Below are 55,162 nucleotides of genomic sequence, written 5' to 3'. Positions count from 1 at the left end.
GAGCCTTGCCCGTGGTCTTGCTTCAGCAGCCCGACGACCAGCTGCTCCGGGGCCTGATTGTCAAATTCTGCGCCGACCGCCAGCTCAGCGTCGACGAGACCGTGGTCAGCTATCTCGCCACCCGCCTGGAGCGGTCCTCGGCAGCCGCCCGGCAGGCTGTGGAATTGCTCGACAGCGAGGCCCTGCGCCTCGGCCGCCCCGTCACAAGGGCGCTGGCCGCCGAGCTGCTCCGGGACGCCTGACCGGGACGCTTTCGCAAGGCCGCTTGACGCGGCGCGCCAGCGGAACATCAATGTCATCGAAACGTCATCGCACTAACACATGCTCCCGCCGATTTTGCGCGTAAGCCGCAATTGGGGCGAACTGGATGGATCGACTTCTCATGGACTCCGTGCAAGCTGTTGAAACTAAAGAAAAAGCCACGGAGACCGAGGGCCTGCCGGCGATCGCTTCGAGCCCGGAGCGATTCATCAATCGCGAGCTGTCCTGGCTGCATTTCAACCGCCGCGTCCTGGAGGAATCGGTCAATCCCAACCATCCCGTGCTGGAGCGGGTGCGATTCCTGTCGATTTCCGCGAATAACCTCGACGAGTTCTTCATGGTCCGCGTCGCCGGCATCAAGGCCCAGGTGCGCGAGGGCATTGCCGAGCGCAGTCCCGATGGCCTGACGCCATCCGAGCAGCTCATCCTGATCAACCACACCGTCTCGGAGCTTGCCTCCGACCAGCAGGCGATCTGGGCCGACCTGCGCGGCACGCTCGCCGGCGTCGGCATCGCGCTGGTCGACGGCAAGGACGTCACCAAGGCGGAGCGAACCTGGATCGAGGACTACTTCCTCAACAACGTGTTCCCGCTGCTGACGCCGCTGGCGATCGATCCCGCCCACCCGTTCCCGTTCATCCCGAGCCTCGGCTTCACCATCGCGCTCCAGCTCACGCGTGCCGCCGACGGCAAGCAGATGAACGCGCTGATCCGCATGCCCGGCAAGATCGACCGCTTCATCCGGTTGCCGACCGAGGGCAAGGTCGTCCGGCTGATCTCGCTGGAACAGGCGACCGGCCTGTTCATCAGCCGCCTGTTTCCCGGCTACAATCTCCACGGCCAGGGCGCCTTCCGCGTCATCCGCGACTCCGAGCTCGAAATCGAGGAAGAGGCCGAAGATCTCGTCCGCCTGTTCGAGACTGCGCTGAAGCGCCGCCGCCGCGGCTCGGTGATCCGGCTCGAGATCGACGCCAAGATGCCGGAGCAGCTGCGCAGCTTCGTGCAGCACGCGCTGTCGACCGCCGACGACGAGGTGTTCCTGGTCGACGGCGTGCTCGCCATGAACGAGCTCTCGCAACTCACCCGCCTCGACCGGCCCGACCTCGAATTCACCCCTTACGTACCGCGCCATCCCGAGCGCGTGCGCGAGCAAGGCGGCGACATCTTCGCTGCGATCCGGCAGAAAGATCTTGTCGTCCATCACCCCTATGAGTCCTTCGACGTGGTGGTGCAGTTCCTCCAGCAGGCAACGCGCGACCCCGACGTCGTCGCGATCAAGCAGACGCTCTACCGCACCTCCAGCAACTCGCCGATCGTGCGCGCGCTCGTGGAAGCCGCCGAAGCCGGCAAATCCGTCACCGCGCTGATCGAGCTGAAGGCGCGCTTCGACGAGGAGGCCAACATCCGTTGGGCGCGCGACCTGGAGCGCGCCGGCGTGCAGGTCGTCTACGGCTTCCTCGAGCTGAAGACGCATGCAAAACTCTCGATGGTGGTGCGCCGTGAAGGCGGCAGCCTCACGACCTACGTCCACACCGGCACCGGCAATTATCATCCGGTCACCGCACGCATCTACACCGACCTCTCCTACTTCACCTCGGATCCGACCATCGGCCGCGACGCTGCGCGCGTGTTCAACTTCATTACCGGCTATGCCGCGCCGAGCGATCTGGAAAAGATGGCGGTGTCGCCGCTGACGTTGCGCAAGCGCATCATCGAGCACATCCAGGGCGAGACCGCGCATGCGCGGCACGGCCGCACCGGCGCGGTCTGGATGAAGATGAACGCGCTGGTCGACCCTGATATCATCGACGCGCTTTACGAGGCCTCGCAGGCCGGCGTGCAGGTCGAGCTCGTAGTGCGCGGCATCTGCTGCCTCCGGCCCGGCATTCCCGGCCTGTCGGAGAACATCCGCGTCAAGTCGATCATCGGCCGCTTTCTGGAACACGGCCGAATCTACTGCTTCGGCATGGGCCAGGGCCTGCCGAGCGCGAAAGCGGCTGTGTATATCTCCTCGGCCGACATGATGCCGCGCAACCTCGACCGCCGCGTCGAGGTGCTGTGTCCGCTGCAAAATCCCACGGTGCATCAGCAGGTTCTCGAACAGATCATGGTCGCGAACCTGAAGGACAATGAGCAGAGCTGGCAATTGTTGCCGGACGGGTCCTCAACGCGTATGAAGACCGCGAAAGGCGAGGAGCCTTTCAACGTCCACAACTACTTCATGACAAATCCGAGTCTGTCTGGCCGTGGAAAGTCGCTCAAGGAATCCTCGCCGCGTCGTCTCACGCGCCGGAATGAACGTCATCAATCCTGACCCGGGATTTCTGACGTGACGCGGCCGCGCAAGCGCGGCTCCAGCGTCGCGGTCATCGACATCGGCTCCAACTCGGTCCGTCTCGTCGTTTACGAGGGACTGACGCGGAGCCTCATTCCGATCTTCAACGAGAAGACGCTGTGCGGCCTCGGGCGCGAGGTGCAGAGCACGGGCCTGCTCGCGCCCGACGCCGTCGACAAGGCGCTGACCTCGCTCAGGCGTTTTCGCGCGCTGTGCCGGGTTATGCAGGTCGGGCGTGTGTTCGCAATCGCGACTGCGGCCTGCCGCGACGCATCCAACGGCCCCGACTTCATCGCCAAGGCCGAGCGCATCTGCGCCGTGAAGATCGAGATCCTGTCGGGCCCGCGCGAGGCGCGGCTGTCGGCGCTCGGCGTGATCTCAGGCATCCACCAACCCGACGGCATCGTCGGCGACCTCGGCGGTGGCTCGCTCGAACTGATCGACGTACGCAAGAACACCGTGCGCAGCGGCGTGACGCTGCCGCTCGGCGGCCTCGCGCTCCAGGACCTCGCGCACAAATCGCTCAAGCGCGCCGACCGCATCGTGCGCGAGGAGGTCGACGAGGTCCAGCTGCTCACCGCGGGGCGCGGCCGCACCTTCTACGCCGTCGGCGGCACTTGGCGCGCGCTGGCGCGCATCCACATCATCCAGAGCGGCTATCCGCTCCAGGTGATGCACGGCTATTCGATTTCGGCCGCCGAAGCGCTCGACTTTTCGCGTCGCCTGCGCCGGCTTGCGGCCGTCGACATGCTCGCCGACATCGAAATCGTCGCCGACGCGCGCCGCCCGCTCCTCACCTATGCGGCGCTGGTGCTCGAGCACATTATCCGGGTCGCGAAGCCGAAGACCATTGTGTTCTCGACCTTCGGCGTGCGCGAAGGCCTGTTGCATGAGAAGCTATCGGAATCCGAGCGCAACAAGGACGGGCTGTTCTGCGCGGCCGAGGAGCTGAACCAGTTGCTGTCGCGCTCGGCCAAGCATGCCCGCGAGCTGATCGCCTGGACCGACCGCCTCGCCCGCGTCGTGAAGCTGCGCGAGACCGCCGAGGACCGCCGGCTGCGCCACGCCGCGTGCTTGCTCTCCGACATCGGCTGGCGCGTCCATCCCGATCACCGCGGCGAGCAGACGCTGAGCCTCGTCGTCAACGGCAATTTCGGCGCGATCACCCACACCGAGCGTGCCTTTGTCGGCCTGTCCGTGTTCTATCGCTATGCGGGCCTGAGCGAAGAAAACCAGCCGCCGGTCACGATGCAGGAGCTGCTGACGCCGGCCCAGCTCGAACGCGCCCGCCTGCTGGGCGCCGCATTCCGCGTCGCCCATCTGATTTCGGCAGCGCGGCCGGGCGTGCTGCCAGCCACGCATTTCCGCAGCCAGGCCCGCAATCTGATGCTGGTGTTCGAGCACCGGCTCGGCGACCTCGTCGCCGACCGCGTCGGCAGCCGCTTCAAGCAGCTCGCACGTCTGGTCAGCCGTGCCGGCTCGATCGTGCGCCGCTAAAAATTACTTCGCCGAAGTCTTACTCTGCAGACGCCTTGGCGTGGCGCTCGGAGGATTCGATCGCGGCCTTGCTGAGGCTGCGCCGACGCCAGATCGAGCCGACCGCCAGCACGACGACGACGCCGAGGGCTGCGCAGAGATATTCGCCGCCTCCGCCGCCATGACCGAACTGCGGCGGGATGCGCAAGGCGCCGAGCATGCCGTCCAGCGAGACGCCGAAAGGGCCGTCGAACAGCGTGTGCAGCTTCGGCGCGATGGCGGGATCGGTCGCGATCACCTCGCCCGCGATCCAGCCGAGCAGCGCCGCACCAGCCCATACAAGGACCGGCAGCTTTGTCAGCACAGCCATGATCAGCGCCGCACCGGCGACGATCAGGGGAACGCTGATGGCGAGGCCGAGCACCAGCAGCGGTACGCTGCCATTGGCCGCAGCCGCAACCGCGATGACGTTGTCCAGGCTCATGACGATGTCGGCGACGACGACGATCTGCACCGCCTGCCACAGATGGGAGGCGGACTCGACGCCGTCCTCGTCCTCCTGTTCCGGCACCAGCAACTTGGCCGCGATCACGATCAGCGCGAGACCACCGACAAGCTTGAGATACGGCAGCTCCATCAGGCTCGCGACGATGCCCGTGAAGATAATTCGCAGCAGCACCGCCGCACCGGCGCCCAGGATCATGCCCCACAGCCGGTGCCGCGGCTTGAGGCCGCGGCAGGCCAGCGCAATCACCAACGCGTTGTCGCCAGAGAGAAGGACGTTGATCCAGATGATCTTGCCGACCGCAATCCAGAAGGTCGGTTCGGCCATCTCGTTGCGGAACTGGGTGAAGAATGCCCCGATCGTAGCGGGATCGAAGACCTGCCAGAGCCAGTTCACCATACGTCCTTTCGCCCCGTCGAAATCAAAGCATGATCCGGAAAAGTGTGAAGCGGTTTTCCGAAAAGATCATGCTCAAGCAATAAACCAAAGCGCGATGACATTCATCGCGCTTTAGTCCGGCTGATCAGCTAGCCGACGATCTCGTTACCCGCAAAGAACTGCGCGATCTCGATCGCGGCGGTCTCCGTTGCGTCCGAGCCGTGAGCGGAATTCTCGCCGATCGACTTTGCGTAGAGCTTGCGGATGGTGCCGTCGGCCGCCTTCGACGGATCGGTCGCGCCCATCGTGTCGCGGTACTTGGCGACGGCGCCCTCGCCTTCCAGCACCTGGACGACCACGGGGCCCGAGGTCATGAACTCGACGAGCTCGCCGAAGAACGGGCGGGCCTTGTGGACGGCATAGAAGGTCTCGGCCTGTTCCTTGGTCATGCGGATGCGCTTCTGCGCGACAATGCGCAGGCCCGCCTTCTCGATCACGGCGTTCACCGCGCCGGTCAGGTTACGGGCGGTCGCGTCGGGCTTGATGATCGAGAAAGTGCGTTCGATGGCCATAATCTTGTCCTTGAGAAGAAAAGCGGTTGTTACGAGTTGCGGGGCTTATATCGGCGCCGCCGCCGAACGGCAAGCGACGGCCGGAACGGCACTCACAGACGCTTCGCCGCAGGCGGCCGGTCGGGGAATCCAGCATGGATTACAACAATTTCACTCAGATGAACCCAATCTGAAACCTCCGTCAGGGTCCGGTTCAGCTTCGCCGGCGTAAGGTCGGACCTATCGAAACCGAAGCCAAATGATAAGGCGGACCGTTTCGGCGGCCTTTGCATCGACGCGATAGCCCCGCGCCGGCAGTTTTGAGGAGATCACCATGTTGAGGAAACTTTCGCTTGCCGCTGTCGCTGCGGTCGCGCTGGGTGCCGCGCTGGCACCGACCTCTGCCTCCGCACACTGGCACGGTGGCGGCGGCGGTGGCTGGCATGGCGGTGGCTGGGGCCACCACGGCGGCTGGGGCGGCCCGCGCTTTTATGCCCGCGGCCCCGTCGTCTCCTACGGCTATGGCGGCTGCTATGTGCGCCGGCTGGTCCCGACCCCCTGGGGACCCCGCTGGCGGATGATCAACCGCTGCTACTGAGCCCGACAGCACCTTTCCAAATACCTTCCAGAGGTACCTTCCCCCAGGGTACCTTCCAAGTGAAGCCCCGGCGTTTCCCCCTGCGCCGGGGCTTCGTATTTGGGCGGACGCGACGAATTCATACAAGTTTCACTAGAATCCGGGTATCCCCCACCCTCCGCGAAACCATTTTGGGGGCCAAGGACTTGGTACCGTGTCTTCACTTCGAAACACGGAACCCCATCATGGCTGGCCTTTCTGCCAATGACAGCGAGCAGATCGACCGGCGCACCAGCCGCTCGATTTGCGATGCCGTGGGCGAACGGCTCCAGCAGAGCCTTCGCCCCGAACCCCGGCTCCCGACGCATCTGGAGCATCTCCTTGACGAGCTGAAGCAACGCGAGCGCGACCCGCACTGACGAAAAATCGGGTTGCGTTTGATCGCGCCTGCGGTGACAAGGCCGCATGCTATCCATCACCGACCTCTCCATCCGCCTCGCCGGACGCCTTCTGATTGACCAGAGTTCCGTGCAGATCACGCCCGGATCGCGCGTCGGCATGGTCGGGCGCAACGGCACCGGCAAATCAACCCTGTTCAAGGTGATCCGAGGCGAGGTCGCGGCCGAACACGGCACGGTGACCCTGCCGCCGCGCTGGCGCGTCGGCAGCCTGGCGCAGGAAGCCCCGAACGGCCCCGAAAGCCTGATCTCGGTCGTGCTCAAGGCCGACCTGGAGCGCGACGCGCTGCTCTCCGAGGCCGAGACCGCGACTGATGCCCACCGGATCGCAGAAATACAGACCCGGCTGGTCGACATCGACGCGCATTCGGCGCCCTCGCGCGCCGCCGCGATCCTGTCCGGCCTAGGCTTCTCCGCCACCGATCAGCTGCGTCCCTGCGCCGAATTCTCGGGCGGCTGGCGTATGCGCGTTGCGCTCGCCGCGACGCTGTTCGCGGCGCCGGACCTGCTGCTGCTCGACGAGCCCACCAACTATCTCGATCTCGAAGGCACGCTGTGGCTGGAGGATCACCTTGCGCATTATCCGCGCACGGTGATCGTGATCAGCCATGACCGCGACCTGCTCGAAAGCTCGGTCGACCAGATCCTGCATCTGGATCGGAGCAAGCTCACGCTCTACAAGGGCACCTACTCCTCGTTCGAGGAGCAGCGCGCCATGCGCGAGATGCTCGATGCCAAAGCGGTCAAGCGTCAGGAGTCTGAACGCGCCCGGCTGCAAGCTTTCGTCGATCGCTTCAAGGCCAAGGCCTCCAAGGCGCGCCAGGCGCAGTCTCGCGTGAAAATGCTGGAACGGCTGAAGCCGATCACGGCGCTGGTCACCCAGGACGTGCGCGAGATCAGCTTTCCTGCGCCGGAGAAAATCCTGTCGCCGCCGATCATCGCCGCCGACAACGTCGTGGTCGGCTACGATCCGAACACGCCCGTGCTCAACCGCGTCACCCTGCGCGTCGACAATGACGACCGCATCGCGCTCCTTGGCTCCAACGGCAACGGCAAGTCGACGCTGGTGAAACTGCTCGCGGGCCGCCTCGCGCCGTTTTCCGGCAAGGTCACGCGCGCCGACAAGCTGTCGATCGCCTATTTCGCGCAGCATCAGCTCGACGAGCTGAACGAGGATGCCTCGACCTACGATCACGTCCGCAAGCTGATGGGCGAAGCGCCCGAAGCAAAAGTGCGCGCACGCGCCGGTGCGATCGGCTTCTCCGGCAAGGCGGCCGATACCAAGGTCGGAAAACTATCGGGCGGCGAGAAGGCGCGGCTCTTGCTGGGACTGGCGACCTTCTTCGGCCCCAACATGATCATCCTGGACGAGCCGACCAACCATCTCGACATCGACAGCCGCGCAGCACTTGCCGAAGCCATCAACGAATTCCCCGGCGCCGTCATCATGGTTTCGCACGACCGCTATCTGATCGAGTCCTGCGCCGATCAACTCTGGATCGTTGCCGACCGCACCGTGACCAACTACGACGGCGACCTCGACGAATACCGCCGTCTGGTGCTGTCGTCGCGCAACGGGGAACCCGCCCCGCGCGAGCGTAGCGCCGCCAGCGAAAAACCGCAGCGCCCGAAATCGGACAATCGCGGTCCGCTGAAGAAGCGCATTGCGGAAGCCGAGTCCGAGATCGCCCGCGTCGGCGAGATCATCGCAAAGATCGACACGGCGCTTTCGCTACCCGACATCTTTACACGCGATCCCAAGCAGGCAGCGCAACTGTCGAAGGCACGGGCGAACGCCGCCGACGCACTGGCGCGGGCGGAGGAGCAATGGCTCGAGGCGAGCACGCAGTTCGACGAGGCGGCGGGGTAGTCTGGCTACTCGATCACGCGATCGGCGCGAGCAAGCAGCACGGGCGGCACATCGACGCCTAGCGCCTTGGCCGTCTTCAAATTGACGACCAGCTCATAACGGCGGGGCGCCTGGATCGGCAGATCGCGCGGCGAGGCCCCTTTGAGAATGCGATCGATGTAGTCGACGGGTGCACTGACGAGTTCATCCCAGACGAACGTGTAAGACATCAGCGCGCCGCCATCGACGGCGCCCAGCACGGAATTCAGCGCGGGCACGCGAAAGCGGGCGCATTGGGCGACGATATGGTCGCGATGCCCATTGGTGAACGGCTCGGGAATGACGAGCAGGCTGCTGTTCTGCGTGCGGCCGAGCACCTCCAGGTGAGCTTCGGTCTCGCCGTCATTGTGCGTCCTCATCTCGACCACCTCAATTCCCGATGCAGCATCCCTCGCCGCGGCGACGAGACCTGGCGCATAGGGTGCGGTATCCGGATTGAAGAGGATGGCAACGCGGGCGAGCTTCGGATCAAGCTCGCGCAGCAGCTCCATCCATTTGCCGCCGATCGCGAAATCCCAGGTGACAAAGCCCGTCACGTTGCCGCCGGGATGTCCGAGGCTGTCGGCAAGCTTGAAGCCGACCGGATCGATCACCTGTGTGAACACGATGGGAATCGTCGTGGTCTGCTGGCGCAGCGCGAGCGTCGCCGGCAGGCCTTGGGCATAGATGACCTCAGGCGCGAGCGCGACAAGCTCCGCAGCGGAGGCGCGCGTATTGGCCAGATCGGATAGCGCACCGCCGAAGCGATAGTCGATGCGAACATTGCCGTCCTCGATCCAGCCGGCCCGCGTCATGGCTTCGCGGAACGGCCTGAGGAAGGCGCGCGCGACCGGCACGTCGATATTCGCCGCAAGGCCGACAAGCACGCCCGCGCGGCGGGCTTGTTTGACTTGCTGCCCGCGTACTCCCGACGGCACAGCCGCCGCTGTCAAACCTGCAATGAATTCGCGCCGCCGCATGCCCCAACCCCCACCCCAACCCCAACCCCAACCCCAACCGCTTGAATGCCGTCAGTGTAACCGTTCAAGCGCAACGTTCGATAGATGATGGCTGCGTTTCAATCGGAAATGTCCGGGGCCGCAGAATTTGCCGCGGAGCTCAAACGCCGACTGCAGGCGCGACTGCCGGCCAGCGCGTCCGGTGAGATCACGGTCCATGCCTCAGCCACCGCAATCAAAGGCCGCAAAGCCGCGTGATAATCCGTACCGGCACGAGCGGCTGATCGTGTTGAACAGTCGCAACCAGCCTTCGAGAGCGGAAGGCGGACAAGACGAAAGTGTTACGTCGCCGACTTCTTCTTAGCCTTCGGCTTGGTCGCCTTCGGCACGACCGGCGCTTCCGGTGTGCCTTCGATCGAGGACAGGCGGCCCGACGTGAAGGTGTAGATGCCGGCGCGCGGACCGGTGGTCCAGGTGACCACGGCGACGCGGCGGCCAGCGGCATCGCCGGAGATGTTGACGGTCGAGGGGGCGCCGACGCCGCGCACCACGTCGCATTCGGTGTGGCCGAGCGCGACCGTGCCGCCCATGGGGGCCGGCGCCGTCGTCGAGGCATTGGCGTCAGCCGGCCCGGGGGGCGGCGTCATGCCGGGACAGGCGCCGTCGGCACTGACCAGATCCTCGGCCGTCACGGGCTTGTCGGGTGTCAACGGCGGCGATTCGATCGAGATGCTTTTGATGAACAGGCGGCTCGGCGTGTTGAACCATTGGGTATCCTTGGACAGCAGATCGGCCCCGCCCGAGCAGCCCGCGACCAGCGGTGCTACGGCAGCCAACACAACTATGAGCGAGCTGGGAAGCTTTTGATGTCGCACGATAAACTAAATTCCCCGCGTGAAGGATCGGCCCTAAGCGCTTGTCCCAACATCACTTTGCGGCACGAAGGTGGCCAAAGCCATCATCGCCCGAAAAGTGCAAATTATCATTAATTGCGAAAGACCGCTAATTCCGCTTCTGCCAACGGCCCCGTTCGTCGGCCTGCCAATAGGTGACATCAAATCCCCGCGCCTTGCAATCGGTCCAGGCGCTTCGGGCCAAGGCCAGCGCGTCCGGATCGTCGCCGTTGAACAGCAGCACCATGCGCTCATAGCCCTGCGCGTCCTGCGGCAGCGCGGCGCTGTCGACCAGGAAGCGGACATTGGCGCCGTTGGGATTGCCCTCCTCGATCGCCAGCACGATCGGCTGTTCGGCGGCATCGTTCACCCGCCATGTCGCATGCGGCAGGAAGGAATCGTCGCGATAGGTCCACAGATGCGCGTCGAGCGCGTCGGCGCGCTCCTCCGACGTCGACTGCACCACGACGCGCCAGCCGCGCTCGAGCGATTTCTCGAGAAGCGGTGGCAACACGTTCTCCACCGTCATGTTTTGCAGATGGTAGAACAGGACCTCAGTCATTTGCGCTCGTAATGGTCGGCCACCAGGCGGTCGAGCAAACGGACGCCATAGCCGCTTGCCCAGCTCTGGTTGATTTCGGTCTTCGGCGCGCCCATGGCGGTGCCGGCGATGTCGAGATGGGCCCAGGGCGTGCCGTCGACGAAGCGCTGCAGGAACTGCGCGGCGGTGATCGAGCCGCCGTGGCGGCCGCCGGTGTTCTTCATGTCGGCGAATTGGGAATCGATCAGCTTGTCGTATTCGGGGCCGAGCGGCATGCGCCAGACCTTCTCCCCGCTCTCGATGCCGGCCGCGAGCAGCCGGTCGGCAAGTTCGTCGTTGTTGGAGAACATGCCGGCATGGTCGGTGCCGAGCGCAACCATGATCGCGCCGGTCAGCGTCGCCAGATCCACCATGAATTTCGGCTTGGTCTTTTTCGCGACATACCAAAGCACGTCGGCCAGCACGAGGCGGCCTTCGGCATCGGTGTTGATGATCTCGATGGTCTGGCCCGACATCGAGGTGACGATGTCGCCCGGCCGCTGCGCATTGCCGTCGGGCATGTTCTCGACGAGGCCGATGGCGCCGACCACATTGGCCTTGGCCTTGCGCGCGGCAAGCGCGTGCATCAGGCCGACGACGCAGGCAGCTCCCCCCATGTCGCCCTTCATGTCCTCCATGCTGCCGGCCGGCTTGATCGAAATGCCTCCGGTGTCGAAGCAGACGCCCTTGCCGACGAAGGCGACCGGCGCCTCGCCCTTCTTGCCGCCGTCCCATCGCATGATCACGGTGCGGCTCGGCCGCACCGAGCCCTGGCCGACGCCGAGCAGCGCGCCCATGCCGAGCTTGTCCATCGCCTTGACGTCGAGCACTTCGACCTTGACGCCGAGCTTGCGGAGCTGACTGGCGCGGCGTGCGAACTCCTCGGGGAACAGCACGTTCGGCGGCTCGTTGACGAGATCGCGCGCGATGATCACGCCATCGACGATCGCGCCGGCCGAGACGAACGCCTTCTTGGCGGCAGCGGCGTCGCCAACCGCAAGCGAAACGTCGGCGCGCGAGGCGCCCTCCTCACCGTCCTTCTTTTTCGTCTTGTAGCGGTCGAACTTGTAGACCCGCAGCCGGACGCCCGAGGCGATCGCGACCGCCTGCTCGCTGGTCATGGCGCCATCAGGCAGTTCCGCCATGATGGTCATCGCGGCGGCCCCGGCGGAGAGCTTGCTCGCCGCCACGCCGCCGAATTTGAGGAAGTCGTTCGCCTTCAGGCTCGCCGCCTTGCCGGCGCCGATCACGACCAGGCGGGTGGCCTTCAGCCCCTCCGGTGCCAGGATGTCGAGGGCCGCGCCGCTTTTACCTTTGAAGCCGGCGGCGGAGGCCGCCCGCTTCACCAGATCAGTGGCGCCGCCCAGCGCCCTGGCCGTCGCCGGACCGACCTTGAGAGCGTCGTCGCAGAACACGATCATGATGCCACGGGCGGCTGATGAAAATGGGACGAAGCCGACCTTGATGGCATCGGACATGAGTAACTCCTTCAAAACATCTGTCTTTTCGCCGTTTGGCGGTCCCGGCCACGGGCCGGAGCTGAACGGCGATTCACTGGACTTTCCCCACTATGGGCCACCGGCCCCGCAGATGCCAAGCACCGCCGTGGCCACAAGGCCACAACGAGGGAAATATTAACCATATGGCGAGGGTGCCACGGGGCGGCCATTTTGTTGACGGATCAAAGGGATGGTAGTGAGAGAGTAAGCCGGTGGAAGAGGTGGTTGGCCGACCTTGGGGATCCCCTGTCAGGGGGATTGGTCGGACGGCCAGACTTCCGGCCTGTGTTGGGGTCTTGGTGGGGATTCGTGCGGTAGCGCATGGGGTCGATCGATAAGTATATCTTCCGCACGACGCTGGCGTCGTTTGCGCTCGTCCTGGTCAGCCTCACCGGCGTGATCTGGATTACGCAGGCGTTGCGCGGTATCGACCTGATGACGAGCCAGGGTCAGACCATCCTGACCTTCCTCGGCATCACCAGCCTCGTCGTGCCGGCGCTGGTCCTGATCATCTCGCCGATCGCGCTGATGATCGCGATCTCGCACACGCTGAACAAGCTCGCGACCGATTCCGAGATCATCGTGATGAATGCCGCCGGCTTCTCGCCGTTCCGGCTGTTCTATCCGTTCTTCTATGCGACCTGCGTCGTGGCAGCGCTGGTTGCCTTCATCGCGGCCTATCTCGCCCCCGACGGCATGCGGCGGATCAAGCAGTGGGACGCCGAGATCACCGCCGACGTGCTCACCAACATCCTCCAACCCGGCCGTTTCGCCCAGCTCGACAAGAACCTCACGATCCGGATCCGCGAGCGCCTGCCTGGCGGTATCCTCGCCGGCATCTTCATCGACGACCGCCGCGATCCCAATGAGCGCGTCTCGATCGTCGCCGAGCACGGCGAGGTCGTGAAGAACGAGAACGGCTCGTTCCTGGTGCTGAAGGACGGCAACCTCCAGCGTTTCGAGGCCGGCAAGCGCGACCCCGCGCTGGTGGCGTTCGGCCGCTACGGCTTCGACATGTCGAAGTTCGGCAACCAGGGCCATGACGTCACCCTCGGCATCCGCGAGCGCTATCTCTGGGAGCTGTTCTCGCCCACCGAGGACGACCCGGTCTACAAGCAGATTCCCGGGCAGTTCCGCTCGGCCCTGCATGACAGCCTGTTGGCGCCGATCTATCCGTTCGCGTTTGCCGTGCTGACCTTCGCCTTTCTCGGCGCGCCGCGCACCACCCGCCAGAGCCGCAATTTCTCGATCGGCGGCTCCATCATCGCGGTGTTCGGCCTGCGCATGGCCGGCTTCGCCTGCTCGGTGATGGCGGTGAAATCGCAGGGCCCGGTGCTGGTCCAGTACGCGATGGTTCTCGGTGGCATCGGCGTCGGGCTGTGGATGATCATCGGCGGCGTCGTGGTCGAGCCGCCCGCCCGTCTGATGGAGGCCATCAACAGATCGAATGCACGCATCGCGCGGCTGTTCAGACGGCCGGCCGCCGCATGAGCATGCTCACCAACACACTCGGGCGCTATTTCGCCGGCCGCTTCGTGGTCGCCGCACTCGGCGTGTTCGCCAGCATCTTCCTGCTGCTGGTGCTGGTCGACTACATCGAGATGGTGCGCAAGACCTCCGGCCTTGCATCGGCGTCCGCGATCATGGTGGCCGAGACCTCGCTGTTCCGGGTGCCGCAATTGCTGGAGAAGCTGACGCCGTTCTGCATGCTGATCGGCGCCATGACCTGCTATCTCGCCCTCTCCCGCAGGCTGGAACTCGTGGTCGCGCGCGCCGCCGGCATCTCGGCCTGGCAGTTCATCTCGCCGGCGCTCGGCAGCGCGCTCTTGATCGGTGTGATCGCCACCGTCGCCTACAATCCGATGTCGGCGAATCTGCGCGAGCTCTCCAAGCGCATGGAGGCCGAGCTGTTCGGCTCGGCGCCCGGCGGCGGCATTCAGGATGCCTCCGGCTTCTGGCTCAACCAGGTCACCAGCGACGGACAGACCATCATCAATGCCGCGCGCAGCGAGCAGCAGGGCGTTCGCCTCACCGGGCTGACGCTGTTCCGGTTTGACACAGAGCAGCACTTCAAGGAGCGGATCGAAGCACGCGAGGCGACGCTCGAGTCGGGCCATTGGCTGTTCAAGTCGGTGCGTCGCTTCTCGCTGGATTCAGCGCCGGTCGATCAGGCCAGTTTGGAGATTCCGACGACGTTGACCGAGGCCCAGGTCCGCAACAGCTTTTCCACACCCGAGACTGTGTCCTTTTGGCAACTACCGAGCTACATCCGCTCGTCCGAAAGCTCGGGCTTCGCGACAGCCGGCTATCGACTCCAGTATCACAAGCTGTTGGCGCAGCCGTTTTTGCTCGCCGCCATGGTGATGCTCGCGGCCTCCGTGTCGTTGCGCTTCTTCCGGATGGGCGGCGTACAGAAGATGGTTTTGAGTGGCGTGGGCGCAGGCTTTCTGCTCTACGTTTTGTCGAAAGTGACTGAAGACTTGAGCAAGGCTGAGTTGATGCATCCGATCGCTGCGGCGTGGTTGCCCGTGGTGGTGGGCGGCCTCACCGGCTTTTTGGCCTTGCTGTACCAGGAGGACGGTTAGTGACTGCCGTCCATCGCGGACCCGTGTCTCGTTTGGCGCGACGCATCGTAGTGCGCGCGAACGGATGCAGCTTGTCGATTCGCAGGCTGCTGCTGGCGGTCGCCGCTGCGGCATCGCTTGGCGCGCTGATGGACGCAGCCCTCGTAGCCCCCGCCTCGGCCCAGGCCTTCACCTACAATCCGCTGCCGCCGCGCCCCAAACCGCCGAAGGTCGCCAACGACAACCAGATGCTGGTTCAGGCGACCGAGGTCGATTACGACTACAATAATTCGCGCGTCTCCGCGGTCGGTAACGTCCAGCTGTTCTACAACGGCACCAGCGTCGAGGCCGACAGGGTCATCTACGACCAGAAGAGCAAGCGGCTCCATGCCGAAGGCAACATCCGCATGACGGATGCCGACGGCAAGATCACCTATGCCGAGATCCTGGATCTGTCTGACGACTACCGCGACGGTTTCGTCGATTCACTGCGCGTGGACACTGCCGACCAGACCCGCATGGCGGCAAGCCGCGCCGACCGCTCCAGCGGCAACTACACCGTGTTCGAAAACGGCGTCTACACGGCCTGCGCGCCGTGCAAGGACGATCCGAAGAAGCCGCCGCTCTGGCAGGTCAAGGGTGCCCGCATCATCCACGACCAGCAGGAGAAGATGCTGTATTTCGAGACGGCACAGCTCGAGTTCTTCGGCGTGCCGATCGCCTACATGCCCTATTTCTCGACGCCCGACCCAACCGTGAAGCGCAAGACCGGCTTCCTGATGCCGGGCTTCACCTCCTACACCGCGTTCGGCTACGGCGTCGAAGTCCCGTTCTACTGGGCGATCGCGCCGGACATGGACGCGACCTTCAGCCCGCGCATCACCTCCAAGCAGGGCGTGCTGTTCCAGGCCGAGTTCCGCCAGCGCCTGATGGACGGCGCCTATCAGATCCGCGTCTACGGCATCGACCAGCTCGCCCCCGACAAGTTCGCAGGCCTCCCCGGTGATCGCCAGTTCCGCGGCGGTGTCGAGACCAAGGGCCAGTTCGCGCTGAACGACAAATGGGTCTGGGGCTGGGACGGCGTCATCCTCTCCGACTATTATTTCATGTCGGATTATCGCCTGTCGGCCTATCGCGATCCGCTCGGCTCATTCCTGAGCCTGCCGACGGACGCGGTCTCGCAGCTCTATCTGACCGGCGTCGGCAGCCGCAGCTTCTTCGACGCGCGCACGATGTACTGGCTGAGCTACTCGGGCAACCAGCAGCAGGTGCCGGTCGTCTATCCCGTGATCGACTACTCGAACGTGATCAATTATCCGGTGTTTGGCGGCGAGTTCTCCTACAAGACGAACTTCGTCAATCTGACCCGCAACGACGCCGTGTTTGATCCGATCACGACGCTCGCCAACACCAACAGCCTGTGCGCGACGACGTCGGCCGACCCGCTCGCCCGCACGCCGTCGCAGTGCCTCTTGCGCGGCTTCCCCGGCACCTACACCCGCCTGACGGCGGAAGCGCAGTGGCGCAAATCCTACACCGATCCGTTCGGCGAGATCTGGACGCCGTTCGCGATCCTGCGCGCCGACGCGATCAACGCCGATGTCTCCAACCAGCCGGGCGTGTCGAACTACCTGGCCACCGGCGACACCCAGGCGTTCCGCCTGATGCCGACCGTCGGCCTCGAATACCGCTATCCCTTCATCAACGTTCAGCCCTGGGGTTCGACCACGATCGAGCCGATCGCGCAGATCATCATCCGCCCGAACGAGACCTATGCCGGCAAGCTGCCGAACGAGGACGCGCAGAGCATGGTGTTCGACACTTCGAACCTGTTCAACGTCGACAAGTTCTCCGGCTACGACCGTGTCGAGGGCGGCGGCCGCGCCAATGTCGGCGTGCAGGCCACCACGCAGTTCGACCGGGGCGGCGCCGTCAAGGTGCTGTTCGGCCAGTCCTACCAGCTGTTCGGCATGAACTCCTACGCGGTCCAGGACTCCATCAATACCGGTATCAATTCCGGCCTCGACAAGCCGCGCTCCGATTACGTGGCGAGCGCCGCCTACTCGCCCAACAGCACCTATACGTTCAGCGTCCGCTCCCGCATGGACGAGGAGACTTGGAACGTCCAGCGTTTCGAGGCGGAAGGCCGCGCCAACTTCAATCGCTGGTCGGTCAGCATGATGTACGGCAATTACGCGGCGCAGCCGGAACTCGGCTATCTGACCCGCCGCGCGGGCATCCTGACGTCAGGCTCGCTGAAGGTCGCCGCCAACTGGGTCGTGACCGGCTCGGCGCGCTGGGACCTCGAGGCCAACAAGATCAATCAGTATGTCATCGGTGCCGGCTATGTCGACGATTGCTTCGTGCTGGCGGCGAACTATGTAACTTCGTATAGCTACTCCGCGGGCTCGACGCCGCCCACGCTGAGCCACGCGTTCATGTTCCAGATCGGCCTGCGCACGCTGGCGACATCGACCGGCAGCGGCAGCTCCGCCGGCATCCAGTAAGCGTCTGAAGTACCGGCGGCGTGTTCCCGATCGCGAGCTCATCCCGGCTGACATGTGAGCGACAACAATCATGACGACCTCATTGCCTGTCTTCCGCCTCCTCCTCGCCATCGGTGCCGGATTGATCCTGACCGGTCTGCCCTCGCCATCGCGCGCGCAGAACATCGTCGTGATGGTCAACGGCGATCCGATCACCGATTTCGACATCGAGCAGCGCTCCAAGCTCGACCTGCTGACGACGCAGAAGGCCCCGGCCCGGCAGGACGTCATCAACGAACTGATCGACGACAGGGTGAAGATGAAGGAGGGCAAGAAGTACGGCGTCGATCCCGGCGTCTCCGACATCAACGGATCCTACGAGGGCATGGCACAGCGCATGCGCCTCACCCCGGACCAGCTCACCAAGTCGCTCGAATCGAAAGGCGTCCGCCCCGAGACGCTGAAGGGCCGCATGAAGGCCGAGATGGTCTGGACCAGCCTCGTGCGCGGCCGCTACAAGGAGAAGCTGATGGTCGGCGAGCGCGACGTCGCGCAGGCCGTGCAGGCCCAGACCGGCGACAAGCTCCAGATCGAGGGCACCGAGTACAAGATGCAACCGATCGTGCTGATCGTGCCGCGCGGCTCGTCTGCGGCCTTCCTGGAGACGCGGCAGAAAGAAGCCGAGACCTACCGCTCGCGCGTCGGAAGCTGCGAGGAGGCCAATTCGCTGTTCCGCTCGACGCCGAACGCCACCATCCGCGACAGCGTCACCAAGACCACTGCGGAGCTGCCGGAGGCGCTGCGCAAGGTGCTCGACGATACGCCGATCGGCCATCTGACCGCGCCTGAGGTGACCAAGGCGGGCATCGAGATGGTGGTGCTGTGCTCGCGCAAGCCGACCATGATCGACACGCCGAAGAAGCGCGAAGTCCGCGAGAAGATGTATCAGGAGAAGTACGAGAAGACGCAGAAGACCTACCTCGAGGAGCTCCGCAAGGCGGCGATGATCGAATATCGCAACCGCTGATGGCCAACCACCCGATAAAGCCCCTTGCCCTGACCCTGGGAGAGCCCGCCGGCATCGGCCCCGACATCACGATCGCCGCCTGGCTCCGGCGCCGTGAGCTGAACCTGCCCGCCTTCTATCTGCTCGGCGACGAGGCTTTCGTCGCCCGCCGCGCCAAGGCCCTTGAGAAGGCGCTCGGCGCCGATATCCGGATCGCCTCCGTGAACGCGAGCGAGGCCGCAGCCGCCTTCCCCGAGGCCCTGCCCGTGGTCGCAACGGGCGAGCGCGCGACCGCCGAGCCCGGCAAGCCCGATGAAGCGAGCGCGCCGGCCGCGCTTGCCTCGATCCGCCAGGCAGTGGGCGATGTGCGCGCGGGACGTGCCAGCGCCGTCGTCACCAATCCGATCGCCAAGAGCGTGCTCTACCGCGCAGGCTTCCGCCATCCCGGCCACACCGAATTCCTCGCCGAGCTTGCAGCTGAGGGCGGTCGCGTGCCGCAGCCGGTGATGATGCTGTGGTCGCCGCGGCTCGCCGTGGTCCCCGTGACCATCCACGTCCCCTTGCGCGATGCGCTTGTCCAGCTCACCAGCGAACTGATCGTCTCGACCGTGCGTATCGTCGCAGGCGAACTGAAATCCCGCTTCGGCATCGACAGGCCGCGGATCGCGATCTCCGGCCTCAATCCGCATGCCGGCGAAGAAGGCTCGCTCGGCCATGAGGAGCAGACGGTGATCGCGCCGGCGCTCAAAGTCCTGCGCAATGACGGCATCGAGGCCAGGGGGCCGCTGCCCGCCGACACCATGTTCCACGAAGCCGCGCGCAATACCTATGACTGCGCGGTCTGCATGTATCACGACCAGGCGCTGATCCCGATCAAGACGGTGGCCTTCGACGATGCCGTCAACGTGACGCTCGGCCTGCCCTTCATCCGCACTTCGCCCGATCACGGCACCGCCTTCGACATCGCCGGCACGGCTAAGGCCAATCCCGCAAGCCTGATCGCGGCGCTCAAGCTCGCCAGCCGCATGGCGGCGGCGAACAGCTGATGAGCGGGATCGACGACCTCCCGCCGCTCCGCGAGGTCATTCGCCAGCACGGGCTGTCAGCCCGCAAATCGCTCGGTCAGAACTTTCTGCTCGATCTCAATCTCACCGCGCGGATCGCGCGTGCGGCTACTCCCCTGGAAGACTCCACCATCGTCGAGATCGGTCCCGGCCCCGGTGGATTGACGCGCGCGCTGCTCGCGCTCGGCGCCAAGCGCGTCATCGCGATCGAGCATGACGAACGCGCGATCCCGGCGCTTCAGGATATTTCCGCGCGCTATCCTGATAGGCTCGAGATCGTGCATGGCGATGCCATGACCTTCGATCCGCGCCCGCTGCTCGCGGGTGAACGTGCAAAGATCGTCGCCAATCTGCCCTACAACATTGCGACCCAGCTGCTGATCGGCTGGCTCACCACCGAGCCCTGGCCGCCCTGGTACGACATGCTGGTCTTGATGTTCCAGCGCGAGGTCGGCGAGCGCATCGTCGCGCGCGAGGACGAGGAGGCCTATGGCCGCCTCGGCGTGCTCGCCAACTGGCGCTGCGAGACAAAGATCCTGTTCGACATTGCGCCGTCCGCCTTCGTGCCGCCGCCGAAGGTCACCTCCTCCGTCGTCCGCCTGGTGCCACGCGCAGAACCTCTCGCTTGCGATCGCAAGATGCTCGAGCAAGTCGCGGCGAGCGCCTTCGGCCAGCGCCGCAAAATGCTGCGGCAAAGCCTGAAATCGCTGGGTGTCGATCCCGCGCGGCTTGCGGCAGCCGCCGGCGTCGATGCGACGCGGCGCGCGGAGACGATTCCGATTTCGGGCTTTGTTGCCATGGCGCGTGAATTGGCGGATATACGGAACGAAAGCTAGGACATAAATTTCGGAGGAAGGAATATGGCGTTGATGCGTCGGCAGTCCCTGGTCAAGTTCGATGCGCCCTTGTGCGAGACCATCGTCGACACGCCGAAGCCGCAAGGACGCGAGGTGCTGGTGCGCATCGAGCGCTGCGGCCTCTGCCATTCCGACCTGCACATCCAGGACGGCTATGCCGATCTCGGTGGCGGCAAGAAGCTCGACACCACGCGCGGCATGACGCTTCCCTTCACGCTGGGCCACGAGATCGCGGGCGTGGTCGACGAAGTCGGCCCTGACGTTCCACCCGGCCTTGTCGGCAGTCAGAAGGCGGTGTTTCCGTGGATCGGCTGCGGCCAGTGCCGCGACTGCGCCAATGGCGACGAGAACCTCTGTGCCAAGCAGCGCTTCCTCGGCGTCTCCATCGACGGCGGCTTTGCCACCCACGTGCTGGTGCCCGACGCAAAATATCTGCTCGACTACGATCCGCTGCCCGTCAACCAGGCCGCGACGTTGATGTGCTCGGGCGTCACCGCTTACGGCGCGCTCAAGCGCCTGGTCGAACGTCCGCGCCAGCGCAATTTGCTGCTGATCGGCCTCGGCGGCGTCGGCATGATGGGCCTGTCGTTTGCGCAGGCGATGTTCAAGCAGCCGATCACGGTTGCCGATCTCTCGCCGGCCGCGCGCGACACCGCGCTGAAGAACGGCGCGGCCGTCGCCTACGATCCGTCCGAGCCCGATGTGATCAAGCGCATCCTGAAGGAAACCGAGGGCGGCTTCGACGAGGTCGTCGACTTCGCCGGCAACGAGAAGTCGATGGCGTTTGCGGTCGCGGTTGCCGCGCGCGGCGGCAAGGTCGTGGTCTCCGGCCTGATGGGCGGCCAGTTCACGCTGCCGATGGTGCAATGGGTCTACAAGCGCCTCACCGTCGAAGGTTTCATGGTCGGCACGCTCGCGGAAGCCCAGGAACTGATGGCGCTCGCCCGCGCCGGCAAGGTCAAGCCGACGCCGATGCGCGAAGAGCCGATGGGCGACGTCCAGAAATGGATCGACGAGCTTCGCGCCGGCAAGGTCGTCGGCCGCATCGTGCTGAAGAACTGACGCAAACATCAAGTCAGCCTTGGCGGCGGGATGCAGGTCTCGTCGCCGCGCTTTCCCTTTTGCAATTAACCCGGAATTGACGCAAGCCGTGGTTCCCCATAGGGGAACCGGCGACCAGCGGACTATAGTCCTCGCCAACCCCCATCTTCGGAATTCTGGTGAGACCATGCAGACCATTCGCCGCTTCCTGGCCGACGAAACCGGCGCGACCGCAATCGAGTACGGCCTGATCGCCGCCGGCATCGCGCTTGCGATCATCGCCGTGGTCAACAATCTCGGCTCGACACTGAAGCTGAAGTTCGGCTCGATCAGCACCTCCCTGAAGTAAACGCGACGCGCAACCTTCGCCGAAGGGCGCGGAACGCCGGCCGGCGGCCTGCGTTGGCTGCGCATGTCCATTCGCTGCACCGTCGAGAGCGCATTCTTCATCGCCTGGAGCTTTCTGGAGGGAAGCGGCGAACTCGGTCGTCCGGACGAGACCTCAAACGTTCTTCTCGACGCCATCGAGGCGCAGCTCAGGCGCGGCGAACGCCGGCAACTGATGCTCGCGAACAAGGCGATCGACGCCTGGCGCGCGCACGCGGAGAAAAGCCGGCAGGCGGAGCAAGCGCGCTTCGGGTGATAAAGGATGCCTTCCGACCCGCCGGCCCGGCGGCGTTCGAGAGGTATGGGCCGGCGGTCGTCGGGCAGAGCGCACGGGGTACGGCGCTCCCGCGGGCGAGGACGCTACGCCGATCCGCGCGCCCCTTGTGTTCACTCCTGAACAGAGCGCGCGACGTCGAGGCCGACGCCATCCGGCCCGTTGACGGCGCATTCCGAAATTCCGCAGGCCCGCAGCCGACTTTTCAACGCCCGAAATTTCCTTGTGTACACTTTGGAACCGTCGGTTCCGCCGCAGAAACGTAGGGTTCTCGCCGGTGCCGATTCCCGGCAAGAAAACGGCAAGAGAAAACAACGAGTGACCGGCCGGCCCCAGAACGATCTCCTTCAGCAGCTCAGCCCTCACGATTTCGAGCTGCTCGCGCCTCACCTCCAGCCGGTCGACCTCGCAGCGAGCCACGTCCTGCATCACGCCGGCGACGCGGTGACGGCGGCGCATTTTCCCTGTGGCCCGGCGCTGGTGTCGTTCGCCGTGCCGGTCGAGGATGACCGCGAGGTCGAAAGCCTGCTGGTGGGCCGCGAAGGTGCGGTGGGCGTTACCGGCGGCCGCGCGCCCTCGCTCGCTTATTCGCGCATCATCGTGAAGCTCGGCGGCACGCTCGTCCGGCTGCCGCAGCGCGCGCTCGAGCAGGCGCAGCAGAGGTCGGCGACACTCCACGACGTGCTGTCGCGCTATGCCGACTGCCAGTTCGCGCAGCTGCTTCAGACCGCGTCCTGCAACGCCGCGCATTCGATCGAGCAGCGCGCGGCCAAATGGATCGTCTCCGTGCACGAGCATATCGGCGAGGCCGAGATCCCCCTCACCCACGAGCAGCTCGCCGGCATTCTCGGCGTCTCCCGCAGCTATGCCAGCCGCGTCATCCAGATGTTCAAGGCAAGGCGCATTCTCGCAACGCGCCGCGGCGCCATCCTGATCCTCGATGCGACCGCGCTTCGCACCAGGGCCTGCGCCTGCAACGACGCCGTGAAGAAGCATTTTGGCGAGGTGCTGGGCGAGGCGGCATCCGCCGACGGCTAGCCTCATGATCCGGAAAAAGTGCGCCGCAATTTTCCGAACGGATCATCCTCGAACAACAACATCGCACCGAACACCGCGCCGGCGCCTGCGGAACGTTTCGCGGCACGCCGCATTGCCCGACATGCCACGGTACTTTTTTCACTTCGAGGGGCAACAGCCCCACACCGACACCACAGGCGAAACGCTTGCCAGTGACGAGGCGGCGTGGCGCGAAGCGGTGCGGCTCTCCCGCGACGTCGAGCACGCGTTGCGCCCCGGCGACAGCTGGACGCTCGGCGTGTACGATGGCAGCGAACCAGTGTTCGTGCTGGCGATGGTGACGCGGCGGTTTCGCTGAGTCGCTCGGAGCAGGACCCGCCGCGCAGACCTGCCCTCGCGCAAACCTGCCGTCGATCAATAGAGCCGCGCCCCGTCGCCCTTGCGAACGACCCGTCGTGCCCTTGGCCGTCATGCACTCCTTGTAAGCAACGCCTTGCGCATAGGTCGCGCGGTGCGCAAGACGACGTGACATAGGTCACTGAAAATCCGAATAGCCACCCGATCACTTCGGCCTGACGTTGGAACGCCGCGGGCCTCGTGAGCGTTTGTCTCGTGTCAAGGCAATACGGACTCAGAGCTGATGACAAGGCCGCTGACAACAACAGTGAGACCTGTTCCCGAAGCAAACCAGAGCCACAAGGGTCCTGGCAGCACACCGCCGGTCCCGGTCGATACCACCAAGGGCCATCGCGACGACGAGAAGCAGAACATTCGCGAGCAGGCCGCACACGGCAATTTGACCCAGAACACCAGCAACAGGCGCAAGGGCTAGGCGATCAGACAACCAGCGGGGGATCGAAACAGGAGACACGTGCGTGTTCAATCTCGGCAAATGGTACGATCCGATCTCCGAGCGCTGGATCGCGCCGCGCGAACCCCGCCCCGAAGGAACACCTTCCCATGCAAGCGAGAACCACGTCCTCGAACTCGAGAAGACAATCGAAGTCCAGCGCATCTGGCGCGCGTTGGTCGATTGCTGCGCGCGAGATTGATGTCTTGCGCGCATCGTGGCGGAACCCACTGTTAATCGCGCCGTTGTAACCCTGCATGAACGATTCCGCATCACCCGCCAGGCCGGTCGCAGCCGCGATACGCTATCTGTCGATCATCGTCGGCTGCGCCTGCCTGCTGCTAGCCGCAATCTGCGTCGCCATCGCGTGCCAGGTCTTCATCCAGACCGGTGTGTTTGCGCAGTCGTATGCGATGGTGGGACTTATTAGCGTCGTGCTGGGACTTCTGGCGCTGATGCTGGCGCGGGTGTGGAAGTAGCACGCCGTAGGATGGGTAGAGCCCTTGCGAAACCCATCGCTTCCCTAACGCCGCTCGATAGCCCCCGCTCCGCCAAATTGACGGTAAAGAAGAAGCTGCCGCCTGGAACGAGGTTGCGACGATAAGAGGTCATTGTGGACCCCTGGCATAAAACGAGCGATGGGTTTCGCAAGGGCTCAACCCATCCTACGGGCTTGGTCCAGCTTCGCAATCTGGGCCAATTTGGCAGGATCGGTGGTGTTCGTATCAACGAACGAAGCAGCTGTAACGGGCGTAAAGGGCATTGCTTCACCAGAATTGCAGGCGATTCGACGATCGTGCTCAGAGCGCGCGCCTTAGGCGCACGTCACAAGTGATGACAGGCGGAAGATTGCGGATTGACCGATTTGACCTCGGGGCGTGCGAGGAGCATTCGAACCCGACTGGGAAATTCTGCCGATGCCACCACAGGGACATCACCGGACATGCCTGCAACCTCGCGAGCCGCGCCCCGATCCTCAAAATAGAAGCCTCGTATCAAGTCGGCGCCATTCTTGAAGACTACGCCAACGCGCATGTCCGGATAGCGCAATGGCCCCTCATCTGGCCTAACGGATCGACTAGTGATTTCGGTGATCTCTTCAAACGTTGAACCTTGGCCAGAGTGAACCTCAAACACACAGGCGACCTTTGTTAGCCGATCTTTGTTCACATGCGAACGAAACGCGGTTGGAAAAGGAACAATCAATAGAACGATCTTGGTCGCAGTGCGGAGCTCTTCGAACTTCAAGTCGATCGTTGAACCGAGCGCTGTCATCGGCGCTTGGCTGTATGCTTGCGTTACGCCCGTTACGACAGAGACAAACACGGTCTGCAAAAGCAAAGCCCAAGAGGAAGTACTCCGACAATGGAAAATTGAGCGATACATCACCAAAGGTCCCCGAATTTAAGCTCCGACCTGCCCTCGCATCTCTCCCTCGCCCCCAAACGGCGCAACCACGTCAATGCCGCTTGTTCGCCCCGCTCTTCCACTCCGCCGGCGTCAGTCGCACATCCCCCGCATCGATCCGTTTCGCGACGATCTCGTCCGCCAGTGCCCAGAACGCGACGCAGACTGGCTGCTCGCCCTTGTAAAAAATCCGAAACTGTTGGAGCAGGATCGCCGGCATCCAGCCATTCGAGGTCGCCGAGCAGAATCGCCTTGTGGCGCGGGCTCTGCGTCATCAGCCAGGTGATTTCGCCGAGCACTTGCGACACGGTCTTGGGCGGTGGGGCCGCATGCGTGCCGACGGCAGAGGCATCGGACTGGCTGGCTGCTTGCGCGTCGTTGGCGTGCGGCCCCCTGTCGAAATCGGCACCAAGGCCGGCGCTCGCCTGCCCTGCTGCGCTAGGCGCCGGCTCCTCTGCCACGATGATGCCCGGATCTATTGAAAGTCCGCCATTCCCAACCCCTGCGCGAGAAACTAATCGAAACAACTCGGAAACCGCAAGCAATAATTTGATGAGGGAGTCGTTGCCACCTGGAGCGTGTGGATTTCGTCACGCAATGTCTTGGAGGACGTTGCTATTCCCTGCACCAACATGCACCTCCCTCCTCCGTCATTCCGGGATGCGTGCGCGAGCACGCGGGCCCGGAATCCATCTAGCCAAATGTCTTGCGGCGAAATGGATTTCGGGTTCGCTCTTTCCGCGCGCCCCGGAATGACGGGGCGGAGGTCGATGCGGCCTAACGAGAGACGTCGGGCAAAACACCTCGTCAATCCCTCCTCGCAAAAATATTCCACTTTACCGAATTTCGGATTTATGGCATACACCACTCCATCCCGGCCCTGCCAAAGGGGCGTTCGCGACCGTCACGATATGCGGGCCGGGTTTGCGGTGGACGCGGCAGCGCCGGCGCGATCCGTGTGGTGACAGGGCGGGCAACCGTGAGTCTTCACGCGACGCGGACGACACGGCGCAGTTATAGCGGGCTCGTCGGTCGTCGGGGATGAGCACACGCGAGCCCCTGATGATCCGGCGGGACCGTCCGCGGACGGAGAAGTCGTGTGGTCCTGACGCCCGGGGTCTGTGCGTCAAGGCTTGCGGTGATGTGGCGGCCCGACCGGGTGTGTGCATCAGTGATCTGCAAGGCGACGGGGGCAATAGTGCATCGCTCCCCGGGGAGAGCACGAAGGACACCGTTAAAACCATCCGCGCAGGGAAGGCCGGGCGACCGGCATCACCTGTGGTCCACCCCGTGTGCACTCTTGTGGCGCACGGACTCGGGTGCCGCCGGCGCCCGGCCTTCCCTGCGCCCTTTGGCCTCCATCGGGCGATGAACGACAGCAAGGCTCGGGCAGAACCTGCCGCGAGAATGCGACGCCATGACGGAACCCAAATGCTGAATATGCGGCGGAACGTACGCACCGCAGGCCCAATTCAAGCCACATCCTCTCCGGATTTGCGGCTCATTGCCACCCAAGTCTTTGATGACAAAGGGACGGTAAAGAGTTGCGTCATGCGTAACCGGGAGACCAGGATGGGCAACCGCACCGCAAAATTGATATCTGCACTTGTTGGCAGCATCGTTGCCGGCGCACCGCTGACCGCCGTGTCGCAGGACGCGCCGGTCGCACCAAGCACGACCAACGCGGCCGCAAGCGACTGTCTCGCTTCGGCGAAAGGCACCGCGCCGCAGGGCCAGCACTGGTACTATCGCCTCGATCGCGCGACCAAGCGGCAATGCTGGTATCTGCGTGCCGAAGGCGGCAAGGCAACACAGAGCGCGCAGGCGACGACCGACAGGCCAAGCGCGGATTCAACCGCATCGCCATCGGTGCAGAATGCGCGCGCCGAATACATCGCGCCGCAGACCGCGCCGAACGTGACCGCACCAGGGCCAGCCGCAGCGATTGCACCGCCGGTCGCGCAGCAGCCATCGAGCAGCATCACCGATGCCAACACGGAACAGCCCGCCGTTGCCACGCGCTGGCCCGATGCCTCTGCAACGGCCGCTGCGCCTGCGCCGCAGCCGAGCGCGAAGCCGGCGAAGCCCGCAGCTCCTGTGGCGCTCGCCGCAGCCGAAATTCCCGCGGACAAGCCGACCGGCTCGCTCCAGATGCTGCTGCTCGTGATCGGCGGCGCGCTGGCGCTCGCCGGCATCCTCGCCAGCGTCATCTACCGCTTTGCCGGCGGGCGCGTTCGCGTCCAGGCAGCCGACCATCGCCGCGTGAATTGGGACGATTGGGAGCCGCACGACCTCGACGACAGCCGCGCCCCCTGGCTCGATGCGACACCGGCCGCCGCCCCGCGCGCGCAGCCGCCGCACCCGATCGACTTCGATGCCGCACCTCCGCGAGCCGCGCGTCCGCAAGCCCCGCAACTCGCTGCGTTCAGCAACGAGATTGGTCGGATCGCCGCGCAATCGCGTTCCCCCCACCACCAGGTCGCGACAGACCTCGACGAGGCCGACATATTCGACGGAGAGTTCGAGATCGAGACGTCAGCGCCTCAGCTCGCGGTCAACGACGCTCATGACGAAGAGCCCGTCGACGACAAGCCCGCCGATCGCGACGAAGATGTGCAATCCGAGGACGCCGTCGACATCGACATCATCACGGCGATGCTGGAACGGCTGGCGCAGGAAGGGCCGCGGCTGTCGCCGCCCAAGCCTGACTCCAGTCTCGACTCTAGCGACCTTAGTCCTGGAGCTGTCCTTGTAGACCTCGCACGAAGCCCACGAGGCCAGTCCGCCGCTCGCGCTTGAGGCGTTCGGCCTTCAGGATCGACTGCACCTCGGCGAAGGCCTCGTCGACATCGTGGTTGATGACGATGTAGTCGTACTCGGCCCAGTGGCTCATCTCGTGGCTGGCGCGGCTCATGCGCTTGCGGATCACCTCGTCGGAGTCCTGCGCGCGCGAATGCAGCCGCTTCTCGAGGTCGGCGGCCGACGGCGGCAGGATGAAGACGCTGACGACATCCGCCCGCGCTTTTTCGCGCAACTGCTGGGTGCCCTGCCAGTCGATGTCGAACAGCACGTCCTGCCCCGCCGACAGCGCGGCTTCGACCGGCGCGCGTGGCGTGCCGTAGCGATTGTCGAACACGGTCGCCCATTCCAGCAACTCGTCGTCCTTCACCATCGCTTCGAAGCGGGGCTTATCGACGAACAGATAATCCTTGCCGTCGACCTCGCCGGGGCGCTTGGCGCGCGTGGTCGCCGACACCGACATTTTCAGCCCCGGCATGCGGTCGATCAGCAGCCGCGACAGCGTCGTCTTGCCCGCGCCCGAGGGCGAGGACAGCACGAACATCAATCCGCGCCGCTCGACACCGTCAGTTCCGTGACCGCCTGTCGTCATCGATCACTCCAGATTCTGGACCTGCTCGCGAAACTGCTCGACCACGTTTTTCATGGCGAGCCCGGTGTTGGTCAGCTCGATGTCGTTCGACTTCGAGCAGCAGGTGTTGACCTCGCGGTGAAACTCCTGCGCCAGGAAGTCGAGCTTGCGGCCGACCGGGCCGCCCTTGCCGATCAGCTCGCGCGCCTGTGCGATGTGCGAGGCGATGCGGTCGAGCTCCTCGCGGATGTCGGCCCTGGTCGCGATCAGGATCGCCTCCTGCATCAGGCGGTCGGAATCGAAACGGTCGGAGGTATCCAGCAGCGCGGCGATCTGCTCGGCGAGCCTGGCCTTGATCGCCTCGGGCTTGCGGCCCGGCGAGCCTTCCGCCTTTTTCGCGAGCTGCTCGACCTCGTCCACCCGCTGGGTCAGGATCTGCCCAAGCGAGCTCCCCTCGCGCTTACGCATCTCGACGAGTTCGGCGAGCGCCTTGTTGAAGGCTTCGGCCACCGCCGCGCGCGCGGCGTTGTCCTCCTCCTCGTCGCCCTCGGGCTCGGCGACCTCAATGACGCCCTTGATGGCCAGAAGACCGTCGACGCTCGGCGCGACCGCATCGACCTTGCCGGCGATCACCGCGGCGGCCTTGAGGACGGCGTTGAGCACATCCTCGTTGACGCGGACGGAGGCTACGGCATTGGCGCGCTTGACGGTGAGATTGGCGTAGACGGTGCCGCGTGACAGCAGCTCACCGGCGCGTTTCTTGGCGTGGGCCTCGAGCTCGTCGAACCCCTGCGGCAGCCGCACCCTGAGGTCAAAGCCCTTGGCATTGACCGACTTCAATTCCCATTCGAACGTATACGGCCCGCTCGCGCCGTGGCTTCGGGCAAAGCCGGTCATGGACGACAAGGCCATCAGGTCAAATTCTCCGGAAACACAGGATTCGCGAGGCCATCAGGCCACGCGAATCTTAAGACTATTTTGCAGGAAAGTGTAATCCGCAAAGTCCCGCAGGCAGGTCTGCACAGGTGCAAGCGCCGAACCAGGCTAGCGCTGGATCACCGGCGGCGTCGGCTGCGCCGCGCCCTGCCGGGCGGGCGCAGGATTGGCCGGGCGCGCAGCCGGCGGCTTCTTCTGCTGATTCGGCCTGGGCGTCGTCGCGGTCGGCGTGTCGGCGGCGGTGGGCGCGGCGGCCGCAGGGGCCTGCGCGTCGTCGGCCGGCTCGACCGTATCGTTCTGGATCTGCTTTTCCATCGCGCGCAGCTTGGCGACGTTCTTCTGATGCGCGTCGTAGGTCTCGGTGAAGGCATGCCCGCCGCTGCCGTCCGCAACGAAGAACAGGTCGCGGGTACGGGCCGGATTGGCGGCGGCCTCCAGCGAGGCGCGGCCGGGATTGGCAATCGGGCCCGGCGGCAGGCCTTCGATCACATAGGTGTTGTAGGGCGAGGGCTGCGTGATCTCGCTACGCTTGATCGGACGACCCAGCGTGCCCTTGCCACCGACGAGGCCATAGATGATGGTCGGATCGGACTGGAGCTTGATTTTCTGCTTCAACCGGTTGGTGAACACGGCAGCAACGCGGCTGCGCTCGTCCGGCTTGCCGGTTTCCTTCTCGACGATGGAGGCCAGCGTCACCAGTTGCTCCGGCGTCTTGACCGGAACGTCCTGGCTGCGGCGTTCCCAGATCTCCGCGAGCACGCGCTTGTGCGACTGCTGCATGCGCAGGATCACCTGATCGCGCGGGGTCCCGCGCGGGAACTTGTAGGTCTCGGGCAGCAGCGTGCCTTCACGCGGCAGTTCGCGCACGCTGCCGGTGAAGATGTCGTTGTCGGACAGCCGCGCCACGATCTGCTCGGAGGTCAGGCCTTCCGGGATCGTGACGGAATGCTGCACCACCTTGCCCTCGACGATAGTACCGATGACGTCGCGCAACGAGGCGTTCTTCTGGAACGAATACTCACCGGGCTTGAGGTCCGAGCTCGCCTTCAGCGCGGCGACGCTGGCGATGAAAATCCACGGATTGACGTCGGTCACGCCTTCCCGGTTCAGCGTCTCGGCGATGTCGCGCTTGCCCGCACGCTGCGGGATGTTGACGATCTTGTCGTCCTTCAGCGGCCCCGGCGCCTCGAGCACCTGCCGGCCGTAGTAATACACCCCGCCGGCGCCGATCATGGAGATCAGCAGCAGTGTGATGATGGCGTTGCCGACGATCACGAAGGGATTGCGCGCGCGGTCCGATCGCTTCGGCGGCGGCGGGACCTGCTCGGGCTCGAGCGCTGCCCGCGGACTCCGGGGCGAAATGGGCGGCCTTTCACTCATCAAAACAACCTGAATCCTGCCGGTTCAATCGCGGCCCGACAATCGCTTGTCCGGCCAAATGCAAGCGCCCACGCCCATGACTATCGCCGAATACGGCAAAACGGTGGATTCGTCGCAACCACAAATTAATGGACCAGCCGCCGGAAGATCACCGACGCATTGGTACCGCCAAAACCAAAAGAATTCGACAAAGCGATATTGACCTCGCGCTTCTTCCCGCTGTGAGGCACGAGATCAATCGCAGTCTCGACCGACGGATTGTCCAGGTTGATCGTCGGCGGCACGACATTATCGCGAATCGCGAGAATGGCGAAGATCGCCTCGATCGCACCGGCCGCACCCAGCAGATGACCGGTCGACGATTTGGTCGAGGACATCGCAACTTTGGAGGCGGCGTTGCCGAGCAGACGCTCGACGGCGCCGAGCTCGATCTCGTCGCCGAGCGGTGTCGAGGTGCCGTGCGCGTTGATGTAGTCGAGATCGGATGCCGTGAGTCCGGCGCGCTTGAGCGCGGCCGCCATGCTGCGGAAGCCGCCATCGCCATCGGGCGACGGCGACGTAATGTGATAGGCATCACCCGAGAGGCCGTAGCCGACCACCTCGGCATAGATCCTGGCGCCGCGGCGCTGGGCATGCTCGAGCTCTTCCAGGACCAGGACGCCGGCGCCCTCGCCCATCACGAAGCCGTCGCGATCCTTGTCGTAGGGACGCGAGGCCTTCTCGGGCGTCTCGTTGAAGCCGGTCGAGAGCGCGCGCGCGGCGTTGAAGCCGGCAATGCCGATACGGCCGATCGGCGACTCGGCACCGCCGGCGACCATGACGTCGGCATCGCCGAGCGCGATCAGGCGGGCGGCATCACCGACCGCATGCGCGCCGGTCGAGCAGGCCGTGACCACCGAATGGTTCGGTCCCTTCAGCCCGTGCTTGATCGAGACATAGCCGGAGGCAAGATTGATCAGGCGTCCCGGGATGAAGAACGGCGACACCCGGCGAGGTCCGCGTTCCTTCAATAGGACTGCCGTTTCAGCGATACCGTTGAGGCCGCCGATGCCGGAACCGATCATGGTGCCGGTCGCGCATTTGTCTTCCTCGGTCTCGGGATGCCAGTTGGCATCGTCGAGCGCCTGGCCGGCCGCGGCCATGCCGAAGATGATGAAGTCGTCGACCTTGCGCTGGTCCTTCGGCTCCATCCAGATATCGGGATTGAAAGTGTCGTTGCTGCCGTCGCCGCGCACGACGGTGCAGGCATATTTGGTCTGAAGATCGGAGACATCGAAGGTCTCGATCTTGCGAGCACCGCTTTCGCCGTTGAGGATGCGTTTCCAGGTCGGCTCGACGCCGCAGCTGAGCGGCGACACCATGCCGAGACCCGTGACGACAACCCGCCTCATATCCGAAAACTCCGCATCGAAAGATTCACGGCAAATAACAAGAAACCGGCTGACCGCTGGGAAGCGGCCCGTCCGGTTTCAATGTTGTCCCCGCGAAAATGAAGAGCCTTAGCTCTTCGCGTTCTTCTCGAGAAACTTCGTGGCGTCGCCGACGGTGAGAATCGTCTCCGCCGCGTCGTCCGGAATCTCGCAACCGAATTCTTCTTCGAACGCCATCACCAGCTCGACGGTGTCCAGACTGTCGGCGCCGAGGTCGTCGATGAAGCTCGCCGCGTCGACAACCTTCTCGGGTTCAACACCAAGGTGTTCGACCACGATCTTCTTAACCCGCTCGCCAATCTCACTCATTGCATAACCTCGTGTTGTTCCCTGTAGACCCGACCCCCCGGGACGATACGAGCCGTCGTGGTCGTGTTACTGCCTTCGCTTACGAACTTTGATTTGACCCCATCCAAACCGATGCAGGGCCCGGCGAACGACGGCCAAGCCACCGCATCGCCAATATACAGGGTTTCAAAAACCTGCAATGGCGTTCTTTGCCTATCCGTTGAAGGTCCGGTTATCATACTTCAACTGCCTTGACTACAAGCCTCATTTCGCTCCGGAAACGGCCGTTTGCCGCATCCCGCACCACCCTTGTGGGCAGTGCGGAACGAGGGCTTCAGATCATGGCCATGCCGCCATTGACATGGATGGTTTGCCCCGTGACGTAGGCTGCTTCGTTCGAACTGAGGTAGACGGCGGCCGCGGCGATGTCCTCTGGCGTCCCCAGGCGGTTGGCCGGAACCTTGGTCAGAATCGTCTCGCGCTGCTTGTCGTTGAGCGCATCCGTCATCGGCGTCTTGATGAAGCCCGGCGCGATGCAGTTCGCGGTGACGCCGCGCTTGGCGTATTCGGCACCCAGCGTCTTGATCATGCCGATCAGGCCCGCCTTCGACGCGGTGTAATTGCCCTGCCCGGGATTGCCGGTGACACCCACGACCGAGGTGATGGCAATGATGCGGCCGAAGCGCTTGCGCATCATCAATTTGGTGGCGGCGCGCGCCAGGCGGAAGGTCGAGGTCAGATTGATGTTGATGACCTCCTCCCAATCCTCGTCGCGGAGCTGCACGAAGAGATTGTCGCGCGTGATGCCGGCATTGGCGACGAGGATGTCGACTTGGCCCATCGCCGCTTCCGCGGCAGGCACCAGCGCCTCGACCTCATCGGCCTTGGAGAGATTGCAGGGCAACACGTGCGTGCGCTCGCCGAGCTTGCCGGCAAGCTCATCCAGCACTTCCTTGCGCGTTCCAGAAATCGAAACGGTGGCGCCCTGCGCGTGCAGCGCCTGCGCGATCGCACCGCCGATACCGCCGGTCGCGCCTGTCACGAGCGCCTTTTTGCCAGTCAGATCGAACATCGGTAACAACTCCTCTAGGCCTGCTTCGCAGCGGCCAGTGCATCCTTGGCGGCGGCAATGTCGTTGGGACCGCCCACGGCGACACCGACGGCACCGTCGGCGATACGCTTGACGAGTCCGCTCAACACCTTACCCGCGCCGATCTCGAAAAAACGGGTGACGCCCTGCCCTGCCATATAGGTAACCGACTCGCGCCAGCGCACGGTGCCGGTGACCTGCTCGACCAGACGGCGGCGAATCTCGTCGGGATCGGTGATGGCGCTTGCCAGCACGTTCGACACCAGCGGCGCCGCCGGCGCCTTGATCGTGACCTTCGCCAGCGCCTCGGCCATGGCTTCGGCCGCGGGCTGCATCAGCTTGCAATGGAACGGCGCGGAGACCGGCAGCAGCATTGCACGCTTGGCGCCCTTGGTCTTGGCGATCTCGACGGCGCGATCGACCGCAGCCTTGTCGCCGGAGACGACCACCTGGCCACCGCCATTGTCGTTGGCAGCCTGGCAGACCTGGCCCTGCGCCGCCTCATGGGCGACCGCCATGGCCGCCTCGTAGTCGAGGCCAAGCAGCGCGGCCATCGCGCCGGCACCCACCGGGACGGCCTTCTGCATTGCGAGACCGCGGGTGCGAAGCAACCGCGCGGTATCGGACACCGTCAGGCTGCCGGCGGCAGCCAGCGCCGAATATTCACCGAGCGAGTGGCCCGCGACGAAAGCCGCATCCCGCCCCACGGAAAAACCGGCTTCAGCCTCCAGCACGCGCAGGGTTGCGACGGATACCGCCATAAGGGCCGGCTGGGCATTCTCGGTAAGCTGGAGGGTTTCGGCCGGGCCATCCCAGATGGTCGCCGTCAGTTTCTCCCCAAGCGCGGCATCGACCTCGTCGAACACGGCGCGCGCCACCAGGAAGGCGTCGGCCAGGGCCTTGCCCATGCCGACCGCTTGAGACCCCTGCCCCGGAAATGTGAATGCTGCCGTCATCGGCGCTCCCTGCTTGTCGGGCGTGATCCCTGCGAGAACCGGCAGCCGATTACGCACGGCCTTAGGCCATGGTTCCGGATCATGCTCCAAAGGGGGCCGTAGACACTGTCCAAGGCCGGAATGTCAAGGAACTTCGGTCAGCATTCACCTGGGGATGCGGCCTCCTAAAATCCACCATTGGTCTGGTTGGTATCCACCGCGGCCCCTGCCTGGGCGCGGCGCGCGCTGTTCACGAGTTGGCCCGGCCGGTCGTCATGGTCCGGCTTCGCCGTCGCGAGCCGCAGCACGGCGCCATACCCCGGCTGCACCTCCATGCGTTCCGCGTGCCGGCTCTCGCTGAGCAAGCGATGCACCTTCGGCAGGTTGTAGCAGGGCACGTAGAACAGCAGATGATGCTCGAGGTGATAGTTCACGTAGTACGGCGCGATGAACAGACGCTCGAGAAAATTGGCATGCGTGGTGCGGGTGTTGCGCAAGGGATCGCTGCTATCGGGCACGACGGCGTGCTCGGCGATGTTGCGGATGCGGGTGATCACCATCATCCAGGTCACGAGCGGCACCAGCCATAGCAGCGGATAGGCCCACCACACGCCGGCCGCCGCGAGGCCTGCGAACATCGCGGCATTGACGAGGCATTGCGGGCCGAGCTTCTCCCAGAAATGCGCGACGCGCTGGCGCCACGGCCGGTCCTTCGGCCCGAGCGCGTTGAGCAATTGCGCCTTGCGCTGCTGGTAGCCGGTCTGCCCGGTGATGTCGCGAATGAACTTGCGGCGATAGCTCAGCCTGGTGATCGGAAACGGCGCCGACAGCACGAGGTCGGGATCGTCCTCCTGTTGGGTGCGCGCATGATGCTGGAGGTGATAGCGCCGATAGCTGCGCGTCTCCGCAAAGAGCGGATAGGCGCAGAACCATTGGCTCAGCGTCAGATTAGTCTTTTCGTCGGCGGACAGGCAGCCATGGGCGCCGTCATGCATCAGGATCGCCAGGCCCAGCTGGCGTGAGCCGATAATGGCGACGGCGAGAACATAGGTGATCGGATTGGGCCACCACGCGACCAACGCGATCGCGCCGATAATGAGAGCCCAAGCGTGGGCGATCAGCGCAATGCCTTTCCACGTCACGCGCTGGCGCACGTCTGCCAATTGATCGTCGGTCAGGAAATCGCGGGCACGCATGCGAAGCGCGGTCATGGCCTAACTCTCCTCGTCAGAACTGGTCGATGTCTCGCGATCGTCGACGAGGCGCAGGCGCGCAGTGTCGCCGGTTGATTTGGCCTGCTCTCCGAGCACGCGCAGCATCTCGGCGCACAACGCATCGGGCGAACGGCCCATGGCGTAGCCTTCGAGGATGATTCCGATGGCGACAGCCCAGAACCGCCGCGAGCTTTCGTCGGGTGCGCGCAACGAGCGCCAGCCATGCCGTGCGACCTGGCTCGCATAGGCCCGCGCGCCCTCGCTGTGGAGACGTTCGATGGTGCGTTCGACCAGCGGCGCGAGATCCTGCCGACGCCGGGTCAGCGTCAACGCCTCGGCGAAGAAAGCGACCGAATCACTCGCCGTCACCGTCTCGGCCAGCGCGTGGGTGTAATCCCCGGGGGTACGCGCCTTCAGAGCCGCCTGCTCGGTCGCACGCGCGAGGTACAGGAGGTCGCGGCAGGCGCATTCGACGAACAGCGCCTCCTTGGTACGGAAATAATAGGTGATCTGGCTCGGGAATGCGTCCGCGGCGGTCGCGATGTCGGCGATTGCCGTGCCTGCCAGTCCCCGCTCCCGGAACAGCGGGCTCGCCGCATCCAGCAGCAGAGAGCGCATTTTGCGCCCCGCCGATCGCGTCGCGCGCGCGGCGTGCTTGGGGTCGCCTGCCGTCTCTAGCGGCTCATGGACCGACTTTTCCGGCATGGAGGTCCTCCCATTTGATTTATTTGTATGACATACAAACAAATAAATCAAGCAAGATATCAATCAAGCAAGATATGGTATGGGAGGACCGGTCCCGGCGGCCTGCATCGGCCCCCTCCGGGCCGAAAATACGGCCTCCAACCTTGCAAAGCCGGCCAAAATCCGTATAAGGCGCGCATCCGCAGACCCCGGCCGGGAGCTGAACGGACGGTCTCAACAAATCATTCGTGATTTTGATGTGGCAGGGCCAGTCGGCCCGTCGTCCCGTGTTTCCGCCTTCTGAGCTTAATCCCAGAGTCCTTTCCGAAGGCCTCTTAAGGGCTTGACGCCGGGCGATGCGCTAACAAGAGGAAAGGACTTCCATGGCTCTCTATGAGCATGTTTTTCTCGCGCGCCAAGACGCGAGCACGCAGCAGGTCGAAGAGCTGACTGCGCAGATGACCGGCATCGTCGAAGGTCTCGGCGGCAAGGTCACCAAGACCGAGAACTGGGGCGTTCGCTCCCTCACCTACCGCATGAACAAGAACCGCAAGGCGCACTTCGTGCTGCTCAACATCGACGCGCCGTCCGCGGCGATCGCCGAGATCGAGCGCCAGGAGCGCATCAGCGAAGACGTGATCCGCTATATCAGCGTCCGCGTCGAAGAGCTCGAGGAAGGCCCGTCCGCGATGATGCGCAAGGCCGACCGTGACCGCGAGCGTGACGACCGTGGCGGCGGCTTCCGTGGCGATCGCGAAGGCGGTGGCTTCCGTGGCGACCGCGAGGGCGGTGGCTTCCGTGGCGGCGATCGCGACGGTGGCGGCTTCCGCGGTGACCGCGGCCCGCGCCGTCCGCGCGAAGACGCTGAAACCACCACCACCACGACGGATGGGGAGTAAGAACAATGGCTGAAGCTGGTGCACGCCGCCCGTTTTTCCGTCGTCGCAAGAGCTGCCCGTTCACGGGCGCGAATGCTCCGAAGATCGACTACAAGGACTCCAAGCTGCTGATGCGTTACGTCTCCGAGCGCGGCAAGATCGTACCGAGCCGCATCACCGCGGTGTCCGCGAAGAAGCAGCGTGAGCTCGCCCGCGCCATCAAGCGCGCGCGGTTCCTGGGTCTGCTGCCCTACGTCATTCGCTAAGACGAATTCGGCCGGCGGCGTCATCGCCGCCGGCCGCACTCTAAAGCGCGATGTCATCGCGCTTTAGGTTATCGTTTGAGCATGATCTTTTCGGAGAACCGCTGCACACTTTTCCGGATCATGCTCGAGTTTCATAAGGCTTCCGGGTCGTCCGGTCGCCGATGGTTGGGGCGAAATGCCTCTAACCGCTCGAAAGGAGCGGGACAGCTGATGATGGTCTTTGGACTGATAGCCCTGATCGCCGGCGCTGCGTCGGCCCTGATGTTCGCCTCGATCGTATCGGGCGCGCTGATCTCGCTCGTCCTGTTCTATCTCGCACCGCTGCCGCTGATGGTCGCCGCGATCGGCTGGGGACCGCTTTGCGCGAGCGTGGGCGGCATCGCCGCCGCGATCGGCCTCGGCGCCCTGTTCGGCCTGCCCTATTGCATCGCTTTCGCCGTCACCGTCGCGCTGCCGGCCTGGTGGCTCGGCCATCTCGTCCTGCTCAGCCGGCGGGTTGGACCCGTCACGCCGGACGGCGTCACCGAGCCGGCAGCGGAGCCTGAGCTCGAATGGTATCCGGTCGGACGCATCCTGCTGTGGATCGCGGGCTTCGCTGCGCTGACCACGATCGCCGCCCTGCTCACGCTCGGCACCGACGCCGAGACCATCATCGGCACGCTGCGGCGCGGCTTGATGCGGCTCCTTCGCGCCACGGATCCGCAAGCCGCAGGCGAAGCCGACCAGTTCGTCGACGTGCTGGTGCGCGTCGCACCGGCCGCCGCCACCGTCGTGGCGATGATGACGCTGACGCTCAATCTCTGGCTCAGCGCCAAGGTGACGGCGACGTCGGGTCGGCTGCGCCGTCCCTGGCCCGACATGATGACGGCGGAGCTGCCGCCGATGACGCTGGTGGCGCTCTGCATCGCCATTGCCTTCTGCTTTACCGGCGGATTGCTCGCGATCGTCGCGCAGATCGCCACGGCGGCGCTGATGATGGGCTACGCGCTCGCCGGCTTTGCCGTGCTGCATACGCTGACGCTGGCACTGAAGAGCCGCACCTTCTGGCTCGGCTCGACCTACGCCGTCGTCGTCGTATTCGGATGGCCCGTCATCGCGATGGTGATCCTCGGCCTTGCGGACGCCGTGTTCGGTTTCCGCGAGCGCTTCCTGCGCACGCGACAGCCACCGCCGCTGCCAACCGTTTAAGTTCAAGTCCGAAAGTCCAACTCACTCAACACTTCAAAAGGAGAACGAATATGGAAGTCATTTTGCTGGAACGCGTCAACAAGCTCGGTCAAATGGGCGAAGTCGTGAAGGTTCGCGACGGCTATGCCCGCAATTTCCTGCTCAAGCGCGGCAAGGCGCTGCGCGCCACCGCCGACAACCGCTCCAAGTACGACGGCATGAAGGCGGACCTCGAGGCTCGCAACCTCGAGTCCAAGGGCGAGGCGTCCAAGGTCGCCGAGAAGATCCAGGGCAAGAACATCATCGTGATCCGTCAGGCTTCGGAAGCCGGCCAGCTGTTCGGCTCGGTCAACGTGCGTGACGTCGTGGTGGCGTTCGAAGCCGACGGCGTTTCGCTGTCCCGTCCGCAGGTCCAGCTCGACGCGCCGATCAAGACCATCGGCAGGCACCCCATCACCGTCGCTATCCACCCCGAGGTCGAGGTCGAGATCAGCGTTACGGTTGCGCGCAGCCAGGACGAGGCCGAGCGCATCAACCGCGGCGAGGACATCTCGACCCGCAACGAGGACCGCGATGCGGCCGCCGAGGCGATCGCCGCCGCCGGCGAGTTCTTCGATCCGGAAGCCGAGCACGACGACGCCGAGCCGGCACCGGCTGCGGAAGAGACCGAGAAGTAAGCCGCGCATTCACGCAGGCTGCGAAGCCCGGTCGCCTCAGGCGGCCGGGCTTTTCGTTTGGGCGGCGACGTCCTCGCTCAGCACCGCGATCGAGGCGAGCGCCGTTGCCGTGTGCTTCTCGACACCGTCGCTGACGCAGAACACGTCGGCCGCAACCACCGAGACCTGACGGCCCGGCTTGATCACCCTGGCCCGGCAGATCAGCTTCTCGCCGACCGCGGGCGAGAGCAGATTGAGCTTGTATTCGGCCGTCAGCGCCGCCTGGCCGCGCGACGTGGCGGCCGCGATCGTCGTGGCGTTGTCGACCAGAAAGGCGGTAACGCCGCCGTGGAAGAAACCGTGCTGCTGCAACAGCTCCGGCCGACGCTCGACCGCAATCGTGCAGGTGCCCCGTGACAATTCGGACAGCTCGGCACCGACCAGGTTCATAAAGCCTTGCCGGCCGACATTGGCGTGAATGCGCTCGGCTACGGCTGCGAATTCGGGATCTGCTTCATTACGCATGCGGCCTCTCATTGTTTCCTGATGCGATCGGGCGGCATCAGCGCGCGAATGGCGCAGGCAATCAGCGTATCGGCCTCACTGCGCGGATCGGTGCGGTCGCGTCCAGACAGAAACGCGCGGCAGAAGATCTGAGCCGGGCCGATCAGCTGGCTGACGAACATCACCGGCGTCATCGGCAGCAGTTCGCCGCGTGCAACCAGCGGCGCGCGCCAGCACTCGATGCCTTCGGCGAGGCGCGCATTCTGCGCACGCTGGGCGTCGCGGACGTCCTCGCCCCATTCGCTGCGCGAGATCTCGAACAGATAGCGCGCCTCACGCCGGCTGGTGACGACCCAGCCGAGATGCGCCCGGATCAGGCGATCGATGCCCTGCCCGGCATCGGGGACAGGATCGAGCGCGGCCAGCACCGCGGCGTGATAGTGCCTGAGAACCTCCAGGAACAGCGCGCCCGCGAGCTCCTTCTTCGATCCGAACACATGAAAGAAGCTGCCGTTGGAGGCGCGCGCGCGGGTACGGATCGCCGCTACCGTCGCAGCCTCGAAGCCGACGCGGTCGAACACGGCAAGCCCGGCCGCCAACAAATCGTCACGCACACTCGCCGTCATCGGCGCCCCCTAGAGTATTACTCTAGAGCAATACTCTAATTGTGGTCAAGACGACGCTGAGGCCGCGATGAACGCGGCCTCAGCAAGTCGATCGGAAAACGTGGGGCGTTACCGCGAGATCGGCGGCGCGGGCGGTCCGGAGGACTCTGCTGGCGGCGGGGCCGCGGCGGTCGCGGGCGGGGTCGGCTCCTGCGGTTTGGCCGCCGGTTCGGAACTCGCGGCAGGCGCAGCCGGCTTGGGAGCCGCTTCTTCCACCGGCTTGGGCGCGACAGCCGGCGGAGCCGGCGTCACCTGCGGCACCGGATCGGGCCGCAACGCCGGAGCCTCGCTCCCGCGCGGTTCAACCTTGGCGCTCTCAGGCTTGGCGCTCTCAGGTTTGGCTTCAGCGGGCTTCTCGGACGGCTTGCTGCTGTCAGGCTTGGCCTCTGGCTCGACCTTGGCGGTCTCTGGCTTGGCAGTCTCGGGCTTGGTAGTCTCGGGCTTGGACTCGGCCTTCGGCTCGCTCTTCTTCTCTTCGGTTGCCGGTGCGGCGGCGTCGACCTTCGGTGCTTCCTCGGTTCCGGGCTTGCCGCGACGCTTGCCCTTGCGTCCTTCTGGCGCTGCCTGACCCTCCGGCTTTGCGCCCTCCTCGCTCGGCCGCGCCGCGCGCTTCTGGCGGCCTTCAGGCGGCGCCGCGCCCTCGGCTTCCGGCTTGGCGGGTTCCTGCGAACGCTGGCGGCGCCCCTGATGCTCGGGCGACTGGCCAAGCGCTGTGTTCGCTTCTTTCTCCTTGGCGCCGTCCTTCTTTTCCTTGCCGTCCTTACCGTCCTTGGCTTGGTAGCGGGTGTCGGTGGCACCATTGGAGACAAGGTAGGAGGCGAGGATGCCCGCCATGTCCGAGCTCGTCGTGTAGTGCTGGCGCAGGAAGCCCGGCAGCGAGCCCGGCGCCACGGTCTTCAACAGACCGCGCGGGCTCTTGTGGCACGCATTGCAGGTCTGCGTGAAAATCTGGGACGGGCTTTTGCCGGCCTCGAGGTTCGTCGCCTGCGCAAGAACGCTATCGGTCGCGCCGAAGCCGATCAGAACCAATACCGTCGCGAGGCTGAGCGCTCGGCTCGACATTCCCATCATCTCCATTGAATTCCGAAGGATGCTGCCGGCGGCGGGCGCGGCGGCGGGTCACCTTTTAGCCGATTGAGCTGCGAATGGAAGCGGGCTCCGCGCGCAAGGATGTGATTACGCGTTTTTGGAATATCCGCTTTGAACACAGTGCAATAGCAGGGCTGAAACAGCCGCCCCAGATTTACATGCAAGCGCATAGGAACCGCTCCGGTGCCTGGGCGTCAGATGTGAAAGCCGGGCTAGTCGCGTCTTTTCGGATTTGCTCGAGAGGAAGGTGCTTATGGGCAGTTTGCTGCGTAAATTCCTGTCTCAATTCATCCGCCGCGGGTCGATGACGGTGACCACGGCGACGGGTTCGAAGTTCACGGTCGGCGACGGCTCAGGCGATCCGATCCTAGTCCGCTTCGTTACCGCGGACGCAGAGCGAAAGGTCCTCATCAACCCCGAACTCGGACTTGGCGAGGCCTATATGGACGGCGAGTTCGTCGTCGAGCGCGGCACCATAGCTGATGCCCTCGCGATCCTGCTCGATCAACCCGACCTATTGCCGCAGTGGGCAAAACCGTGGTGGCACCTGCGCTATCTGACGCGGCACCTGAAGCAGTTCAATCCGCGCTCCCGCTCCCGCAGCAACGTCGCGCACCACTACGATCTCGACGCCCGGCTCTATTCGCTCTTTCTCGACGCGGACAAGCAATATAGCTGCGCCTATTTCGAGACGCCGGAGGCCACGCTCGACGACGCGCAGCTCGCCAAGAAGCGGCACATCGCCGCCAAGCTCCACGTCAAGCGCGGCCAGCGCGTGCTCGACATCGGCTCAGGCTGGGGCGGGCTCGGTGTCTATCTCGCCGAGATCGCCGGCGCCGACGTCACCGGCATCACACTGTCCACCGAGCAGTTGCAGGTCGCCAATGCGCGCGCCGCGGAAAAGTGCCTGACGGGATCGGCGAAATTCCTGCTCGAGGACTATCGCGACATCGACGGACCATTCGACCGCATCGTCTCGGTCGGCATGTTCGAGCATGTCGGCGAGCCGTTCTACGACACCTTCTTCCGGCGCTGCGCGGAATTGCTGAGCGAGGACGGCGTCATGCTGCTGCACTCGATCGGCCGTTCGCAGGGGCCGGATTCCACCAATCCCTGGATCGCAAAGTACATCTTCCCCGGCGGCTACATCCCCGCGCTGTCGGAGGTGATGCCCGCGATCGAACGCGCGGGTTTGCTGGTCTGCGACATCGAAATCCTGCGCCTGCACTATGCCGGGACGCTGAAGGCCTGGCGGGAACGCTTCATGGCACGGCGCGAGGAAGCGGTGCAGCTCTACGACGAGCGCTTCGCGCTGATGTGGGAGTTCTACCTCGCGGCCTGCGAGATGTCCTTCCGCAAGCAGGCCATGATGAACTTCCAGATCCAGCTCACCAGGCGTCAGGGCGTGATACCGATCACCCGCGACTACATCGGGCGTGAGGAAGCCCGGCTGCGGGCCCTCGAAGGCGGCGCCGAGCCCCGGCTCAAATTGGCTGGTGAATAGGTCCTAATGGCGCAGGGTCGAGATCGGGGACGACCGGTAAGCGGTCGTTAACGCCAGATGCGCCCGCAGTTCCGCGAGAATCTCCGGTGCGACCGGCTCGCGGCGGATTTCGGGCCGCTCGGCGTGCTGCATGGCAACGATCAGCCCGGACAGCCAAGCCCGGCTGCCTGCCTCGCTTCGCCAATTCTGCTGCTGCCGTTCTGGCCGCATCGCTAGCCTCGTTCCCTGTTGGCGGGTCTGGGACAATCCCCTGCCCGCCTGCCTGTTCCGGTTCTACCCCCGAAAGAATCCGGGGAGATGTGATCTGCTTCACATAAGTCCGGTCGGCCCTGGCTTAGACCGTCGCCATGAGCAAAGAGACCCAAACCTCGTTCGACGTGCAGGACGACCTCCGCACCGACTACGCTCTGATCGCCACCGGCGTCGGAGCGGCTCTGGTTGCGCTGGTCTACCTCCTGCTGGTCTGAAGGCGAGCCGAAAGCTCCCGGCGCATGCCATTTCGCGCGCTCTTCGATACGTCTTCGCGCCAATTCATTAGGTTCATGGTTTCAAGATTTTTCCGCGGCGCGGTCGCGGCCACTTCTGGGCCGGGCGAGTTCCGCAAAAATCCGTCAAGCGCGGCACGTGCTGCGGCTGCTATTCATCCACCATTTTAACTGAGCGGTTGATAGCGGTCAGCTTTCGCTTCCGCTTTGGACCGAGGCGGCGCTTTATCCCGGCCCCGCATCCGCCCCAGAAAATTGCTATCGCCCGACCATGGCCCTGACTGATTCGAACGTCCTCAAACTCGCGCCCGAACCCGGAACTCCCGCTTACCGGAGCGCACCGCACAATATCGAGGCGGAACAGAGCCTTCTGGGCGCGATCCTGGTCAACAACGACGCCTTCTATCGTGTCTCCGACTTCCTGGAGCCGAAGCATTATTTCGAGCCGCTGCACCAGACCATCTACGAGACCGCCGGCAGCCTGATCCGGATGGGCAAGATCGCCACGCCCGTGACGCTGAAGACGTTCCTGCCAGCCGACACCGACGTCGGCGGCATGACCATCGGGCAATATCTGGCGCGCCTCGCGGCCGAGGCGACCACCATCATCAACGCCCAGGACTACGGCCGCACCGTCTATGATCTGGCGCTGCGCCGCGATCTCATCGGCATCGGCGAAGACATGGTCAATGTCGCCTATGACGCGCCGGTCGACTTTGCGCCACGGGCCCAGATCGAGGATGCCGAGCGGCGTCTCTACGAACTCGCCGAGTCCGGCCGTTATGACGGCGGCTTCCAAAAATTCTCGCAGGCATTGGCGGTCGCGGTCGATCTCGCTGCAAAGGCGTTCCAGCGCGACGGAAAGCTGTCCGGCATCTCCACGGGCATGCGCGACCTCGACAACAAGATGGGCGGCCTGCAACACTCCGACCTCATCATCGTGGCGGGACGTCCCGGCATGGGCAAGACGTCGCTGGCGACCAACATCGCCTACAACGTCGCCAAGGCCTATGTCGCCGAGCTCCAGGCCGACGGCACCATGAAGGCCGCCAATGGCGGCGTGATCGGCTTCTTCTCCTGCGAAATGTCGGCCGACCAGCTCGCCACGCGTATCGTGGCCGAGCGCACCGGCATTTCCTCCTCTCACATCCGCCGCGGCGGCATCACGGAAGCCGATTTCGACAAGATCCGGGAGGTCTCGATCGAGCTGCAGTCGCTGCCTTTCTATGTCGACGCGACCGGCGGCCTGTCGATCGCCCAGCTGATGGCGCGCGCGCGCCGGCTGAAGCGACAGAAGGGCCTCGATCTGCTCGTGATCGACTACATCCAGCTGCTGTCCGGCTCCGGCAAGCGGAGCGAAAATCGCGTGCAGGAAATCACGGAGATCACGACGAGCCTGAAAGCGCTGGCGAAAGAGCTCAACGTCCCCGTCATCGCGCTGTCCCAGCTCTCGCGCCAGGTCGAATCCCGCGAAGACAAGCGGCCGCAGCTCTCAGACTTGCGCGAATCCGGCTCGATCGAGCAGGACGCCGACGTCGTGCTGTTCGTTTACCGCGAGGAATATTACCTCGCGATGAAGGAACCACGCCCGGGCACGCCCGAACACGAGAAATGGCGCCTGGACATGGACCTTGCGTTCGGCAAGGCCGAAGTCATCATCGGCAAGCAGCGCCACGGCCCGACAGGCACGGTCGATTTGGCGTTCGAAGCCTCGGTCACGCGGTTCAGCGACCTCGCGCCTGACGCTCAGATGCCGGCTCGCAGCAGCAACGACTACTGAGTTCCTTGAACCAGAGCTGCCTCTTGCGTAAAACGGCGCCATGACAATGGCGTCCAAACCGAACACGATCCCGCAATCCGGCCTCCTCTCCGCGGAGGCCAATCAGGCTGCCGCGCTCGCTGCCTTCGGCGGCGTGCTTACCGTCGATCTCGACGCCATCATCGCCAACTGGCGCAAGCTGGAAAAGACGGCAGTGCCGGCGGAGTGCTCGGCGGTGATCAAGGCCGACGCCTATGGCTGCGGCGCCGCGCAGGTCGCGCGGGCCCTGAACAAGGCCGGCTGCAAGACCTTCTTTGTCGCGACCATCGAGGAAGCCCGCACTGTGCGCGGTGCCGTGCCGGATGCCGCGATCTACGTGCTCGGCGGCTATTTCCAGAACACCGGCGAACACTACGCCGCCATCAACTGCCGGCCGGTGATCGGCGATCTCAACGAGCTCGCCGAATGGGACGTGTTCTGCCGCCGCACCGGCTGGAGCGGGGGCGCTGCGATCCATATCGACACCGGCATGAACCGGCTCGGGCTGACGTTGTCGGAAGCGCAGGCCATCATCCCCCGCATCAATGCCGGCGATCACGGCATCACGCTGGTGATGAGCCATCTGGTCTCGGCCGAGCAGCTCAACAGTCAGATCAACGCAAAACAGCTCGCGTCCTTCCGCGGCATCGCCAGCGAATTCTCAGGCGTGCCGGCGGCGCTCGCCAACTCCTCGGGAATTTTCCTCGGCGCGCCCTTCGTGTTCGACCTGGTGCGGCCGGGCGCCGCGCTCTACGGCGTCAACCCGACGCCGGAGGCCGACAATCCGATGCAGCCGGTGGTCGACCTCAAAGCGCGCATCGTGCAGGTTCGCAGTGTCGAGCGCGGTGAGAGCGTCGGTTATGGCGGCACCTGGACCGCGCGGCGGCCGACGAAACTCGCGATCATCGCGGTCGGTTACGCCGACGGCTATTTCCGCGCCGCCAGTTCCAATGACGGCACCCGCGGGGCAGAAGTGATTGTCGCCGGCAAGCGCTGCCCGGTCGCGGGCCGCGTCTCGATGGACCTGATCGCAATCGACATCACCGATCTGCCGCCGAACGCAGCGCGCCGCGGCCACATGGTGACGCTGCTCGGCGAGGGCATCACCGTCGACGAGCTCGCGCATCATTTTGGCACCATCGGCTATGAGGTGCTGACCAGCCTCGGCCACCGCTACGCCCGCATCTACAAGGGCGGCAATGTGGTGGAGCCGCTGGCGAAGCCGGAGCCCGCGCAAACGGCCGAGCAGCCGCCCGCACCGCCTCCGATCGAGCAGCCGACGAGCCCGCCGCCACTGCCGAGCTAGGTCGTCCGCCGCTTACTTCTTCTTCCGGCTGTCGAGCGCGGTCTTGCAGGACGCGCTGAGCTGATCGCGCTTGGCGTCGAGGCAGGCGATGATCTTGCCGCCACCGGGCGCGATGCCCGTGCAGAATTTGTCATAGTCGGCCTTGCAAGCACCGCGCGGATCGGACGATTGTGCCGAAGCCGCTCCGGAGATCGCGACAACGACGACGAAAGCAGCAAAGTTCAACTTGGACATTGTATCTCCGGTGGCGGAAGGTGAGAGGCCGGTAGCTCTACATGAAGATTGCGACATTCAACATCAACAACATCAACCGGCGCCTGCCCAATCTGTTGGCATGGATGAAAGCGGCGAAACCCGATGTCGTCGCGCTTCAGGAATTGAAGGCAAGTGATAACGAATTTCCGGTGGCCGCGATCGAAAAGGCCGGCTACGGCGCGGTATGGCGCGGACAAAAGACCTGGAACGGCGTCGCCATCCTCGCCCGCAACACTGAACCCGTTCTCACCCGCGACCGGTTGCCGGGAAAACCTAGCGATCTCGAAGCCCGCTACATCGAAGCCGCCGTGCGCGGTGTCATCGTCACCAGCATCTACCTGCCGAACGGCAATCCGCAGCCGGGTCCGAAGTTTGATTACAAGCTCGACTGGTTCGCGCGGCTCAAGCGCCACGCCAAGACTTTCATCAAGCAGGATTTGCCCGTGGTGCTGGCCGGCGACTACAACGTTGCGCCTGATACGATCGACATCTATCCGACGCGTTCATGGGACAAGGATGCCTTGATCCAGCCGAAGAGCCGCGCGGCGTTTGCTTCGCTGGTCGAACAAGGCTGGTGCGATGCGATCCGCGAGCTGCATCCCGAGAAACGCATTTACACGTTCTGGGACTACAAGCGAAACCGCTGGCCGCGCGATGCGGGCCTACGGCTCGATCATCTGCTGCTCAGCCCTGCTCTCGTCTCACGCCTGGCAAAGGCCGGCGTCGACAAGAAGGTCCGCGGCGAGGATGGCGCGAGCGACCATGCGCCGGCGTGGGTGGTGCTGAAATAAGCGAGGTGCCGTAGGGTGGATTGGCCCCGCGCTGCGCGAAGCGCAGTCGCTCGGCGTAATCCACCATTTCCGTCTCTGCGGTACGAACAATGGTGGATTACGCTTCGCTAATCCACCCTACGAAACTAGCGTCCGTAATAGTCCTGCACCGTATCCCACGCCGCCTTTTGCAGAAGCTGCGTCGTCTCGGGATCCAGCCCCATCGTGTAGGAATTGCCGACCGGCGAACGCCCGGTCAGCGCGGCGAGCGTCACGCACGTCGCCAGATACGTGCCGGCGGGGCTCGGGTGCCGTTTGTCCGGCGCATAGAGATTTAGCTCGGGCTGCAGCTTGCGCACGCGCGCGAAGGCGAGACCTGCCGGAATGACGAGCGCGTCGTTGGCATTGCCTGCGAGCGTGTAGGCTTCGGCGAGCCTCTCCGTCATCTCCGGCTTGTCCGCATAGGCCCAGGACATGAACAGCACCGGCCGCATGCCATGAGCGCGGACGATCTCGCTGTCCTTCCTGGCGAAGGTCGTGAACGCGTCCTTCAACTGCGGATGGATCGGACACTGGCTGCAATCCATCATCACGACGGCATCGAACTGCCTGCCCGGCTTGTTGAAGACCACGACGTTCTGGTCGTCGAAGGAATAAGCGCCGAGGCCACCCGGGCGCAGCAGATTGTCCATGTCGTGCCAGTCGAGGCCGGAGCCGCCGATCGTGGCCATGGTGTTGCGATAGGCCGCCTTGTTGTCGGCATCCGCGGCCCGCTCCATGAAGGAGAGATGCCCCGGCATACCGTTGTTGTAGTAGAAGAAGCTGTTGCCGACGAACAGCGCCGCCTTGGGGAAGTCTGGTCCGAGTGTTGTGACCTTCGGCTTGGTCTGCGCCTGGGCGTTGAAGCCGGCTGCAACGGCCAGACACATTGCGAGCATCACTCGCGCAAAAAGACGCATCGTGGCTTCCTCCCCTTTTTCTGGGGCCGGAACAAATCAGCTTTTCAAAACGGCCTCAAGAGCACGAACGTGCAGCAGCTATGCGTGCGCCCAAAGTGCTCACCACAAATTCTTGCCGTCGATCATGTTCACCGGCACGGCCTCGAGATCGAAATCGTCAAACAAGCGCGCATTGACGCCAACCCTGGGATTGTCGAAATCCGGTTCGCCGGTCGACCAGTCCGGCGACTCCGAATAGGTGCCGCAGCCACAGCTCGCGCAAAAATGGTGTTTGACGGTGCGGCTGCCCCAGAGATAGGTCGCGACGTTGTCGGCGGGCGACAGCAGGCGAAACTGCGCCGGCGTGTAGTAGGCCCACAACGCGCCGCGCTTGGCACAAAGCGAACAGGTGCAGCGCGTCACGGCCGAGGGCGCCTCCGTCACCTCGAATACCGTCTCACCGCAATGACAGCTTGCCTCGATCGGCATGACCCGCTCCCCGTTTTGTCAGGAGATGGTCGTAGCCCGCCCCTGCTGCCAACATGCTGTCAGCAGCGAAAGCTCCGTCAGGGAGCTTCGTTCGCGGACAGCCGCTTGGCGTTCGCGGCGACATGCTCGCGATAGCGCTGGACGACGGCGGCAGGCGTTGCGCCGGCGAGCAGGCTCGCGGTTGCCTCGAAGGCGGCAGCGATCTTCTCGCTCACCATCAGCACGGCCTCCAGCCCGGCGGCCTCATCGCCATGGCTGAGCTTCTCGCAGCGCAGCCGCACCACCTCGCTCGCTTCAACCGCGAGCATCGCGCCGGCAAACCAGGGAAAGCCATTGTCGGATCCGCTGAGCACCGCGTGGCGGTCAAGGGCGGAGAAGGAATGATGATCGGGCACGGCGGGCCTCAAATTCTTTGCGTGAACGCTCCGATCAATACGCTTCAAATTTGAAGGATCAGGCCGGGGAACCGGTCGGATTGGGCGCGCCTGCGATATCGGCCATTAACCAAGGCCCTTGACGCGCCTGCTCTGGTTATCATACTGGTCTGACCAAGATCAGACCAACAAGAGACCGGGATGGAGCTCAAGCGAGCCGCTGAAGGCGAAAAAGGGTTCGAGAAGGTGTTCGCCTTCTTGCGTGAGCGCCTGCTTGCGGGCTCGCTCAAGCCCGGCGACCGCCTGATTTCCGAGCGCGAGCTGGCGACCCTCCTCGGCGTCAGCAGGCCGATCGTCCGAGAGGCGCTGCGCGCCCTCACCGTGCTCGGCATCGTCGAGATCCGCGATCGCATCGGCACTGTCGTGACCCGACCGGACGTCTCGGTCCTGAACGACTTCTTCACCTTCGCGCTCGCCCAGCAGGCCGACATGCTCGACGACGTCATGCAGGCGCGCGTCGCGATCGAATGCCAGGCGATCCGGCTTGCCTGCGAGCGCGCCAACATCGCCGATTTCGAACGCCTCCAGCGCACGCTCGCCAAGATCGGCGAGACGATCGACGAGGCGGACGCCGGCGGCATGGCCGACTTCGAATTCCATCGCTCGATCGTGACGGCATCGCACTCGGAGACGCTGACGGTGCTGCATGGTTCGATGGCGGGCCTGCTGACGCATTCGCATCGCAGCCGCCGTGAGCTGGTGCAGGCCTTCCCGTCGATGAAGACGTACCTGATCGACGACCACCGCCGCATCTTCGAAGCGGTCATCGCACGCGATCCGGAACGGGCGGATGCGACGCTGCGGAAGCACTTTGCCATTGGCGACGAATTCCGGCGGCGCGCCGTCGTCGGCGACTTGGACAAGACCAGCGCCTCGCGCTGACAGCAGACAGACGAAACAAGAAACGAGCGAATAACATGGGACGGAACGACAAGGGCAATGTCGGCTTCATCGGCATCGGCACGATGGGCCTGGAGATGGTGCGCAACCTCCTGAAGGCTGGGCACGCGGTGCGCGCCTTCGATCTCAACGAGGCCGCTGTCGCCGACATCGTGAGGGAAGGCGCGGTTCGCGCCAAAAGTCCTGCCCATGCCGCGCAAGACGCCGACATAGTCATCACCATGCTGCCCGACACGCCCCATGTCGAGGCAACGATTTACGGCGAGCAAGGCCTGCTGAAGTCGCCGCCATCCGGCAAGCTGATCGTGGACATGAGCACGATCTCGCCAGTCGCCGTCCGCCGCATCCATGCCGATCTGCAAAAAACCGGCGTCAGCTTCATTGATGCACCGGTCTCTGGTGGGCCGCTGGGCGCCAAGAACGCCGCGCTCTCGATCATGGCCGGCGGCGATGAGGCAGCTTTTGCGCAGGCCGAGCCGTTCTTCCGCGCGATGGGCACGACCATCACGCATGTCGGGGCGGCCGGCGCAGGCCAGACCGTCAAACTCTGCAATCAGCTGATCTGCGGCATCAACATCCAGGCGATCTGCGAGGCCCTCGCGCTCGGACGTGCTTCTGGCCTCGATCTCAATCTGCTGCGCAAAGTGTTGCTCGGTGGCTCCGCCGCGTCCTGGATGCTCGACAAGCTCGGCCCCGCGATGATCGCGGGCGACGCCTCCGCCGGCTTTCGGATCGATCTGCAGCTCAAGGATCTCCGCCTCGTGCAGGAGCATGCACAGGCGCTGAGCGTGCCCCTGCCCGGCACAGCGCTCGTCACCAGCCAGTATGTCGACGCACGTGCGCATGGCGAAGGCAACAACGGCAATCAGGCGCTGTTCCGCGTCTATGACCGCATGACCAACCAAACCACCGGCTGAACCAACGGCGATGAGCCTCCAACTCGACTTTCCCGCAGTGCTGGAGCGTTGGCCGAGTTTTCTCGGTGGCGCCGTGCTGACGTTGGAGTTGGCGGCTTTCGCGACCGTGTTCGGTGCCCTGTTCGGCACGCTCGCAGCCGTCGGCCGCGGCTCGCGAAGCCCGCTGATCGCAGGGGCCTGCAAAGTCTATGTCGAGGCCATCCGCAACACGCCATTGCTGGTGCAGATATTCCTGGTCTATTTCGGGCTCGCGAGCCTGGGGCTGAAACTCTCGGCCTTCACCGTGGCGGTGGCCGCGCTGACGATCAATGTCGGCGCCTATACCGCCGAGATCATGCGCGCCGGCTTTGAGGCGATCCCACGCGGACAGATCGAGGCGGCCGAGGGGCTGGCGCTATCGCGTCTCCAGATCTACTGGCACATCATCCTGCTACCGGCGATCGAGAGGGTTTATCCGGCACTGACCAGCCAGTTCGTGTTGCTGATGCTGGCCTCCTCGGTCTGCTCGCAGATCTCGGCGGAAGAGCTCACCGCGGTCGCCAACTACATCCAGTCGGATACTTACCGCGCATTCGAGACCTACATCATCGTCGCCGTGCTCTACATCATCCTATCGCTGGTGATGCGCGCGGGCTTCTGGGGCCTCGGCCTCGTGCTGTTCCCGCGCCGTCGCCGGCTCGGCACTCCGCTGTGAGATGACCATGGGCGGACATCTCAACATCAACCATCTCATGTTCCTCGGCCAGGGCGCGCTGTGGACCATTGGTCTATCCGTGATCGCGCTGATCGGCGGCGGCATCGTCGGCTTCGTGATCGCGCTCGCGCGCATCTCGCCGCTCAAATCTGTGCGGATCGCCAGCGGCGTCTACGTTCAGCTCATCCAGGGCACGCCGCTGCTCGTCATTCTGTTCCTCGGCTATTTCGGCCTCGCTGCGATCGGCCTCAAGGTCTCCTCGCTCACGGCCGCCGGCGCCTCACTCACGCTCTACGTCGCCGCCTATCTCGGCGAGATCTGGCGCGGCTGCATCCAGTCGGTGCCGAAGCCGCAATGGGAAGCCGCCGAGGGCCTCGCGCTGAGCCGGACCCAGCGCATGATAAAGGTGATCCTGCCGCAGGCGGTCCGCATCGCGACGCCGCCGACCGTCGGCTTCATGGTGCAGATCATCAAGAACACCTCGCTCGCCTCCGTCGTCGGCTTCGTCGAGCTGATGCGCTCGGGCCAGATCGTCAACAACTCGCTGTTCGAGCCGTTCGTCATCTACGCCATCATCGCCGCCGCCTATTTCGCCATGTGCTATCCCCTCTCGCTGTTCAGCCAGAAGCTGGAACGGCGGATGGGGCGTGGCAGATCCAACCTCGCGCCAGCCTGACATGCAGCAAAACCCATCCTCCGCACCAATCGTATCGCTCCGCGACGTCCAGAAGAGCTTTGGCCCGCTGCTTGTGCTCGATGGCGTCTCCTTTGCCGTCGAGCGCGGCGAAGTGCTGGCACTCATTGGCCGCTCCGGCTCCGGCAAGAGCACGGCGCTGCGCTGCATCGACCGTTTCGAGAAGGTGGACGGCGGCGAGATCGTCGTCTGCGGACACCGCGTCGACCGTCCTGATGTCGATCTGCGCGCGCTGCGCCAGGACGTCGGCATCGTGTTCCAGAGCTACAATCTGTTTCCGCATCTCACGATCGAGCAGAACATCACGCTCGCGCCCTGCGCGGTGAAAGGTCTGGCCGCTTCGCAGGCGAAGGACCTCGCGCGAAAAGTGCTGGCGCAGGTCGGGCTGGAAGAAAAGTTGCACGCCTATCCCGAGCAGCTCTCGGGCGGCCAGCAGCAGCGCGCGGCCATCGCCCGCTCGCTGGCGATGCAGCCGAAGGTCATGCTGTTCGACGAGGTCACGTCGGCGCTCGATCCCGAGCTCACCGCCGAGGTGCTGAAGGTGATCGAGCAACTCGCGGCGGACGGCATGACCATGGTGATGGTCACCCACGAGATGGGTTTTGCCAAGGGCATCGCCGACCGCATCGTCTTCATGCATCGCGGCAAGGTCCACGAGACCGGACCCGCCTCGATCCTGACGTCGCCAACGACGCCGGAGCTGACGCAGTTCGTCGGCACCGGAAACTTAAAATCATAACAGGAAGAGGAGAACCAGGGATGACAAACAAGACACTGCTGGGGACGGCCGCCGCGCTATTCGGCCTCGTCATGATGGCTGCCACGCCAGCTTCTGCCGACTTGCTCGACGACATCATGCAAGCCAAGAAGATTCGCATTTCGACGGACGTCGCCATTCCACCCTCGGGCATGATGGATTCGAGCATGAAGCCGACCGGCTCCGACGTCGAGGTGGCCCAACTGCTCGCCAAGGACTGGGGCATCGAGCTCGAATTCATCCAGACCACCGGCGCGACCCGCATTCCCAATGTGCTGACCGGCAAGGCCGACATCATCATCTCGACCCTGTCGGTGACGCCCGACCGCGCCAAGGTGATCGACTTCACCAAGCGCTATGCGACGCTGCAATCCGACGTCGGCTGCCTGAAATCGTCGACCGTCAAGGACTGGCCCGACCTGAAGGACAAGGCGATCGGCGTCTCGCGCGGCACCACGCAGGACACCACTCTGTCCAACATGAAGGACAAGGACCTCAAGATCTCGCGTTACGATGACGACGCCACCATGGTGACCGCGGCCGTCTCCGGCCAGGTCGACTGCGTCGCCTCGTCCGCGACGATCATCAACCAGATCGGCGTGAAGAACCCGGCGCGTGTCTTCGAGTCCCGGATTCCGCTGGCGACCTTCGACCTTGCCATCGGGCTGAAGAAGGGTGAGCAGCGCCTGATGGACAAGCTCAACGCCTGGATCACCGAGAACGTCAAGAACGGCAAGCTCAACGCGATCTACAAGAAATTCCACGGCGTCGAGCTGCCGCCGGACATGCGCAGCTGAACGGAAGAACGCCGTGACAGTCGCACGCGACTGTCACGGTTTTGGCAAAATCAAGAAGGGCATCACATGCGTCTCGTCATCGGATCCGACCACGCCGGCTGGCCGCTCAAGCAGACAATTATCGACCACATCCGCAGCCTCGGCCACGACGTCCTCGATGTCGGCTCCCATGACGACAAGCCGGTGGATTTCCCTGATATCGCGCGCGCGGTGGCGCAGAAGGTGACGTCGGGCGAAGCCGCGCGCGGCATCATGGTCTGCGGCACCGGCGTCGGCGCCTCGATCGCCGCCAACAAGATGAAGGGTATCCGCGCCGCGGTCTGCCACGACATCCACTCCGCTCATCAGAGCGTCGAGCACGACGACGTCAACGTCATGTGCATTGGCGCACAGATTGTCGGCGCCTGGCTCGCCGTGGATCTCGTCTCGTCCTATCTCTCGGCCGAATTCTCCACCGACGAGGATTTCCGCCGCCGCGTGGAAAAGCTGCGCGTCATGGATGAGCAAGGCTGAGGGACGCGGCTGCTCATCTTCCGATCCGCGAGCGCCGATAATTCCA

At 64.5% G+C, this 55,162-nt stretch carries 60 protein-coding genes and 1 pseudogene (1 of these 61 running past the window's edge); 35 read left to right on the top strand and 26 right to left on the bottom strand.

The annotated features are described in order from the left end of the window. The 3 genes from IVB29_RS16415 to ppx form a co-directional block, all read left to right on the top strand. Positions 1–242, top strand: partial view of a DnaA/Hda family protein gene (locus tag IVB29_RS16415; RefSeq protein WP_247504413.1) — the final stretch only. 436 nt of this gene lie to the left of the window's left edge; 242 of the gene's 678 nt are visible here — the last part of the coding sequence; its start codon lies off the left edge, out of view; its stop codon occupies positions 240–242. A gap of 140 nt (positions 243–382) precedes the next feature. Then, positions 383–2,575 carry an RNA degradosome polyphosphate kinase gene (locus tag IVB29_RS16410; protein ID WP_247504466.1) on the top strand — a complete coding sequence of 731 codons (2,193 nt, stop codon included), beginning with the start codon at positions 383–385 and terminating at the stop codon, positions 2,573–2,575. Positions 2,576–2,590: 15 nt separating this feature from the next. Then, positions 2,591–4,093 (top strand): exopolyphosphatase, encoded by a 1,503-nt coding sequence (ppx, locus tag IVB29_RS16405; protein WP_247504412.1) that lies wholly within the window; start codon positions 2,591–2,593, stop codon positions 4,091–4,093. 19 nt (positions 4,094–4,112) lie between these two features. On the opposite strand, the gene IVB29_RS16400 is transcribed toward ppx, so the two are convergent. Both IVB29_RS16400 and ndk read right to left on the bottom strand, forming a co-directional pair. Then, on the bottom strand, positions 4,113–4,973 hold the full coding sequence (locus IVB29_RS16400) for a TerC family protein (RefSeq protein ID WP_247504465.1): 861 nt from the start codon (positions 4,971–4,973) through the stop codon (positions 4,113–4,115). Positions 4,974–5,104: 131 nt separating this feature from the next. Beyond that, positions 5,105–5,527, bottom strand: a complete 423-nt coding sequence (gene ndk / locus IVB29_RS16395) for a nucleoside-diphosphate kinase (RefSeq protein WP_247504411.1) — start codon at positions 5,525–5,527, stop codon at positions 5,105–5,107. A gap of 313 nt (positions 5,528–5,840) precedes the next feature. On the opposite strand from ndk, the gene IVB29_RS16390 reads away from it, so the two are divergent. The 3 genes from IVB29_RS16390 (at position 5,841) to IVB29_RS16380 (ending at position 8,411) form a co-directional block, all read left to right on the top strand. Beyond that, positions 5,841–6,104, top strand: coding sequence for a sulfur globule protein precursor (locus IVB29_RS16390; protein WP_247504410.1), 264 nt, complete (start codon positions 5,841–5,843; stop codon positions 6,102–6,104). Between the two features lie 224 nt (positions 6,105–6,328). Next, positions 6,329–6,502, top strand: a complete 174-nt coding sequence (locus IVB29_RS16385) for a hypothetical protein (protein ID WP_247504409.1) — start codon at positions 6,329–6,331, stop codon at positions 6,500–6,502. A gap of 46 nt (positions 6,503–6,548) precedes the next feature. Beyond that, positions 6,549–8,411: an ABC-F family ATP-binding cassette domain-containing protein gene (locus tag IVB29_RS16380; RefSeq protein WP_247504408.1), complete on the top strand. Its 1,863-nt coding sequence runs from the start codon at positions 6,549–6,551 to the stop codon at positions 8,409–8,411. 5 nt (positions 8,412–8,416) lie between these two features. Here the strand turns inward: IVB29_RS16380 and IVB29_RS16375 are convergent, their stop codons facing one another. The 4 genes from IVB29_RS16375 to IVB29_RS16360 form a co-directional block, all read right to left on the bottom strand. Continuing rightward, entirely contained in the window at positions 8,417–9,409 is a 993-nt protein-coding gene (locus IVB29_RS16375; protein ID WP_247504407.1) for an ABC transporter substrate-binding protein, read from the bottom strand. 320 nt (positions 9,410–9,729) lie between these two features. Next, entirely contained in the window at positions 9,730–10,224 is a 495-nt protein-coding gene (locus IVB29_RS16370) for a hypothetical protein (protein WP_247504406.1), read from the bottom strand. A gap of 166 nt (positions 10,225–10,390) precedes the next feature. After that, positions 10,391–10,843: a DNA polymerase III subunit chi gene (locus IVB29_RS16365; RefSeq protein ID WP_247504405.1), complete on the bottom strand. Its 453-nt coding sequence runs from the start codon at positions 10,841–10,843 to the stop codon at positions 10,391–10,393. After that, positions 10,840–12,339 (bottom strand): leucyl aminopeptidase, encoded by a 1,500-nt coding sequence (locus IVB29_RS16360; protein ID WP_247504404.1) that lies wholly within the window; start codon positions 12,337–12,339, stop codon positions 10,840–10,842. Before IVB29_RS16360 ends, IVB29_RS16365 begins: the two co-directional genes overlap by 4 nt. Positions 12,340–12,681: 342 nt before the next feature. Here IVB29_RS16360 and lptF point away from each other — a divergent pair, with 342 nt between their 5' ends. The 12 genes from lptF (at position 12,682) to IVB29_RS16300 (ending at position 23,888) form a co-directional block, all read left to right on the top strand. Beyond that, on the top strand, positions 12,682–13,851 hold the full coding sequence (gene lptF / locus IVB29_RS16355) for an LPS export ABC transporter permease LptF (protein ID WP_247504403.1): 1,170 nt from the start codon (positions 12,682–12,684) through the stop codon (positions 13,849–13,851). Continuing rightward, complete coding sequence (lptG, locus tag IVB29_RS16350) at positions 13,848–14,945, top strand: LPS export ABC transporter permease LptG (protein ID WP_247504402.1); 1,098 nt, start codon at positions 13,848–13,850, stop codon at positions 14,943–14,945. Before lptF ends, lptG begins: the two co-directional genes overlap by 4 nt. Then, positions 14,945–17,431, top strand: coding sequence for an LPS-assembly protein LptD (locus tag IVB29_RS16345; protein ID WP_247504401.1), 2,487 nt, complete (start codon positions 14,945–14,947; stop codon positions 17,429–17,431). The genes lptG and IVB29_RS16345 overlap by 1 nt, the downstream gene beginning before the upstream one ends. A gap of 70 nt (positions 17,432–17,501) precedes the next feature. Next, positions 17,502–18,437, top strand: a complete 936-nt coding sequence (locus IVB29_RS16340) for a SurA N-terminal domain-containing protein (protein ID WP_247504400.1) — start codon at positions 17,502–17,504, stop codon at positions 18,435–18,437. Then, positions 18,437–19,462 (top strand): 4-hydroxythreonine-4-phosphate dehydrogenase PdxA, encoded by a 1,026-nt coding sequence (gene pdxA, locus IVB29_RS16335; RefSeq protein WP_247504399.1) that lies wholly within the window; start codon positions 18,437–18,439, stop codon positions 19,460–19,462. Before IVB29_RS16340 ends, pdxA begins: the two co-directional genes overlap by 1 nt. Further along, on the top strand, positions 19,462–20,316 hold the full coding sequence (rsmA, locus tag IVB29_RS16330) for a 16S rRNA (adenine(1518)-N(6)/adenine(1519)-N(6))-dimethyltransferase RsmA (RefSeq protein ID WP_247504398.1): 855 nt from the start codon (positions 19,462–19,464) through the stop codon (positions 20,314–20,316). The genes pdxA and rsmA overlap by 1 nt, the downstream gene beginning before the upstream one ends. 24 nt (positions 20,317–20,340) lie before the next feature. Further along, positions 20,341–21,399 (top strand): alcohol dehydrogenase, encoded by a 1,059-nt coding sequence (locus IVB29_RS16325; protein WP_247504397.1) that lies wholly within the window; start codon positions 20,341–20,343, stop codon positions 21,397–21,399. A gap of 166 nt (positions 21,400–21,565) precedes the next feature. Further along, positions 21,566–21,727 carry a Flp family type IVb pilin gene (locus IVB29_RS16320; protein ID WP_028157549.1) on the top strand — a complete coding sequence of 54 codons (162 nt, stop codon included), beginning with the start codon at positions 21,566–21,568 and terminating at the stop codon, positions 21,725–21,727. A gap of 63 nt (positions 21,728–21,790) precedes the next feature. After that, positions 21,791–22,021: a hypothetical protein gene (locus IVB29_RS16315; protein WP_247504396.1), complete on the top strand. Its 231-nt coding sequence runs from the start codon at positions 21,791–21,793 to the stop codon at positions 22,019–22,021. Positions 22,022–22,357: 336 nt separating this feature from the next. Continuing rightward, complete coding sequence (locus tag IVB29_RS16310; protein ID WP_247504395.1) at positions 22,358–23,077, top strand: Crp/Fnr family transcriptional regulator; 720 nt, start codon at positions 22,358–22,360, stop codon at positions 23,075–23,077. 121 nt (positions 23,078–23,198) lie between these two features. Next, positions 23,199–23,414 carry a tRNA 5-methylaminomethyl-2-thiouridine synthase gene (locus IVB29_RS16305; protein WP_247504394.1) on the top strand — a complete coding sequence of 72 codons (216 nt, stop codon included), beginning with the start codon at positions 23,199–23,201 and terminating at the stop codon, positions 23,412–23,414. Between the two features lie 306 nt (positions 23,415–23,720). Next, the gene (locus IVB29_RS16300; protein ID WP_247504393.1) at positions 23,721–23,888 is read left to right on the top strand and encodes a hypothetical protein; all 168 of its coding nucleotides are present in this window, start codon (positions 23,721–23,723) and stop codon (positions 23,886–23,888) included. Positions 23,889–23,892: 4 nt separating this feature from the next. On the opposite strand, the gene IVB29_RS16295 is transcribed toward IVB29_RS16300, so the two are convergent. Beyond that, positions 23,893–24,165: a hypothetical protein gene (locus IVB29_RS16295; protein WP_247504392.1), complete on the bottom strand. Its 273-nt coding sequence runs from the start codon at positions 24,163–24,165 to the stop codon at positions 23,893–23,895. Here IVB29_RS16295 and IVB29_RS16290 point away from each other — a divergent pair. After that, positions 24,164–24,385, top strand: coding sequence for a hypothetical protein (locus IVB29_RS16290; RefSeq protein WP_247504391.1), 222 nt, complete (start codon positions 24,164–24,166; stop codon positions 24,383–24,385). The two genes, IVB29_RS16295 and IVB29_RS16290, sit on opposite strands and share 2 nt — an antisense overlap. Before the next feature lie 346 nt (positions 24,386–24,731). Here IVB29_RS16290 and IVB29_RS16285 read toward each other — a convergent pair whose 3' ends face one another. Both IVB29_RS16285 and IVB29_RS16280 read right to left on the bottom strand, forming a co-directional pair. After that, positions 24,732–25,292, bottom strand: a complete 561-nt coding sequence (locus IVB29_RS16285; protein ID WP_247504390.1) for a hypothetical protein — start codon at positions 25,290–25,292, stop codon at positions 24,732–24,734. A 73-nt stretch (positions 25,293–25,365) separates the two neighbouring features. Continuing rightward, positions 25,366–25,548: pseudogene (locus IVB29_RS16280) on the bottom strand (toxin-activating lysine-acyltransferase); the annotation flags it as partial. A gap of 1,337 nt (positions 25,549–26,885) precedes the next feature. Between IVB29_RS16280 and IVB29_RS16275 the strand changes: the two are divergent. Further along, positions 26,886–28,112 carry a hypothetical protein gene (locus tag IVB29_RS16275; protein ID WP_247504388.1) on the top strand — a complete coding sequence of 409 codons (1,227 nt, stop codon included), beginning with the start codon at positions 26,886–26,888 and terminating at the stop codon, positions 28,110–28,112. Here IVB29_RS16275 and gmk read toward each other — a convergent pair. From gmk to IVB29_RS16230, 9 genes are all read right to left on the bottom strand, one after another. Further along, a complete protein-coding gene (gene gmk, locus IVB29_RS16270; RefSeq protein WP_247504387.1) occupies positions 28,045–28,704 on the bottom strand; it encodes a guanylate kinase in 660 nt (219 codons plus the stop codon). The two genes, IVB29_RS16275 and gmk, sit on opposite strands and share 68 nt — an antisense overlap. Before the next feature lie 3 nt (positions 28,705–28,707). Beyond that, on the bottom strand, positions 28,708–29,595 hold the full coding sequence (locus IVB29_RS16265; protein WP_247504386.1) for a YicC/YloC family endoribonuclease: 888 nt from the start codon (positions 29,593–29,595) through the stop codon (positions 28,708–28,710). Positions 29,596–29,727: 132 nt separating this feature from the next. Then, positions 29,728–30,999: an endolytic transglycosylase MltG gene (mltG, locus tag IVB29_RS16260; protein ID WP_247504385.1), complete on the bottom strand. Its 1,272-nt coding sequence runs from the start codon at positions 30,997–30,999 to the stop codon at positions 29,728–29,730. A 125-nt stretch (positions 31,000–31,124) separates the two neighbouring features. Further along, positions 31,125–32,390 carry a beta-ketoacyl-ACP synthase II gene (fabF, locus tag IVB29_RS16255; RefSeq protein WP_247504384.1) on the bottom strand — a complete coding sequence of 422 codons (1,266 nt, stop codon included), beginning with the start codon at positions 32,388–32,390 and terminating at the stop codon, positions 31,125–31,127. 108 nt (positions 32,391–32,498) lie between these two features. Continuing rightward, entirely contained in the window at positions 32,499–32,738 is a 240-nt protein-coding gene (locus IVB29_RS16250) for an acyl carrier protein (protein WP_006020277.1), read from the bottom strand. A 313-nt stretch (positions 32,739–33,051) separates the two neighbouring features. Continuing rightward, the gene (gene fabG, locus IVB29_RS16245; protein ID WP_092025771.1) at positions 33,052–33,789 is read right to left on the bottom strand and encodes a 3-oxoacyl-[acyl-carrier-protein] reductase; all 738 of its coding nucleotides are present in this window, start codon (positions 33,787–33,789) and stop codon (positions 33,052–33,054) included. A gap of 14 nt (positions 33,790–33,803) precedes the next feature. Continuing rightward, positions 33,804–34,763 carry an ACP S-malonyltransferase gene (fabD, locus tag IVB29_RS16240; RefSeq protein WP_247504383.1) on the bottom strand — a complete coding sequence of 320 codons (960 nt, stop codon included), beginning with the start codon at positions 34,761–34,763 and terminating at the stop codon, positions 33,804–33,806. Positions 34,764–34,927: 164 nt separating this feature from the next. Next, positions 34,928–35,953 (bottom strand): fatty acid desaturase family protein, encoded by a 1,026-nt coding sequence (locus tag IVB29_RS16235; RefSeq protein ID WP_247504382.1) that lies wholly within the window; start codon positions 35,951–35,953, stop codon positions 34,928–34,930. A 3-nt stretch (positions 35,954–35,956) separates the two neighbouring features. After that, on the bottom strand, positions 35,957–36,661 hold the full coding sequence (locus IVB29_RS16230) for a TetR/AcrR family transcriptional regulator C-terminal domain-containing protein (protein ID WP_247504381.1): 705 nt from the start codon (positions 36,659–36,661) through the stop codon (positions 35,957–35,959). Positions 36,662–37,023: 362 nt separating this feature from the next. Between IVB29_RS16230 and rpsF the strand changes: the two genes are divergently transcribed. The 4 genes from rpsF (at position 37,024) to rplI (ending at position 39,628) form a co-directional block, all read left to right on the top strand. Next, positions 37,024–37,539 (top strand): 30S ribosomal protein S6, encoded by a 516-nt coding sequence (gene rpsF, locus IVB29_RS16225; RefSeq protein ID WP_247504380.1) that lies wholly within the window; start codon positions 37,024–37,026, stop codon positions 37,537–37,539. Positions 37,540–37,544: 5 nt separating this feature from the next. Beyond that, the gene (gene rpsR, locus IVB29_RS16220; RefSeq protein ID WP_007592020.1) at positions 37,545–37,784 is read left to right on the top strand and encodes a 30S ribosomal protein S18; all 240 of its coding nucleotides are present in this window, start codon (positions 37,545–37,547) and stop codon (positions 37,782–37,784) included. A 210-nt stretch (positions 37,785–37,994) separates the two neighbouring features. Next, positions 37,995–38,972 carry a hypothetical protein gene (locus IVB29_RS16215; RefSeq protein ID WP_247504379.1) on the top strand — a complete coding sequence of 326 codons (978 nt, stop codon included), beginning with the start codon at positions 37,995–37,997 and terminating at the stop codon, positions 38,970–38,972. A gap of 50 nt (positions 38,973–39,022) precedes the next feature. Continuing rightward, positions 39,023–39,628: a 50S ribosomal protein L9 gene (rplI, locus tag IVB29_RS16210; RefSeq protein ID WP_247504378.1), complete on the top strand. Its 606-nt coding sequence runs from the start codon at positions 39,023–39,025 to the stop codon at positions 39,626–39,628. Positions 39,629–39,664: 36 nt separating this feature from the next. Here rplI and IVB29_RS16205 read toward each other — a convergent pair whose 3' ends face one another. The 3 genes from IVB29_RS16205 to IVB29_RS16195 all read right to left on the bottom strand — a co-directional run bounded on the left by IVB29_RS16205 (position 39,665) and on the right by IVB29_RS16195 (position 41,838). Beyond that, positions 39,665–40,132: a PaaI family thioesterase gene (locus IVB29_RS16205; RefSeq protein ID WP_247504377.1), complete on the bottom strand. Its 468-nt coding sequence runs from the start codon at positions 40,130–40,132 to the stop codon at positions 39,665–39,667. A gap of 8 nt (positions 40,133–40,140) precedes the next feature. Next, on the bottom strand, positions 40,141–40,737 hold the full coding sequence (locus tag IVB29_RS16200; protein WP_247504376.1) for a TetR/AcrR family transcriptional regulator: 597 nt from the start codon (positions 40,735–40,737) through the stop codon (positions 40,141–40,143). Between the two features lie 108 nt (positions 40,738–40,845). Next, on the bottom strand, positions 40,846–41,838 hold the full coding sequence (locus tag IVB29_RS16195) for a hypothetical protein (protein ID WP_247504375.1): 993 nt from the start codon (positions 41,836–41,838) through the stop codon (positions 40,846–40,848). A 280-nt stretch (positions 41,839–42,118) separates the two neighbouring features. On the opposite strand from IVB29_RS16195, the gene IVB29_RS16190 reads away from it, so the two are divergent. Beyond that, positions 42,119–43,369, top strand: coding sequence for a cyclopropane-fatty-acyl-phospholipid synthase family protein (locus IVB29_RS16190; protein WP_247504374.1), 1,251 nt, complete (start codon positions 42,119–42,121; stop codon positions 43,367–43,369). A gap of 3 nt (positions 43,370–43,372) precedes the next feature. Here the strand turns inward: IVB29_RS16190 and IVB29_RS16185 are convergent, their stop codons facing one another. After that, positions 43,373–43,579 (bottom strand): transcriptional regulator, encoded by a 207-nt coding sequence (locus IVB29_RS16185; RefSeq protein WP_247504373.1) that lies wholly within the window; start codon positions 43,577–43,579, stop codon positions 43,373–43,375. A 546-nt stretch (positions 43,580–44,125) separates the two neighbouring features. On the opposite strand from IVB29_RS16185, the gene IVB29_RS16180 reads away from it, so the two are divergent. Both IVB29_RS16180 and alr read left to right on the top strand, forming a co-directional pair. Beyond that, the gene (locus IVB29_RS16180) at positions 44,126–45,634 is read left to right on the top strand and encodes a replicative DNA helicase (protein WP_247504372.1); all 1,509 of its coding nucleotides are present in this window, start codon (positions 44,126–44,128) and stop codon (positions 45,632–45,634) included. A gap of 46 nt (positions 45,635–45,680) precedes the next feature. Continuing rightward, positions 45,681–46,958, top strand: coding sequence for an alanine racemase (gene alr, locus IVB29_RS16175; RefSeq protein ID WP_247504371.1), 1,278 nt, complete (start codon positions 45,681–45,683; stop codon positions 46,956–46,958). Positions 46,959–46,970: 12 nt separating this feature from the next. Here alr and IVB29_RS16170 read toward each other — a convergent pair whose 3' ends face one another. Continuing rightward, a complete protein-coding gene (locus IVB29_RS16170; RefSeq protein WP_247504370.1) occupies positions 46,971–47,192 on the bottom strand; it encodes a cysteine rich repeat-containing protein in 222 nt (73 codons plus the stop codon). 41 nt (positions 47,193–47,233) lie between these two features. On the opposite strand from IVB29_RS16170, the gene IVB29_RS16165 reads away from it, so the two are divergent. Next, positions 47,234–48,004, top strand: a complete 771-nt coding sequence (locus tag IVB29_RS16165) for an exodeoxyribonuclease III (RefSeq protein ID WP_247504369.1) — start codon at positions 47,234–47,236, stop codon at positions 48,002–48,004. Positions 48,005–48,129: 125 nt separating this feature from the next. On the opposite strand, the gene IVB29_RS16160 is transcribed toward IVB29_RS16165, so the two are convergent. From IVB29_RS16160 to IVB29_RS16150, 3 genes are all read right to left on the bottom strand, one after another. Further along, positions 48,130–48,942 carry a hypothetical protein gene (locus IVB29_RS16160; protein WP_247504368.1) on the bottom strand — a complete coding sequence of 271 codons (813 nt, stop codon included), beginning with the start codon at positions 48,940–48,942 and terminating at the stop codon, positions 48,130–48,132. Positions 48,943–49,041: 99 nt separating this feature from the next. After that, positions 49,042–49,410, bottom strand: a complete 369-nt coding sequence (locus IVB29_RS16155) for a GFA family protein (protein WP_247504367.1) — start codon at positions 49,408–49,410, stop codon at positions 49,042–49,044. Positions 49,411–49,487: 77 nt separating this feature from the next. After that, a complete protein-coding gene (locus tag IVB29_RS16150) occupies positions 49,488–49,805 on the bottom strand; it encodes a hypothetical protein (protein WP_247504366.1) in 318 nt (105 codons plus the stop codon). 180 nt (positions 49,806–49,985) lie between these two features. Here IVB29_RS16150 and IVB29_RS16145 point away from each other — a divergent pair, with 180 nt between their 5' ends. From IVB29_RS16145 to rpiB, 7 genes are all read left to right on the top strand, one after another. Further along, on the top strand, positions 49,986–50,726 hold the full coding sequence (locus IVB29_RS16145) for a FadR/GntR family transcriptional regulator (RefSeq protein WP_247504365.1): 741 nt from the start codon (positions 49,986–49,988) through the stop codon (positions 50,724–50,726). Next, entirely contained in the window at positions 50,672–51,661 is a 990-nt protein-coding gene (locus tag IVB29_RS16140; protein WP_247504464.1) for an NAD(P)-dependent oxidoreductase, read from the top strand. Before IVB29_RS16145 ends, IVB29_RS16140 begins: the two co-directional genes overlap by 55 nt. Before the next feature lie 10 nt (positions 51,662–51,671). Then, positions 51,672–52,355, top strand: a complete 684-nt coding sequence (locus IVB29_RS16135) for an amino acid ABC transporter permease (RefSeq protein WP_247504364.1) — start codon at positions 51,672–51,674, stop codon at positions 52,353–52,355. A gap of 7 nt (positions 52,356–52,362) precedes the next feature. Beyond that, positions 52,363–53,031, top strand: a complete 669-nt coding sequence (locus tag IVB29_RS16130; RefSeq protein ID WP_247504363.1) for an amino acid ABC transporter permease — start codon at positions 52,363–52,365, stop codon at positions 53,029–53,031. Between the two features lies 1 nt (position 53,032). Beyond that, on the top strand, positions 53,033–53,788 hold the full coding sequence (locus IVB29_RS16125; RefSeq protein WP_247504463.1) for an amino acid ABC transporter ATP-binding protein: 756 nt from the start codon (positions 53,033–53,035) through the stop codon (positions 53,786–53,788). Between the two features lie 20 nt (positions 53,789–53,808). After that, complete coding sequence (locus IVB29_RS16120; RefSeq protein WP_247504362.1) at positions 53,809–54,603, top strand: transporter substrate-binding domain-containing protein; 795 nt, start codon at positions 53,809–53,811, stop codon at positions 54,601–54,603. Positions 54,604–54,669: 66 nt separating this feature from the next. Further along, a complete protein-coding gene (gene rpiB / locus IVB29_RS16115) occupies positions 54,670–55,116 on the top strand; it encodes a ribose 5-phosphate isomerase B (protein WP_247504361.1) in 447 nt (148 codons plus the stop codon). The last annotated feature ends 46 nt before the right edge of the window (positions 55,117–55,162 follow it).

Origin of the sequence: Bradyrhizobium sp. 1, assembly GCF_023073315.1 — a bacterium.
In the GTDB taxonomy this organism is placed as follows: domain Bacteria; phylum Pseudomonadota; class Alphaproteobacteria; order Rhizobiales; family Xanthobacteraceae; genus Bradyrhizobium.
This window is presented reverse-complemented; position numbering and strand designations above follow the sequence as displayed.

Bases quoted from the DNA above. Each gene is read 5' to 3' on its own strand.
- IVB29_RS16385 (WP_247504409.1), top strand. From the start codon at position 6,329: ATGGCTGGCCTTTCTGCCAATGACAGCGAGCAGATCGACCGGCGCACC.
- IVB29_RS16200 (WP_247504376.1), bottom strand. From the start codon at position 40,737: ATGACGGCGAGTGTGCGTGACGATTTGTTGGCGGCCGGGCTTGCCGTG.
- pdxA (WP_247504399.1), top strand. From the start codon at position 18,437: ATGGCCAACCACCCGATAAAGCCCCTTGCCCTGACCCTGGGAGAGCCC.
- IVB29_RS16340 (WP_247504400.1), top strand. From the start codon at position 17,502: ATGACGACCTCATTGCCTGTCTTCCGCCTCCTCCTCGCCATCGGTGCC.
- IVB29_RS16305 (WP_247504394.1), top strand. From the start codon at position 23,199: ATGCCACGGTACTTTTTTCACTTCGAGGGGCAACAGCCCCACACCGAC.
- IVB29_RS16145 (WP_247504365.1), top strand. From the start codon at position 49,986: ATGGAGCTCAAGCGAGCCGCTGAAGGCGAAAAAGGGTTCGAGAAGGTG.
- IVB29_RS16125 (WP_247504463.1), top strand. From the start codon at position 53,033: ATGCAGCAAAACCCATCCTCCGCACCAATCGTATCGCTCCGCGACGTC.
- mltG (WP_247504385.1), bottom strand. From the start codon at position 30,999: ATGAGTGAAAGGCCGCCCATTTCGCCCCGGAGTCCGCGGGCAGCGCTC.
- IVB29_RS16285 (WP_247504390.1), bottom strand. From the start codon at position 25,292: ATGTATCGCTCAATTTTCCATTGTCGGAGTACTTCCTCTTGGGCTTTG.
- IVB29_RS16375 (WP_247504407.1), bottom strand. From the start codon at position 9,409: ATGCGGCGGCGCGAATTCATTGCAGGTTTGACAGCGGCGGCTGTGCCG.
- IVB29_RS16295 (WP_247504392.1), bottom strand. From the start codon at position 24,165: ATGCAGGGTTACAACGGCGCGATTAACAGTGGGTTCCGCCACGATGCG.
- IVB29_RS16380 (WP_247504408.1), top strand. From the start codon at position 6,549: ATGCTATCCATCACCGACCTCTCCATCCGCCTCGCCGGACGCCTTCTG.
- IVB29_RS16360 (WP_247504404.1), bottom strand. From the start codon at position 12,339: ATGTCCGATGCCATCAAGGTCGGCTTCGTCCCATTTTCATCAGCCGCC.
- IVB29_RS16390 (WP_247504410.1), top strand. From the start codon at position 5,841: ATGTTGAGGAAACTTTCGCTTGCCGCTGTCGCTGCGGTCGCGCTGGGT.
- gmk (WP_247504387.1), bottom strand. From the start codon at position 28,704: ATGACGACAGGCGGTCACGGAACTGACGGTGTCGAGCGGCGCGGATTG.
- lptF (WP_247504403.1), top strand. From the start codon at position 12,682: ATGGGGTCGATCGATAAGTATATCTTCCGCACGACGCTGGCGTCGTTT.
- rplI (WP_247504378.1), top strand. From the start codon at position 39,023: ATGGAAGTCATTTTGCTGGAACGCGTCAACAAGCTCGGTCAAATGGGC.
- IVB29_RS16275 (WP_247504388.1), top strand. From the start codon at position 26,886: ATGGGCAACCGCACCGCAAAATTGATATCTGCACTTGTTGGCAGCATC.
- ndk (WP_247504411.1), bottom strand. From the start codon at position 5,527: ATGGCCATCGAACGCACTTTCTCGATCATCAAGCCCGACGCGACCGCC.
- rpsF (WP_247504380.1), top strand. From the start codon at position 37,024: ATGGCTCTCTATGAGCATGTTTTTCTCGCGCGCCAAGACGCGAGCACG.
- IVB29_RS16195 (WP_247504375.1), bottom strand. From the start codon at position 41,838: ATGTCGAGCCGAGCGCTCAGCCTCGCGACGGTATTGGTTCTGATCGGC.
- IVB29_RS16250 (WP_006020277.1), bottom strand. From the start codon at position 32,738: ATGAGTGAGATTGGCGAGCGGGTTAAGAAGATCGTGGTCGAACACCTT.
- IVB29_RS16120 (WP_247504362.1), top strand. From the start codon at position 53,809: ATGACAAACAAGACACTGCTGGGGACGGCCGCCGCGCTATTCGGCCTC.
- IVB29_RS16215 (WP_247504379.1), top strand. From the start codon at position 37,995: ATGATGGTCTTTGGACTGATAGCCCTGATCGCCGGCGCTGCGTCGGCC.
- IVB29_RS16320 (WP_028157549.1), top strand. From the start codon at position 21,566: ATGCAGACCATTCGCCGCTTCCTGGCCGACGAAACCGGCGCGACCGCA.
- IVB29_RS16230 (WP_247504381.1), bottom strand. From the start codon at position 36,661: ATGCCGGAAAAGTCGGTCCATGAGCCGCTAGAGACGGCAGGCGACCCC.
- IVB29_RS16190 (WP_247504374.1), top strand. From the start codon at position 42,119: ATGGGCAGTTTGCTGCGTAAATTCCTGTCTCAATTCATCCGCCGCGGG.
- IVB29_RS16410 (WP_247504466.1), top strand. From the start codon at position 383: ATGGACTCCGTGCAAGCTGTTGAAACTAAAGAAAAAGCCACGGAGACC.
- IVB29_RS16290 (WP_247504391.1), top strand. From the start codon at position 24,164: ATGAACGATTCCGCATCACCCGCCAGGCCGGTCGCAGCCGCGATACGC.
- IVB29_RS16180 (WP_247504372.1), top strand. From the start codon at position 44,126: ATGGCCCTGACTGATTCGAACGTCCTCAAACTCGCGCCCGAACCCGGA.
- IVB29_RS16185 (WP_247504373.1), bottom strand. From the start codon at position 43,579: ATGCGGCCAGAACGGCAGCAGCAGAATTGGCGAAGCGAGGCAGGCAGC.
- IVB29_RS16160 (WP_247504368.1), bottom strand. From the start codon at position 48,942: ATGCGTCTTTTTGCGCGAGTGATGCTCGCAATGTGTCTGGCCGTTGCA.
- IVB29_RS16130 (WP_247504363.1), top strand. From the start codon at position 52,363: ATGGGCGGACATCTCAACATCAACCATCTCATGTTCCTCGGCCAGGGC.
- IVB29_RS16165 (WP_247504369.1), top strand. From the start codon at position 47,234: ATGAAGATTGCGACATTCAACATCAACAACATCAACCGGCGCCTGCCC.
- fabD (WP_247504383.1), bottom strand. From the start codon at position 34,763: ATGACGGCAGCATTCACATTTCCGGGGCAGGGGTCTCAAGCGGTCGGC.
- IVB29_RS16365 (WP_247504405.1), bottom strand. From the start codon at position 10,843: ATGACTGAGGTCCTGTTCTACCATCTGCAAAACATGACGGTGGAGAAC.
- IVB29_RS16265 (WP_247504386.1), bottom strand. From the start codon at position 29,595: ATGGCCTTGTCGTCCATGACCGGCTTTGCCCGAAGCCACGGCGCGAGC.
- IVB29_RS16235 (WP_247504382.1), bottom strand. From the start codon at position 35,953: ATGACCGCGCTTCGCATGCGTGCCCGCGATTTCCTGACCGACGATCAA.
- fabG (WP_092025771.1), bottom strand. From the start codon at position 33,789: ATGTTCGATCTGACTGGCAAAAAGGCGCTCGTGACAGGCGCGACCGGC.
- rpiB (WP_247504361.1), top strand. From the start codon at position 54,670: ATGCGTCTCGTCATCGGATCCGACCACGCCGGCTGGCCGCTCAAGCAG.
- alr (WP_247504371.1), top strand. From the start codon at position 45,681: ATGGCGTCCAAACCGAACACGATCCCGCAATCCGGCCTCCTCTCCGCG.
- IVB29_RS16155 (WP_247504367.1), bottom strand. From the start codon at position 49,410: ATGCCGATCGAGGCAAGCTGTCATTGCGGTGAGACGGTATTCGAGGTG.
- IVB29_RS16135 (WP_247504364.1), top strand. From the start codon at position 51,672: ATGAGCCTCCAACTCGACTTTCCCGCAGTGCTGGAGCGTTGGCCGAGT.
- rpsR (WP_007592020.1), top strand. From the start codon at position 37,545: ATGGCTGAAGCTGGTGCACGCCGCCCGTTTTTCCGTCGTCGCAAGAGC.
- lptG (WP_247504402.1), top strand. From the start codon at position 13,848: ATGAGCATGCTCACCAACACACTCGGGCGCTATTTCGCCGGCCGCTTC.
- rsmA (WP_247504398.1), top strand. From the start codon at position 19,462: ATGAGCGGGATCGACGACCTCCCGCCGCTCCGCGAGGTCATTCGCCAG.
- IVB29_RS16205 (WP_247504377.1), bottom strand. From the start codon at position 40,132: ATGCGTAATGAAGCAGATCCCGAATTCGCAGCCGTAGCCGAGCGCATT.
- IVB29_RS16315 (WP_247504396.1), top strand. From the start codon at position 21,791: ATGTCCATTCGCTGCACCGTCGAGAGCGCATTCTTCATCGCCTGGAGC.
- IVB29_RS16170 (WP_247504370.1), bottom strand. From the start codon at position 47,192: ATGTCCAAGTTGAACTTTGCTGCTTTCGTCGTCGTTGTCGCGATCTCC.
- fabF (WP_247504384.1), bottom strand. From the start codon at position 32,390: ATGAGGCGGGTTGTCGTCACGGGTCTCGGCATGGTGTCGCCGCTCAGC.
- IVB29_RS16325 (WP_247504397.1), top strand. From the start codon at position 20,341: ATGGCGTTGATGCGTCGGCAGTCCCTGGTCAAGTTCGATGCGCCCTTG.